Source organism: Ensifer sp. 38_S197, assembly GCF_056924495.1.
The window spans coordinates 517,299-573,039 of sequence record NZ_JBXOVZ010000002.1 but is presented as its reverse complement, the minus strand read 5'-3'; the positions used below and the strand labels follow the sequence as shown (position 1 = coordinate 573,039).

General features: G+C 63.3%; 52 protein-coding genes (2 of these 52 only partly in view). 32 read left to right on the top strand and 20 right to left on the bottom strand.

All coding sequences use genetic code 11. The features are described 5' to 3' along the window. The 11 genes from mdh to lpdA form a co-directional block, all read left to right on the top strand. A protein-coding gene (mdh, locus tag AC1Z3V_RS15975) for a malate dehydrogenase (RefSeq protein WP_113535265.1) crosses the window boundary here: on the top strand, positions 1-837 show its 3' portion. Its footprint begins 129 nt before the window's first position; only the last 837 of its 966 coding nucleotides appear in the window; its start codon lies beyond the left edge, outside the window; the stop codon is at positions 835-837. 113 nt (positions 838-950) lie between these two features. Next, a complete protein-coding gene (sucC, locus tag AC1Z3V_RS15970) occupies positions 951-2,144 on the top strand; it encodes an ADP-forming succinate--CoA ligase subunit beta (RefSeq protein ID WP_429814966.1) in 1,194 nt (397 codons plus the stop codon). 17 nt (positions 2,145-2,161) lie between these two features. Then, positions 2,162-3,064: a succinate--CoA ligase subunit alpha gene (sucD, locus tag AC1Z3V_RS15965; protein WP_058321727.1), complete on the top strand. Its 903-nt coding sequence runs from the start codon at positions 2,162-2,164 to the stop codon at positions 3,062-3,064. Between the two features lie 241 nt (positions 3,065-3,305). Continuing rightward, the gene (locus tag AC1Z3V_RS15960) at positions 3,306-6,302 is read left to right on the top strand and encodes a 2-oxoglutarate dehydrogenase E1 component (protein ID WP_483500323.1); all 2,997 of its coding nucleotides are present in this window, start codon (positions 3,306-3,308) and stop codon (positions 6,300-6,302) included. A gap of 56 nt (positions 6,303-6,358) precedes the next feature. Beyond that, positions 6,359-7,597, top strand: coding sequence for a 2-oxoglutarate dehydrogenase complex dihydrolipoyllysine-residue succinyltransferase (gene odhB, locus AC1Z3V_RS15955; RefSeq protein ID WP_483500322.1), 1,239 nt, complete (start codon positions 6,359-6,361; stop codon positions 7,595-7,597). Between the two features lie 155 nt (positions 7,598-7,752). Further along, positions 7,753-8,166, top strand: a complete 414-nt coding sequence (locus AC1Z3V_RS15950) for an MAPEG family protein (protein WP_483500321.1) — start codon at positions 7,753-7,755, stop codon at positions 8,164-8,166. 31 nt (positions 8,167-8,197) lie between these two features. Next, positions 8,198-8,623 carry a VOC family protein gene (locus tag AC1Z3V_RS15945; RefSeq protein ID WP_429814981.1) on the top strand — a complete coding sequence of 142 codons (426 nt, stop codon included), beginning with the start codon at positions 8,198-8,200 and terminating at the stop codon, positions 8,621-8,623. Further along, positions 8,620-9,261: a LysE family translocator gene (locus AC1Z3V_RS15940; RefSeq protein WP_483500320.1), complete on the top strand. Its 642-nt coding sequence runs from the start codon at positions 8,620-8,622 to the stop codon at positions 9,259-9,261. The genes AC1Z3V_RS15945 and AC1Z3V_RS15940 overlap by 4 nt, the downstream gene beginning before the upstream one ends. Before the next feature lie 2 nt (positions 9,262-9,263). Continuing rightward, positions 9,264-9,779: a hypothetical protein gene (locus tag AC1Z3V_RS15935; protein ID WP_483500318.1), complete on the top strand. Its 516-nt coding sequence runs from the start codon at positions 9,264-9,266 to the stop codon at positions 9,777-9,779. Beyond that, positions 9,776-10,528, top strand: coding sequence for an SDR family oxidoreductase (locus tag AC1Z3V_RS15930; protein WP_483500316.1), 753 nt, complete (start codon positions 9,776-9,778; stop codon positions 10,526-10,528). The genes AC1Z3V_RS15935 and AC1Z3V_RS15930 overlap by 4 nt, the downstream gene beginning before the upstream one ends. Before the next feature lie 24 nt (positions 10,529-10,552). Further along, a complete protein-coding gene (gene lpdA / locus AC1Z3V_RS15925) occupies positions 10,553-11,959 on the top strand; it encodes a dihydrolipoyl dehydrogenase (protein ID WP_483500314.1) in 1,407 nt (468 codons plus the stop codon). Between the two features lie 137 nt (positions 11,960-12,096). On the opposite strand, the gene AC1Z3V_RS15920 is transcribed toward lpdA, so the two are convergent. After that, complete coding sequence (locus tag AC1Z3V_RS15920) at positions 12,097-12,591, bottom strand: acyl-CoA thioesterase (protein WP_429814994.1); 495 nt, start codon at positions 12,589-12,591, stop codon at positions 12,097-12,099. Positions 12,592-12,811: 220 nt separating this feature from the next. On the opposite strand from AC1Z3V_RS15920, the gene AC1Z3V_RS15915 reads away from it, so the two are divergent. Continuing rightward, entirely contained in the window at positions 12,812-13,300 is a 489-nt protein-coding gene (locus tag AC1Z3V_RS15915) for a DUF2867 domain-containing protein (protein WP_483500312.1), read from the top strand. A 27-nt stretch (positions 13,301-13,327) separates the two neighbouring features. Here AC1Z3V_RS15915 and AC1Z3V_RS15910 read toward each other — a convergent pair whose 3' ends face one another. Next, entirely contained in the window at positions 13,328-14,425 is a 1,098-nt protein-coding gene (locus tag AC1Z3V_RS15910; RefSeq protein ID WP_483500310.1) for a TraB/GumN family protein, read from the bottom strand. Positions 14,426-14,524: 99 nt separating this feature from the next. Beyond that, positions 14,525-15,460, bottom strand: a complete 936-nt coding sequence (locus tag AC1Z3V_RS15905; RefSeq protein WP_483500308.1) for a tyrosine recombinase XerC — start codon at positions 15,458-15,460, stop codon at positions 14,525-14,527. A 134-nt stretch (positions 15,461-15,594) separates the two neighbouring features. Here AC1Z3V_RS15905 and AC1Z3V_RS15900 point away from each other — a divergent pair, with 134 nt between their 5' ends. Both AC1Z3V_RS15900 and AC1Z3V_RS15895 read left to right on the top strand, forming a co-directional pair. Next, positions 15,595-16,518 carry a GNAT family N-acetyltransferase gene (locus AC1Z3V_RS15900; protein WP_483500307.1) on the top strand — a complete coding sequence of 308 codons (924 nt, stop codon included), beginning with the start codon at positions 15,595-15,597 and terminating at the stop codon, positions 16,516-16,518. Positions 16,519-16,580: 62 nt separating this feature from the next. Then, complete coding sequence (locus AC1Z3V_RS15895; protein ID WP_483500305.1) at positions 16,581-17,714, top strand: AAA family ATPase; 1,134 nt, start codon at positions 16,581-16,583, stop codon at positions 17,712-17,714. Positions 17,715-17,767: 53 nt separating this feature from the next. On the opposite strand, the gene fsa is transcribed toward AC1Z3V_RS15895, so the two are convergent. Next, positions 17,768-18,421, bottom strand: a complete 654-nt coding sequence (fsa, locus tag AC1Z3V_RS15890) for a fructose-6-phosphate aldolase (protein WP_173517736.1) — start codon at positions 18,419-18,421, stop codon at positions 17,768-17,770. A 181-nt stretch (positions 18,422-18,602) separates the two neighbouring features. On the opposite strand from fsa, the gene AC1Z3V_RS15885 reads away from it, so the two are divergent. The 8 genes from AC1Z3V_RS15885 to AC1Z3V_RS15850 all read left to right on the top strand — a co-directional run bounded on the left by AC1Z3V_RS15885 (position 18,603) and on the right by AC1Z3V_RS15850 (position 28,460). Then, positions 18,603-20,819 (top strand): primosomal protein N', encoded by a 2,217-nt coding sequence (locus tag AC1Z3V_RS15885; protein ID WP_483500303.1) that lies wholly within the window; start codon positions 18,603-18,605, stop codon positions 20,817-20,819. A gap of 242 nt (positions 20,820-21,061) precedes the next feature. Further along, entirely contained in the window at positions 21,062-21,448 is a 387-nt protein-coding gene (locus AC1Z3V_RS15880; RefSeq protein ID WP_483500301.1) for an AGROH133_08824 family phage infection protein, read from the top strand. A 258-nt stretch (positions 21,449-21,706) separates the two neighbouring features. Further along, on the top strand, positions 21,707-22,273 hold the full coding sequence (locus AC1Z3V_RS15875) for a F0F1 ATP synthase subunit delta (protein WP_429815018.1): 567 nt from the start codon (positions 21,707-21,709) through the stop codon (positions 22,271-22,273). Next, positions 22,273-23,802, top strand: a complete 1,530-nt coding sequence (gene atpA / locus AC1Z3V_RS15870) for a F0F1 ATP synthase subunit alpha (protein WP_483500299.1) — start codon at positions 22,273-22,275, stop codon at positions 23,800-23,802. Before AC1Z3V_RS15875 ends, atpA begins: the two co-directional genes overlap by 1 nt. A gap of 27 nt (positions 23,803-23,829) precedes the next feature. Further along, positions 23,830-24,711 (top strand): F0F1 ATP synthase subunit gamma, encoded by an 882-nt coding sequence (locus tag AC1Z3V_RS15865; RefSeq protein WP_483500297.1) that lies wholly within the window; start codon positions 23,830-23,832, stop codon positions 24,709-24,711. 24 nt (positions 24,712-24,735) lie between these two features. After that, positions 24,736-26,253: a F0F1 ATP synthase subunit beta gene (atpD, locus tag AC1Z3V_RS15860; RefSeq protein WP_483500295.1), complete on the top strand. Its 1,518-nt coding sequence runs from the start codon at positions 24,736-24,738 to the stop codon at positions 26,251-26,253. Positions 26,254-26,370: 117 nt separating this feature from the next. After that, the gene (locus AC1Z3V_RS15855) at positions 26,371-26,772 is read left to right on the top strand and encodes a F0F1 ATP synthase subunit epsilon (protein WP_429815030.1); all 402 of its coding nucleotides are present in this window, start codon (positions 26,371-26,373) and stop codon (positions 26,770-26,772) included. Positions 26,773-27,032: 260 nt separating this feature from the next. Continuing rightward, positions 27,033-28,460: a mannose-1-phosphate guanylyltransferase/mannose-6-phosphate isomerase gene (locus tag AC1Z3V_RS15850; protein ID WP_483500293.1), complete on the top strand. Its 1,428-nt coding sequence runs from the start codon at positions 27,033-27,035 to the stop codon at positions 28,458-28,460. A 320-nt stretch (positions 28,461-28,780) separates the two neighbouring features. On the opposite strand, the gene AC1Z3V_RS15845 is transcribed toward AC1Z3V_RS15850, so the two are convergent. Next, on the bottom strand, positions 28,781-29,884 hold the full coding sequence (locus AC1Z3V_RS15845) for a saccharopine dehydrogenase family protein (RefSeq protein WP_483500292.1): 1,104 nt from the start codon (positions 29,882-29,884) through the stop codon (positions 28,781-28,783). A 125-nt stretch (positions 29,885-30,009) separates the two neighbouring features. Between AC1Z3V_RS15845 and AC1Z3V_RS15840 the strand changes: the two genes are divergently transcribed. Further along, positions 30,010-30,441 (top strand): Lrp/AsnC family transcriptional regulator, encoded by a 432-nt coding sequence (locus AC1Z3V_RS15840; RefSeq protein ID WP_429815038.1) that lies wholly within the window; start codon positions 30,010-30,012, stop codon positions 30,439-30,441. 36 nt (positions 30,442-30,477) lie between these two features. Here the strand turns inward: AC1Z3V_RS15840 and AC1Z3V_RS15835 are convergent, their stop codons facing one another. After that, entirely contained in the window at positions 30,478-31,404 is a 927-nt protein-coding gene (locus AC1Z3V_RS15835) for a DUF6030 family protein (RefSeq protein ID WP_483500290.1), read from the bottom strand. 378 nt (positions 31,405-31,782) lie between these two features. Here AC1Z3V_RS15835 and AC1Z3V_RS15830 point away from each other — a divergent pair, with 378 nt between their 5' ends. Both AC1Z3V_RS15830 and AC1Z3V_RS15825 read left to right on the top strand, forming a co-directional pair. Then, positions 31,783-32,688: an aminoglycoside phosphotransferase family protein gene (locus tag AC1Z3V_RS15830; protein ID WP_483500288.1), complete on the top strand. Its 906-nt coding sequence runs from the start codon at positions 31,783-31,785 to the stop codon at positions 32,686-32,688. A gap of 322 nt (positions 32,689-33,010) precedes the next feature. Continuing rightward, positions 33,011-33,760 (top strand): F0F1 ATP synthase subunit A, encoded by a 750-nt coding sequence (locus AC1Z3V_RS15825; RefSeq protein WP_429815045.1) that lies wholly within the window; start codon positions 33,011-33,013, stop codon positions 33,758-33,760. 40 nt (positions 33,761-33,800) lie between these two features. Here the strand turns inward: AC1Z3V_RS15825 and AC1Z3V_RS15820 are convergent, their stop codons facing one another. From AC1Z3V_RS15820 to AC1Z3V_RS15805, 4 genes are read right to left on the bottom strand one after another with little or no spacing between them, the layout of a single operon-like run. Further along, positions 33,801-34,652 (bottom strand): metal ABC transporter permease, encoded by an 852-nt coding sequence (locus AC1Z3V_RS15820; protein ID WP_483500286.1) that lies wholly within the window; start codon positions 34,650-34,652, stop codon positions 33,801-33,803. Then, complete coding sequence (locus AC1Z3V_RS15815; protein WP_483500284.1) at positions 34,649-35,509, bottom strand: metal ABC transporter permease; 861 nt, start codon at positions 35,507-35,509, stop codon at positions 34,649-34,651. Before AC1Z3V_RS15815 ends, AC1Z3V_RS15820 begins: the two co-directional genes overlap by 4 nt. After that, complete coding sequence (locus AC1Z3V_RS15810; protein ID WP_429815053.1) at positions 35,506-36,441, bottom strand: manganese/iron ABC transporter ATP-binding protein; 936 nt, start codon at positions 36,439-36,441, stop codon at positions 35,506-35,508. The genes AC1Z3V_RS15815 and AC1Z3V_RS15810 overlap by 4 nt, the downstream gene beginning before the upstream one ends. Next, positions 36,438-37,343, bottom strand: coding sequence for a metal ABC transporter substrate-binding protein (locus tag AC1Z3V_RS15805; RefSeq protein ID WP_483500282.1), 906 nt, complete (start codon positions 37,341-37,343; stop codon positions 36,438-36,440). Before AC1Z3V_RS15805 ends, AC1Z3V_RS15810 begins: the two co-directional genes overlap by 4 nt. 121 nt (positions 37,344-37,464) lie before the next feature. Between AC1Z3V_RS15805 and AC1Z3V_RS15800 the strand changes: the two genes are divergently transcribed. Continuing rightward, the gene (locus AC1Z3V_RS15800) at positions 37,465-37,893 is read left to right on the top strand and encodes a Fur family transcriptional regulator (RefSeq protein ID WP_429815058.1); all 429 of its coding nucleotides are present in this window, start codon (positions 37,465-37,467) and stop codon (positions 37,891-37,893) included. A gap of 52 nt (positions 37,894-37,945) precedes the next feature. Here the strand turns inward: AC1Z3V_RS15800 and AC1Z3V_RS15795 are convergent, their stop codons facing one another. Both AC1Z3V_RS15795 and AC1Z3V_RS15790 read right to left on the bottom strand, forming a co-directional pair. Continuing rightward, positions 37,946-38,857, bottom strand: coding sequence for a DMT family transporter (locus AC1Z3V_RS15795; protein WP_483500280.1), 912 nt, complete (start codon positions 38,855-38,857; stop codon positions 37,946-37,948). A gap of 151 nt (positions 38,858-39,008) precedes the next feature. Continuing rightward, positions 39,009-40,493 carry a nucleobase:cation symporter-2 family protein gene (locus AC1Z3V_RS15790; RefSeq protein WP_483500278.1) on the bottom strand — a complete coding sequence of 495 codons (1,485 nt, stop codon included), beginning with the start codon at positions 40,491-40,493 and terminating at the stop codon, positions 39,009-39,011. A 297-nt stretch (positions 40,494-40,790) separates the two neighbouring features. On the opposite strand from AC1Z3V_RS15790, the gene AC1Z3V_RS15785 reads away from it, so the two are divergent. Next, positions 40,791-41,246 carry a hypothetical protein gene (locus AC1Z3V_RS15785; protein ID WP_483500276.1) on the top strand — a complete coding sequence of 152 codons (456 nt, stop codon included), beginning with the start codon at positions 40,791-40,793 and terminating at the stop codon, positions 41,244-41,246. A 115-nt stretch (positions 41,247-41,361) separates the two neighbouring features. On the opposite strand, the gene AC1Z3V_RS15780 is transcribed toward AC1Z3V_RS15785, so the two are convergent. The 8 genes from AC1Z3V_RS15780 to AC1Z3V_RS15745 form a co-directional block, all read right to left on the bottom strand. Continuing rightward, positions 41,362-43,083, bottom strand: a complete 1,722-nt coding sequence (locus tag AC1Z3V_RS15780; protein ID WP_429815070.1) for an ABC transporter substrate-binding protein — start codon at positions 43,081-43,083, stop codon at positions 41,362-41,364. Between the two features lie 81 nt (positions 43,084-43,164). Beyond that, complete coding sequence (locus AC1Z3V_RS15775) at positions 43,165-43,587, bottom strand: DUF2160 domain-containing protein (protein ID WP_429815072.1); 423 nt, start codon at positions 43,585-43,587, stop codon at positions 43,165-43,167. After that, entirely contained in the window at positions 43,587-44,405 is an 819-nt protein-coding gene (locus tag AC1Z3V_RS15770) for a carbohydrate ABC transporter permease (RefSeq protein ID WP_065774067.1), read from the bottom strand. Before AC1Z3V_RS15770 ends, AC1Z3V_RS15775 begins: the two co-directional genes overlap by 1 nt. 22 nt (positions 44,406-44,427) lie before the next feature. Next, entirely contained in the window at positions 44,428-45,294 is an 867-nt protein-coding gene (locus tag AC1Z3V_RS15765) for a carbohydrate ABC transporter permease (RefSeq protein ID WP_057255038.1), read from the bottom strand. A gap of 2 nt (positions 45,295-45,296) precedes the next feature. Beyond that, on the bottom strand, positions 45,297-46,367 hold the full coding sequence (locus AC1Z3V_RS15760; RefSeq protein WP_429815075.1) for an ABC transporter ATP-binding protein: 1,071 nt from the start codon (positions 46,365-46,367) through the stop codon (positions 45,297-45,299). Positions 46,368-46,388: 21 nt separating this feature from the next. After that, a complete protein-coding gene (locus AC1Z3V_RS15755) occupies positions 46,389-47,459 on the bottom strand; it encodes an ABC transporter ATP-binding protein (protein WP_483504094.1) in 1,071 nt (356 codons plus the stop codon). 137 nt (positions 47,460-47,596) lie between these two features. After that, positions 47,597-49,114 carry a glycerol-3-phosphate dehydrogenase gene (gene glpD / locus AC1Z3V_RS15750; protein WP_483500273.1) on the bottom strand — a complete coding sequence of 506 codons (1,518 nt, stop codon included), beginning with the start codon at positions 49,112-49,114 and terminating at the stop codon, positions 47,597-47,599. Positions 49,115-49,245: 131 nt separating this feature from the next. After that, on the bottom strand, positions 49,246-50,010 hold the full coding sequence (locus tag AC1Z3V_RS15745; RefSeq protein ID WP_077967971.1) for a DeoR/GlpR family DNA-binding transcription regulator: 765 nt from the start codon (positions 50,008-50,010) through the stop codon (positions 49,246-49,248). A 173-nt stretch (positions 50,011-50,183) separates the two neighbouring features. Here AC1Z3V_RS15745 and AC1Z3V_RS15740 point away from each other — a divergent pair, with 173 nt between their 5' ends. The 5 genes from AC1Z3V_RS15740 to fdhF all read left to right on the top strand — a co-directional run. Further along, positions 50,184-50,951 (top strand): SDR family NAD(P)-dependent oxidoreductase, encoded by a 768-nt coding sequence (locus tag AC1Z3V_RS15740; RefSeq protein ID WP_483500271.1) that lies wholly within the window; start codon positions 50,184-50,186, stop codon positions 50,949-50,951. A 126-nt stretch (positions 50,952-51,077) separates the two neighbouring features. Further along, a complete protein-coding gene (locus AC1Z3V_RS15735) occupies positions 51,078-51,974 on the top strand; it encodes a LysR family transcriptional regulator (protein ID WP_429815084.1) in 897 nt (298 codons plus the stop codon). 180 nt (positions 51,975-52,154) lie between these two features. Then, positions 52,155-52,631: a formate dehydrogenase subunit gamma gene (locus tag AC1Z3V_RS15730; RefSeq protein WP_483500269.1), complete on the top strand. Its 477-nt coding sequence runs from the start codon at positions 52,155-52,157 to the stop codon at positions 52,629-52,631. Next, positions 52,631-54,187, top strand: coding sequence for a formate dehydrogenase beta subunit (locus AC1Z3V_RS15725; protein WP_483500268.1), 1,557 nt, complete (start codon positions 52,631-52,633; stop codon positions 54,185-54,187). The genes AC1Z3V_RS15730 and AC1Z3V_RS15725 overlap by 1 nt, the downstream gene beginning before the upstream one ends. Before the next feature lie 11 nt (positions 54,188-54,198). Then, on the top strand, positions 54,199-55,741 hold the 5' portion of the coding sequence (gene fdhF / locus AC1Z3V_RS15720; protein WP_483500266.1) for a formate dehydrogenase subunit alpha. 1,337 nt of this gene lie beyond the right edge of the window; 1,543 of the gene's 2,880 nt are visible here — the first part of the coding sequence; it begins with the start codon at positions 54,199-54,201; the stop codon falls past the right edge of the window.

The following is a 55,741-nucleotide window of genomic DNA, read 5'->3' as shown; positions in this document are numbered from 1 at the left end:
GGCCTCGACATTGCCCAGTCCTCCCCGGTCGAAGGCTTCGACGCCAACCTCACGGGCGCCAGCGACTACTCGGCAATCGAAGGTGCTGACGTCTGCATCGTCACCGCCGGCGTTCCGCGCAAGCCCGGCATGAGCCGCGACGATCTGCTGGGTATCAACCTCAAGGTCATGGAACAGGTCGGCGCCGGTATCAAGAAGTACGCTCCGAACGCCTTCGTCATCTGCATCACCAACCCGCTCGACGCCATGGTCTGGGCGCTGCAGAAGTTCTCGGGCCTGCCGAAGAACAAGGTCGTCGGCATGGCTGGCGTTCTCGATAGCTCGCGCTTCCGCCTGTTCCTTTCCCAGGAATTCAACGTCTCGGTCCAGGACGTCACCGCCTTCGTTCTCGGCGGCCACGGCGACACCATGGTGCCGCTCGCCCGCTACTCGACCGTTGCCGGCATCCCGCTGACCGACCTCGTGCAGATGGGCTGGGTCACCAAGGAGCGCCTCGAAGAAATCATCCAGCGCACCCGTGACGGCGGCGCCGAAATCGTCGGCCTGCTCAAGACCGGTTCGGCCTACTACGCCCCGGCCGCTTCGGCGATCGAAATGGCGGAAGCCTACCTCAAGGACAAGAAGCGCGTGCTGCCCTGCGCCGCTCACCTGACCGGCCAGTACGGCGTCAAGGACATGTATGTCGGCGTTCCGACCGTTATCGGCGCCGGCGGCGTCGAACGCATCATCGAGATCGATCTCAACAAGGCCGAGAAGGAAGCGTTCGACAAGTCGGTCGCTTCGGTCGCCGGTCTTTGCGAAGCCTGCATCGGCATTGCGCCGAGCCTGAAGCAGTAATCGCCTCCCGTTGAGCGGATGCCCAAATCCGCTCAACCTCTTTGTTTTTGCCGCATTTGTGCGACGGCAGGTGTTTCACCTGCCTGCGGAATGCTCCAGACAGGAAAAACACCATGAACATTCACGAATATCAGGCCAAGGCTCTGCTGAAGAGCTATGGCGCACCGGTCGCGGAAGGCGTCGCGATCTTCTCCGCCGACGAAGCCGAGGCTGCTGCCAAGTCGCTCCCGGGCCCGCTCTACGTCGTCAAGAGCCAGATCCATGCCGGCGGCCGCGGCAAGGGCAAGTTCAAGGAACTCTCCGCCGACGCCAAGGGCGGCGTTCGTCTTGCCTTCTCGATCGACGAAGCCAAGGCTCATGCCAAGGAAATGCTCGGCAATACGCTCGTCACCGCGCAGACCGGCCCTGCCGGCAAGCAGGTGAACCGCCTCTACATCGAGGACGGCGCCGACATCGATCGCGAACTCTATCTTTCGCTGCTCGTTGACCGCTCTGTCGGCCAGATCGCCTTCGTCGTTTCGACGGAAGGCGGCATGGACATCGAGGCTGTTGCGCACGACACGCCGGAAAAGATCGTCAACGTCGCGATCAACCCGGAAGCCGGCGTCACCGCCGCGGATCTCGCCAAGCTCACCGCGGCCCTGAAGCTCGAGGGCGAAGCCAAGGCTGACGCCGAAAAGCTCTTCCCGATCCTCTACAAGGCCTTTGTCGAGAAGGACATGAGCCTGCTCGAGATCAACCCGCTGATCGTCATGAAGAACGGCCGCATGCGCGTTCTCGATGCCAAGGTCTCGTTCGACGGCAACGCCCTGTTCCGCCACGACGACATCAAGGCACTGCGCGACGAAACCGAAGAAGACGCCAAGGAAATCGAGGCCTCCAAGTGGGACCTCGCCTATGTGGCGCTCGACGGCAACATCGGCTGCATGGTCAACGGCGCGGGTCTTGCCATGGCGACGATGGACATCATCAAGCTCTACGGCAAGGAGCCGGCGAACTTCTGCGACGTCGGCGGCGGCGCCGGCAAGGATAAGGTCGCGGCAGCCTTCAAGATCATCACGGCCGACCCGAAGGTCGAGGGTATCCTGGTCAACATCTTCGGCGGCATCATGAAGTGCGATGTCATCGCTGAAGGTGTCGTTGCAGCCGTGCAGGAAGTCGGCCTCAAGGTTCCGCTGGTCGTTCGTCTCGAAGGCACGAATGTCGAGCTTGGCAAGAAGATCCTGAACGAATCCGGCCTGGCGATCACCGCCGCCGACGATCTGGATGACGCTGCCAAGAAGATCGTCGCCGCGATCAACGGCTAACTGAAGGACCAGACCTCATGTCAATTCTCGTCAATAAGAACACTAAGGTCCTCGTTCAGGGCCTGACCGGCAAGACCGGCACCTTCCATACCGAACAGGCGCTTGCCTATTACGGCACGCAGATGGTCGGCGGCATTCACCCGAAGAAGGGCGGCGAAACCTGGACCGGCTCCAAGGGCGAAACCCTGCCGATCTTCGCCTCGGTTGCCGAAGGCCGTGAAAAGACCGGTGCGGACGCATCCGTGATCTATGTTCCGCCGGCAGGCGCCGCGGACGCGATCATCGAGGCGATCGATGCGGAAATCCCGTTCATAACATGCATTACCGAAGGCATCCCGGTTGCCGACATGGTGCGCGTCAAGGCTCGTCTCGACCGCTCCAAGTCGCGCCTGCTCGGCCCGAACTGCCCCGGTATCCTGACGCCGGAAGAATGCAAGATCGGCATCATGCCGGGCTCGATCTTCCGCAAGGGTTCTGTCGGCATCGTCTCGCGTTCCGGCACGCTGACCTATGAAGCCGTGTTCCAGACCTCCAACGAAGGCCTTGGCCAGACGACGGCCGTCGGCATCGGCGGCGACCCGGTCAAGGGCACCGAGTTCATCGACGTTCTGGAGATGTTCCTGGCGGACGAGGCCACAACCTCGATCATCATGATCGGCGAAATCGGCGGCTCGGCCGAAGAGGATGCGGCGCAGTTCCTCATCGACGAGGCCAAGAAGGGCCGCAAGAAGCCGATGGCCGGCTTCATCGCGGGCCGTACTGCGCCGAAGGGCCGCACCATGGGTCACGCCGGCGCCGTCGTTTCCGGCGGCAAGGGCGATGCGGAATCCAAGATCGCCGCGATGGAGCAGGCAGGCATTCGCGTGTCGCCGTCGCCGGCCCGTCTCGGCAAGACGCTGGTCGAAGTCCTCAAGGGCTGATCTCAAGACTATGTCCGGGCCGGAGCGATCCCGCCCGGACAAGCTGAGCTGCCGTGTGTTGTCTTGGCTGGTTCAAGATCGGCACAGGCGGCAAACCAAGTGCCACGGTGATCCCGGCGCGTCCCTTCGATGCGCGGCGCCGTAGGAAAGGGCGCGGACCGCGCCGAACGAACATGAACGACCGGGATACCCGGCAACCCAACTTCAGTCAGGAGGCGGACAGAAACGTCCGCGTGAGACCATGACAAGGCAAGAGGCCAACGAGCAATTCCAGCTCACTTCGTTTCTGGACGGCGCCAATGCCGCCTATATCGAGCAGCTCCAAGCACGCTATGAAACGGACCCGGCGTCCGTGTCGGCCGAATGGCAGGCCTTCTTCAAGGCGCTCGCCGACCGGCCGGAAGATGTCGTGAAGGCAGCCAAGGGCGCCTCCTGGAAAAAGAACAACTGGCCGATCCCGGCCAATGGCGAACTCGTCTCCGCGCTCGATGGCGACTGGGGTACGGTCGAAAAGGTCATCGAAAAGAAGGTCAAGGCGAAGGTTGAGGAAGCCGCCGCTGCCACCGGTGTTGCCGTCAGTGCGGCCGATATCCATCAGGCGACGCGCGATTCCGTTCGCGCCATCATGATGATCCGCGCCTATCGCGCCCGCGGCCACCTGCATGCCAAGCTCGACCCGCTCGGCCTTGCTGCCCCGGTCGAGGACTACAACGAGCTTTCGCCCTCGAACTACGGCTTCGAGGACAAGGATCTCGACCGCAAGATCTTCATCGACAACGTGCTCGGCCTCGAATACGCGACCATCCGCGAGATGGTCGAAATCCTCGAGCGCACCTATTGCTCGACGATCGGCGTCGAGTTCATGCACATGTCGAACCCGGACGAGAAGGCCTGGATTCAGGAACGCATCGAAGGGCCGGACAAGGGCGTCGAATTCACCCCTGAAGGCAAGAAGGCGATCCTGCAGAAGCTGATCGAGGCCGAAGGCTTCGAGCAGTTCATCGACGTCAAGTACAAGGGCACCAAGCGCTTCGGTCTCGACGGCGGCGAATCGCTCATCCCGGCGCTCGAGCAGATCATCAAGCGCGGCGGCCAGGAAGGCCTCAAGGAAATCGTGCTCGGCATGGCCCACCGCGGCCGCCTGAACGTGCTTTCCCAGGTCATGGCCAAGCCGCACCGCGCCATCTTCCACGAGTTCAAGGGCGGTTCCTACGCACCTGACGACGTCGAAGGTTCGGGCGACGTGAAGTACCACCTCGGTGCTTCCTCCGACCGCGAGTTCGACGGCAACAAGGTTCACCTGTCGCTGACGGCGAACCCCTCGCACCTCGAAATCGTCAACCCTGTTGTCATGGGCAAGGCCCGCGCCAAGCAGGACCAGATGGCGACCGTCTTCGAGGGCGACATCATTCCGCTGCGCGAGCGCTCCAAGGTCATGCCGCTGCTGCTGCACGGTGACGCTGCTTTCGCCGGCCAGGGCGTGATCGCCGAAATCCTCGGCCTTTCGGGCCTGCGCGGCCACCGCGTCGCCGGCACCGTGCATTTCATCATCAACAACCAGATCGGCTTCACCACCAATCCGGCCTTCTCGCGTTCGTCGCCCTATCCGTCCGACGTCGCCAAGATGATCGAAGCGCCGATTTTCCACGTCAACGGCGACGATCCGGAAGGCGTCGTCTACGCGGCCAAGATCGCGACCGAGTTCCGGATGAAGTTCCACAAGCCGGTCGTCATCGACATGTTCTGCTACCGCCGCTTCGGCCACAACGAAGGCGACGAGCCGGCGTTCACCCAGCCGAAGATGTACAAGGTCATCCGCGCCCATAAGACCGTCGTCCAGCTCTATTCGGACCGACTGATCGCCGAAGGCCTGATCTCCGAAGGCGAAGTCGAGAAGATGAAGGCCGACTGGCGCGCCCACCTCGAGCAGGAGTTCGAGGCCGGCCAGTCCTACAAGCCGAACAAGGCCGACTGGCTCGATGGCGCCTGGTCTGGCCTGCGCTCGGCCGACAACCAGGACGAACAGCGCCGCGGCAAGACCTCGGTGCCAATGAAGCAGCTCAAGGAAGTCGGCCGCAAGATCTCGGAGATCCCGGCAGGCTTCAATGCGCACCGCACCATCCAGCGCTTCATGGAAAACCGCGCCAACATGATCCAGACCGGCGAAGGCGTCGACTGGGCTATGGCCGAAGCGCTCGCCTTCGGTACCCTCGTCACCGAAGGCACCAAGATCCGTCTTTCGGGCCAGGACTGCGAACGCGGCACCTTCTCGCAGCGCCATTCAGTGCTCTACGATCAGCAGACCGAAGAGCGCTACATCCCGCTCGCGAACCTGTCGCCGACACAGGCTCGCTACGAAGTCATCAACTCGATGCTCTCCGAAGAGGCGGTCCTTGGCTTCGAATACGGCTACTCGCTCGCCCGTCCGAACGCGCTGACGCTCTGGGAAGCCCAGTTCGGCGACTTCGCCAACGGTGCACAGGTCGTCTTCGACCAGTTCATCTCGTCGGGCGAACGCAAGTGGCTGCGCATGTCGGGTCTCGTCTGCCTGCTGCCGCACGGCTATGAGGGCCAGGGTCCGGAGCACTCCTCCGCCCGCCTCGAACGCTTCCTGCAGCTCTGCGCCGAAGACAACATGCAGGTCGCCAACGTCACCACGCCGGCGAACTACTTCCACATCCTGCGCCGCCAGGTGAAGCGCGACTTCCGCAAGCCGCTGATCCTGATGACGCCCAAGTCGCTGCTGCGCCACAAGCGGGCGATCTCCAGCCTGTCGGAAATGGCCGGCGAGAGCTCGTTCCACCGCCTGCTGTGGGACGACGCCGAAGTCATCAAGGATGGTCCGATCAAGCTGCAGAAGGACTCGAAGATCCGTCGCGTCGTGCTCTGCTCGGGCAAGGTCTACTACGACCTGCTCGAAGAGCGCGAAAAGCGCGGCATCGACGACGTCTACCTGCTGCGTGTCGAGCAGCTCTATCCGTTCCCGGCCAAGGCGCTCATCAACGAGCTCAGCCGCTTCCGCAATGCGGAGATGGTCTGGTGCCAGGAAGAGCCGAAGAACATGGGCGCATGGTCGTTCATCGACCCTTATCTCGAATGGGTTCTCGCCCATATCGACGCCAAGTATCAGCGCGTGCGCTACACCGGCCGTCCGGCCGCCGCCTCGCCGGCGACGGGCCTGATGTCGAAGCACCTGGCGCAGCTTGCCGCTTTCCTCGAGGACGCGCTGGGGGGCTGATGCTCCCCTCGCTCTGAGCCAACAGAAACAGATATCTGATCAACGGAACAAAAATCATGGCAACAGAAATCCGCGTTCCCACCCTTGGCGAATCCGTCAGCGAAGCGACCGTCGGCACCTGGTTCAAGAAGGTCGGCGATGCCATCAAGGCCGACGAACCCCTGCTCGAACTCGAAACCGACAAGGTGACGATCGAAGTGCCGGCCCCTGCTGCCGGCACGCTTTCCGAAATCGTCGCGCAGGCCGGGGAGACCGTCGGCCTCGGCGCGCTGCTCGGCCAGATCGCCGCCGGTGACGGCGCTGCTGCCGCAGCCCCGGCTGCCGCGCCTGAGAAGAAGGCCGAGCCGGCTGCTGCCGCTCCGGCTGCCCCGGCCGCTGTGGCGGCTCCCGCCGCCTCGTCGATGCCGCCGGCACCGGCTGCCGCCAAGCTGCTCGCCGAAAACAACCTCTCGGCCGACCAGGTCGACGGTTCGGGCAAGCGTGGCCAGGTGCTGAAGGGTGACGTGCTTGCCGCCGTCGCCAAGGGCATCACGACGCCGGCCGCCGCAGAGCCGGCCAAGGTTCAGGCCCGTGCACCGTCGACGGCCGAAGACGCCGTTCGCGAAGAGCGCGTCAAGATGACCCGCCTGCGCCAAACGATCGCCAAGCGCCTCAAGGATGCGCAGAACACCGCCGCCATGCTGACCACCTACAACGAGGTGGACATGAGCGCGGTCATGTCGCTGCGCAACAAGTACAAGGACATCTTCGAGAAGAAGCATGGTGTGAAGCTCGGCTTCATGGGCTTCTTCACCAAGGCCGTCACCCACGCGCTGAAGGAAATCCCGGCCGTCAACGCCGAGATCGACGGCACCGACATCATCTACAAGAACTACTGCCACATCGGCGTCGCCGTGGGCACGGACAAGGGTCTTGTCGTTCCGATCGTGCGCGATGCCGACCAGATGTCGATCGCCGAAATCGAGAAGGACATCGGCCGCCTCGGCAAGGCGGCGCGTGATGGCGCGCTGTCGATGGCCGACATGCAGGGCGGTACCTTCACGATCTCCAACGGCGGCGTCTATGGTTCGCTGATGTCTTCGCCGATCCTGAATGCGCCGCAGTCGGGCATTCTCGGCATGCACAAGATCCAGGACCGTCCGGTCGCCATCGGCGGTCAGGTCGTCATCCGCCCGATGATGTACCTCGCGCTCTCCTACGATCACCGCATCGTCGACGGCAAGGAAGCGGTGACCTTCCTCGTCCGCGTCAAGGAAAGCCTCGAGGATCCGGAGCGTCTGGTTCTCGATCTCTAATCTTGGCAATAGACGCGGGCGCCTCTGCGCACCCGAGTCTATCCTCATGTCGGTCGGAGACGGCGGATGATGGTTCGCCGCCGCCTTTGTCGAGGTGACTTGCCCCGGCGGGGTCGTGATGCCGATCTGGATTGATCCTGAGATTGCGAGGGCTGATGGAAGCCGCGGCAACGTCGACTGAAATCTGGGTGCTCGGCTGGAGCGTCGTGCTGCTGATCGTCCACATCCTGGCGCAGGCGCTGTCACTCGACCTCGCGGGCGACCTCGGCATCAAATACCTGCTCGGACCTCGCGATGAGCAGCGCGTTTCGAAGAGCATCGTGGCGGGACGCCTCCTGCGCTCGCTTCGCAACATGCTGGAAACCTATCCCGCCTTCGTTGCTCTTGCGCTTGCACTGGCGGTGACCGGGAAGACCGGCAGCCTCGGTGCCATCGGCGCCCTAATCTGGATCTTGGCACGGGTGGCCTACATCATCCTCTATGTGGCAGGTGTTCCCGTGTTGCGCTCCATCGTCTGGTTCGTGTCGATCATTGCGCTGTTGCTGATGGTCGTCCGGCTCATGGCATAGCATCCCTGCGGCAAGGCAAGAGGAGACTGGCATGGCATTCGAACCCAATGTACCGCCGATCCAGGTGCATCTCTGCGTCAAGGATGGCATGGCGGCGATTGCTTTCTACGAGAAGGCCTTCGGAGCTCAAAACACCTTTTGCCAGTTGGCGGAGGATCGCAAGCGCGTGATGCATTCCAATCTGTCGGTGTTCGGCGGGGAGATCATGCTGCACGACGAATTTCCCGAATTCGGCGGCAGCGTGCTCTCGCCGGAGACGATCGGCGGCACCGGTGTCGCTATCAGCATCAACCTGCCGGCGGCTGCCGCTGTCGACGCGGCCTATGACCGGGCGATTGCCGCAGGGGCATCGACAGTGCTGGAGCCGCAGGATACCTTCTGGCACGCACGCTACGCGCGCATCCAGGATCCCTTCGGCCACGTCTGGGCCTTCAACGCACCGGTCGCAAAACCATGAGCCAATATCTCTTTGAACTTGCCTCGCTGATGGCGATCTTCGCCTTCGCCATCGTCTCGCCCGGTGCCGACCTCGCCATGGTCATGCGCCAGTCGATCGTGCATGGCCGCCGCCCGGCCATCATCACATCCTTCGGCATCGGCACGTCGCTGATGTTCCATGTCACCTATACGATCCTTGGTCTCGGGCTGATCATTTCGCAGTCGATCTACCTGTTCAACATCGTCAAATGGTGCGGCGTCGCTTACCTGATCTATATCGGCATCAAGGCGCTGCGTGCCGGCCAGACCGAGATCAAGGTCGAGCGCGCGGAAGGCGCGGAACCCGCCAAGAGCCAGTCGGCCGCGAAGGCCTTCGGCCTCGGCTTTGCCGCCAATGCGCTCAACCCGAAGCCGGTGTTCTTCTTCCTGTCGATCTTCTCGACCGTCGTCAGCGCCCACACGCCGATCCTCATCAAATTCGGCTACGGTCTGGTCATGGCTTCCTGCCTGATCCTCTGGTTCGTCGGCGTCAGCCTGTTCCTGACGACGCCGGGCATGCGCGCCGCCTTCACCCGTGCCAGCAAGTGGATCGACCGCATGAGCGGCGTGGTCTTCATCGCCCTCGGCCTCAAGCTCGCGACGGAGAAGGCCGCCTGATCATGGTTCCCAGTCGTTTCGTTCCGACATTGCTTGGTTCGGCTCTGTTCGGCCTTGCGCTCGCCTCACCGGCGATCGCTGCCGACTGCAAGCAGTCGCATGCGATCTATGGCGATCGCGATGGCGGCTACGAGCTGCGTTTCGAACCGGTCGGCTCGGCAAGCGCGGCGACCAGCAATCACTTCAAGGTGGCGGTGCTGAAAGCCGGTGTGCTGCTCGACGGCATCGTGATGCCGGCAGGCGAGCCGGAGCGCGCGACGGGGCTGATCATGCACAACTGCCCGGAAGGCGACGCGACCGGTGAGGAGCTGCGCGCCTGCACCGTCTGGCAGGGCGTCGTCTACGCGCTAAACAAGGCCGGGGCAATCAGCGAGATCCCGGCCGAGACCGAGGCGGCGGCCGAGCAATTGCTGCTTCCCGATTTCGGCCCGTCACTCAGGGCGTCCAGCGCCTGGGGCAAGGGCAAGGCGGAGGCCGATAGCTGGGATTCCTTCACTCTCAAGGGATGCGCCGCATGAGCGCGCGCCCCGTTCTCCTCGTGACCGGCGGCAGCCGCGGCATCGGCGCGGCGATCTGCCTCGGCGCCGCCAAGGCCGGCTGGCGCGTCGCCGTCAACTATGCGAGCAACGGCAAAGCCGCCGATGCTGTCGTCGGCGCGATCGAGCGGGAAGGCGGTTCGGCAATCGCGGTTCAGGGCGATGTCGGCTCTGAAGCGGATATCCAGGCGATGTTTGCTGCCGTCGATGCGGCTTTCGGCCGCCTCGACGGCCTCGTCAACAACGCCGGCATCGTCGGGCCGACCGAGCGGGTGGACGAAATGTCCATCGACCGGCTCGAGCGCATGTTCCGCGTCAACGTCACCGGCTCCATTCGCTGTGCGGCGGAAGCGGTCCGGCGCATGTCGACCCGCTATGGTCACCAGGGCGGCGTCATCGTCAACGTCTCCTCGGTCGCCGCGGTGCTCGGCTCGCCGGGGCAATATGTCGACTATGCCGCGTCGAAGGGCGCTATCGACACCTTTACCGTCGGCCTCGCGCGCGAGGTCGCGACCGAGGGCATACGCGTCAACGCGATACGCCCCGGCATCATCGATACCGAGATCCACGCCTCCGGCGGCCTGCCGGACCGGGCACGCGATCTCGCTTCCACCATTCCCGTTCAGCGACCCGGCATCGCCGAGGAAGTCGCTGACGCGGTTCTCTACCTCCTGTCGGACAAGGCGACTTATGTGACGGGAGCAATTCTCAATGTCAGCGGCGGGCGGTAACCGCCCTGAAGGAAGGATATTCTAATGGCTTATGATCTCATCGTTATCGGCAGCGGCCCCGGCGGCTATGTCTGCGCCGTCAAGGCGGCCCAGCTTGGCCTGAAGGTGGCCGTCGTCGAGAAGCGCGCGACCTATGGCGGCACCTGCCTGAACATCGGCTGCATCCCGTCGAAGGCGCTGCTGCATGCTTCCGAGATGTTCCACCAGGTCGCTCACGGCGTGGATGCGCTCGGCGTCGAAGTCGTGGCGCCGAAGCTGAACCTCGAAAAGATGATGGCCCACAAGGACGCGACCGTTAAGGCCAATGTCGACGGCGTCTCGTTCCTGTTCAAGAAGAACAAGATCGACGGCATCCAGGGCACCGGCAGGGTGCTCGGCCAGGGCAAGGTCTCGGTCACCAACGACAAGGGTGAGGAGCAGATCCTCGAAACCAAGAACATCGTGATCGCCACCGGCTCCGACGTGGCGGGCATTCCGGGCGTAAAGGTCGACATCGACGAGAAGGTGATCATCTCGTCAACCGGCGGCATCGCGCTGGATAAGGTTCCGGCGCACATGATCGTCGTCGGCGGCGGCGTCATCGGCCTTGAGCTCGGTTCGGTCTGGGCTCGCCTCGGCGCCAAGGTCACGGTCGTCGAATATCTCGATACCCTCCTCGGCGGCATGGACGGCGAAGTTGCCAAGCAGTTCCAGCGCATGCTTGCCAAGCAGGGCATGGACATCAAGCTCGGCGCCAAGGTGACCGGCGTCGTCAAGGACGGCAAGGGCGCCAAGGTGACCTTCGAGCCGGTCAAGGGCGGCGATGCCGTGGCGCTCGACGCCGATGTCGTGCTGATCGCCACCGGTCGCAAGCCCTACACCGATGGCCTCGGCCTGGACAAGGCCGGAGTCGTCATGGACCAGCGCGGCCGCGTCGAGATCGACCATCACTACCAGACGAGCGTTGCCGGCGTCTACGCGATCGGCGACGTGGTGCGCGGCCCGATGCTCGCCCACAAGGCCGAGGATGAAGGTGTGGCCGTTGCGGAAATCCTGGCAGGCCAGGCCGGCCATGTGAACTATGACGTCATCCCGAGCGTGGTCTACACCCAGCCGGAAGTTGCCTCCGTCGGCAAGACCGAGGAAGAGCTGAAGGCCGCAGGCGTTGCCTACAAGGTCGGCAAGTTCCCCTTTACCGCCAATGGCCGTGCGCGCGCGATGCTTACCACCGACGGTTTCGTGAAGATCCTCGCCGACAAGGAAACCGACCGGGTTCTCGGCGGCCACATCGTCGGCTTCGGCGCCGGCGAGATGATCCACGAGATCGCCGTGCTGATGGAATTCGGCGGTTCGTCCGAAGACCTCGGCCGCACCTGCCATGCGCATCCGACCATGTCGGAAGCGGTCAAGGAAGCGGCTCTGTCGACCTTCTTCAAGCCGATCCATATGTAATGATTTTGCAGGGGGCTGCGGCGAGCGGCCCCCTCATTCCGGCCGCGCGTTTCGACTTGCCGGCTGCCGTTGCCGACCCATGGCGCATCGGCGCGGACTGACATTGCCGCCACCGACGTCATCCGATGCCGGCGATCCTACTCCTCAGAAGCAGACCGGACCGCGTGGAAGCGCTCTTCGAATTCGCGCCTGAGGCTGCGTCGCGCCTCGGCGGCTCGCTGCCGTTGCTTGCGGTCGGCCGTGTCCGTGACCAGCGGAGGAACGGGCGTCGGGCTGCCATCGGCATCGACCGCGACCATGGTGAAATAGCAGGAATTGGTATGGCGGCGCTCGCCGCTGCGGATGTTCTCGGCCTCGACCCGGATTCCGATTTCCATTGAGGTGCGACCGGCATGGTTGACCGCGGCGCGGAAGGTGACGAGTTCGCCGACGTGGATGGGCTGGCGGAAGATCACCTGGTCGACCGAGAGCGTTACCGCATATTGCTGCGAATAGCGCGAGGCGCAGGAAAACGCCACGCGGTCCAGGAGGTTGAGCAGCGCGCCGCCGTGGACCTTGCCGCTGAAATTCGCCATGTCCGGCGTCATCAGGACGACCATCTCGAGCTCGCGCGGATCGTGGCTGGTTTCCATAGTCTGTCTCCTTGATGCGATTGGCGGCGTCGTAACAGAGTTATGCAGCTTGTCGCCGCGAAGGGAAGAGCGCGCAGGCTCGTGGCCCATGGGGCGTGAGACGAGGTGTGACGATTGGCCCGAGGGGCTGCGACAAGCGGCGGTCTGTGCGACGACGGTGGAGGCAGCGATCATGTTTCTCGCCTCAGATGACCGGTGTCGCCGAGGCGAAGGAGAGAACATGAAACCGAGAGCCGTGGCCGTTTCGCTGCCGAACCGCCATTTGCCGGAGGCCGATTGGGCCGACCGTTTCGAGCTTGCCCTTGATGGCAAGGGTGTAACCGCCAGCGAAGCGGCCGAACGTTCGCTTGGCCGCTCGCCACGATGGATTCGCGAGCTCTTGCGCCTGCGCAATCGCATGGTGTCCCTCGTCGGCTTGAAATCGGCAGCGCCGAGGTCCGGCCGTTTCGGCCTGGTCGGGGCGTTTCCGGTGCTGTCAAAAACCGACGACGAAGTGGTGCTCGGCTTTGACGACAAGCATCTCGATTTTCGCATCATCGTCGATGTCAGGGCAGGGTCCGCGGTCAATCAGATCGTCGGCGTCACCACGCTCGTTCGGCGGCACAATACGCTCAGTTGGGTTTACCTTGCGGCGATCACGCCGTTTCACAAGGTGATCGTGCCGACGCTGCTCGCCGGCGTTGCCGGTCCAGGCGGCATGATTGGCTGATCGATCTCGGGCTTGAACGGCCGCTGGTCAGTTGGCGCGCGTGAGAGTGAAGCCCTGGGCGCGCAGGAGTTCCACAAGGCCTTCCTTGCCCGGAAGGTGCAGCGCCCCGACAGCCATGAACGCACCGCCGTCCTTCAGGATCGGTTCGGCGCGCGTCGCCATCGTCCTGTTGCGCTCGACGATGATGCGCTGTTCGAAATTGGCATAGCCGAAATCCTCGCTGGAGGTCGTGTCAACGGCCTTCATCATCGGCATGATCATGCCGGTGTCGCCTGCGAGATAGAGATCGGTCATGGTCGCGAAGACGTCGTCGATCGTCTTGCCGAGCGCCAGCGTCTCGATGAGCGCGCGCAGATGCAGTTCGGTCGGAAGCGAATCCATCGCCGAGAGCTGTTCGATCAGCGTTTCCAGACCCTTGAGCGTCTTGCCCTGGCCGACGGCATCCTCGGCGATCTTCTTGTCGAGGAAGGAGGCGCCCGCCGCTTTTCGGGTGATCTCGCAGGCAGGCAACGCCACGAAGCTCGCGATCATCCATGGCTTCATGCGCGCAACGAGCGTCAGCGGAATGCCGCGTGCCTTGAGGCCCGCTTCGAGCTGTTCGCGGTCACCGGGCTTCAGGAAATCGGCGATCGTCTTGTTGTCCGGGAACATGGTGAGGTCGGGCCGCATCAGGATCGCTGCGGCCGATTTCTTTTCGTCGATGATCTCGTCCGATTCGACGATGACGGTCGAGGCTGCCTCGAAGGCGGCCGGCGCCTCGGACGGCAATGCCAGCACGCGCGGATCGGTAACGTGCATGGTGCCGAGCAGCCAGGAGGGCGCGATACCGTCCTTCTCGATCTTCCAGAAGATGCCCTTGCCGTTCGGCACGGCGGCGGCTTCCGCTTCGAGGGCGGCGAATTTAGTCGGATCCGACTTGGCAAGCGCGGTCAGGACGTTCGAACCGCGGCATTCCCCATCCTGGACGGCGTCCTGGGCATCGGCTCTGGCGACGAAGAGGAGGGCAACGAAAAGACAAGCCGCAAGGACGACGTGCAGCAGGGCGATCAGCCACAGCGTGCCGTCAGCTACTCGCGCAAGCAGGTTGCGGTGCAGGTTTCGATCAGGTCTCGCAAAGGCTGTCATCATTCTTCCCCGACGGACGGACGGTCGCTGCTGAACCCTAGGCCCGGGCCGGTCACGGCTTCCTTAAAGGGCATGGTTAATCCAAGGTTTCGCCGAAAATCAGGCACGCGGATGGGCACGATCATAGATCTCCAGAAGCCTTGCGGAATCGACGCCGGTATAGACCTGCGTCGTCGACAGGCTGGCGTGGCCGAGCAGTTCCTGAATAGTCCGGAGATCGCCGCCGCCGGCGAGCAGATGGGTGGCGAAGGAGTGGCGCAGTGCATGCGGCGTTGCCGTGTCCGGCAGGCCGAGGGCGCCACGCAGCTTCTGCATCTCGCGCTGGATGATCGCCGGCTGCAGCTTGGCGCCGCGCGCTCCGCGAAACAGCGGCTCATCGGCCGCAGGCCGGTAGGGGCAGAGTTTGATATAGGCGGCGACGGCGTCACGTGCAGCCTGAATCAGCGGCACGAGCCGCGTCTTGCCGCCCTTGCCGACGATGCGCAGCGACGAGGGCCCGCCGGCGAAATCGCCCGATGTCAGCCCGAGCGCCTCGGAAATGCGCAGGCCGCAGCCATAGAGCAGGGTCAGGACCGCGGCATTGCGCGCCGCAATCCAAGGCTCCTCGGCAAGCTGTGCCTCCGAGGTCACGACGTTGAGCGCTTCACGATCGGTCAGCGGTTTCGGCAGCGATTTCGGCTGCTTCGGCGAGCGCACCGCGGTCGCGCCCGCCGCATTGGCGAGGCCATTGCGTTCGAGGAAGCGGAGGAACGAGCGCAGCCCCGCGAGGCCACGGCCGAGCGTTCGCGCGCCCGCGCCACCCTTGCGGCGCTGGGCGAGGAAGCCGCGCAGGTCCGCTGGCCTGAGCGTCCGGATGTCGGAAAGCCGCGGCGGTCCGGCCAGATGCCCGGTCAGGAACGTCAGGAACTGGCGGGTATCGCGCTCATAGGCCTCGACGGTGTTGTCCGAGAGGCGGCGCTCGCGCATGAGCCCATCGAGCCAACGTTGGCGTTCGGCAAGGAGTTCCGGATGGCCGATGACGAGGAGCTCGTTCATTGTCGCTTCCCAAGTTGGTCCATCGGCGACAATGCCCTGACGCATCTTATGTTTTTGCTAATGCGCCCTTGGAATCTGTCATTCTTCGATCATATAGAATTGCGATGGTCAGCCGGAAAGAATCGGATCGGACTATGGCGGGACGGGATTCGGTGAACGGATTCGCGCATTTTGCTGAAGTAATCGCCCTGGTCTCACAGGGGCAGCCTGGTCACATCGTAGACACCCTGATTGCCGAGCGCGGGCAGCGCATCGTCAAGAGTCCGCTATGGCCGCTGATGCGGCCTTTTCTCTACACATTGCTGAACTACCGCAAGGCGCATGAATTCGCCGATGCGGTTGCCAATATGCCGGGCTTTCAGGCCTTCGAACATCTGAGTTCGCTGCTGTCGCTGGAGGTGCGGGTCGATCGGGCCGAGCGCATTCCGGCCAAGGGCGGCTTTCTGCTCGTCAGCAACCATCCGACCGGCATTGCCGACGGGATCGCGGTCTTCGACCTCTTGAAGACCCGGCGGCCGGACATGATGTTCTTCGCCAATCGCGACGCCATCCGTGTCAATCCGCGCTTCGTCGAGATGGTCATCCCGGTCGAATGGCGCGAAGAGCACAAGAGCAAGCTGAAGGCGCGCGAGACCTTGCAGGTGACCAACCGGGCGATCGGCGAGGGCAAGGCGACGGTGCTCTTCCCTTCCGGGCGCATCGCCTATTGGGCGGATGGTTGCCTCAACGAGCGGCCGTGGAAGACGTCTGCCGTGGGCTTTGCGCGCAAATACGGCTTGCCGATCCTGCCGGTGCACATGAGCGCCCGCAATTCCGGCCTGTTCTACTGGTTCGCCAAATGGTCGACGGAACTGCGTGACATGACCGTGTTCCATGAACTGCTCAACAAGAAGGGCGATCTCTTCGATTTCCGCATTGGCAACCTGATTCCGCCGGAGGCGCTGGAAGGCGAGTCTGGTGAGGTAACGAAGGCGCTCGAGCGGCACACGGTCTTCGATCTCGCAGTGGACGCGGACGCGGCGTTCGAGCCCAGGCTTCAAGTCGCGGCCGGGCTCTAGCGACCAGCCGCGCCATGTCTGCCGGCTTCACGCCGGCTGGCGGATCGGCTAGGTCTTGACCTATGCAGCTACAATCCATGTTTGCCGAAAACTATCGTTCGCTGAAGTCGATCCGCATGGATCTGACCGGGGTCAACCTGTTCATCGGCGAGAACGGCGTCGGCAAGTCCAATCTCTATCGGGCGCTTCAGCTCGTGCAGTCTGCAACGCGCGGCACGCTGGCGCGCGAGATCGCCGAAGAGGGCGGCATGTCGTCGGCGCTCTGGAGCGGTCGTCGGCGTGCCGACAAGCCGGCACGCATAAGGCTCGAAACCGAGCTTCTGGACGAGGAGCGGGCGATCACCTTCCGCTACCGGATCGAGGCGGGGCTGCGCCCGCCAAGGGCAGCCGCCGGCTTTGCCTATGAGCCGCAGGTCAAGGAAGAGGAACTGACGGTCGAAACCGGCCGCCGGCCGGTGACGATGATGAAGCGATCCGGGCCCGGCATCTTCGTGCGCAGCGAGCGCGGACGCATGGAGGACTATCCGGAGCAGGCGCTGACATCGGAAACGGCGATCTCGCTGCTCGGCGACGCCGGCCATTATCCCGAGGTCGGCACCTTTCGTCGCGCGGTCGATCAGTGGCGGTTCTTCCACGGTTTCCGCACCGATCGCGATTCGCCGTTGCGCTTGCCTTGCCTCGCCGTCACGGCGCCGATGCTCGACGAGACCGGTGTCAATATGGCTGCAGTCTTCGCGACGCTTCGGCACACGCGTCAGGATACGGTTGATCTCGACCGCGCCGTCGCCGATGCCTTCGGCGGCGCCCATCTCGATGTTCCCGATCCCGGCCAGTTCGCCGAATTCTCGCTGGTCTTTCCGGATTTTCCCAACCGGCCGTTTTCGCCGCGCGAGCTTTCCGACGGGCAGATGCGCTTTCTGGCCTTGGCGGCGGCGCTGCTTTCCTATCGCCGCCCACGCTTCATCGCACTGAACGAGCCGGAAACCAGCCTGCATCCGGACATGCTGCCGGCACTTGCCGACATGATCGCCAGCGCCTCGCGTGATAGCCAGATCTGGATCGTCACCCATTCGGAGCGGCTGGCGGAAGAGGTGCGCCAGCGCTGCGGCATTCGTCCGCGCCGGGTAATCCGCAAGAACAGCGCCACCTGGATCGACGGCATGCGGCTGACGGGCCTGATGGACGACGACGAGTAGGCAACAAAAAACCCCGCATCGCTGCGGGGTTTTCTCAAACTGCTTGGCGAAGATCAGGCGATCTTCTGGCCGGTCTTGGCCCAATCGGCCAGGAACATTTCCAGGCCCTTGTCGGTCAGCGGGTGCTTGACCAGCGCCTTCAGTGTTGCCGGCGGCGCGGTAACGACGTCGGCGCCGATGAGGGCAGCTTCCTTGACGTGGTTCACGGTGCGGATCGAGGCCGCGAGGATTTCGGTCTCATAGCCGTAGTTGTCGAAGATGTGGCGGATTTCGCGGATCAGGTCCATGCCGTCGAAGGCGATGTCGTCGAGACGGCCGACGAAGGGCGAGACGAAGGTCGCGCCGGCCTTGGCAGCGAGCAGGGCCTGGTTGGCCGAGAAGCACAGCGTCACGTTGGTCTGGTGGCCGTCCGAGGTCAGCGCCTTGCAGGCCTTGAGGCCGTCGAGCGTCAGCGGCAACTTGATGCAGATGTTGTCGGCGATCTTCGAGAGAACGGCCGCCTCCTTCATCATCTCGGCATATTCGGTTGCAGTCACTTCAGCCGAAACCGGGCCTTCGACGATCGAGCAGATTTCCTTGGTGACTTCCGTGATGTCGCGGCCCGACTTCAGGATCAGCGACGGGTTGGTGGTGACGCCATCGAGAAGGCCGAGATCGTTCAGCTCGCGGATTTCCTTGACGTCGGCGGTATCAACGAAAAATTTCATGGGGGTCACTCCCTTGGGGCACGATTGCCGTTCGGGCGCATATCTACCGCGGAGGAATTCCGTTGGCAGAAATCGCGCGCGTTGAAACTCTGGTGGAACCGTGACAAACCCTGCGGCCTGCAAGGCTGCGGTTCGCAGCGCAGTTTTCTTTAACCGAAACACGTGGCAAGGTCACGGTAAAATGACTCGCGATTCAACCGATTTATTCGGCGATTTGCTCAGGCCCGCTCCGGGCCGTCGCGTCGTGCCGGTCCTGGTGCCCATGCCGGCGCCGAAACCCTATTCCTATGGGGTTCCTGATGGCATGGCGGTGGAGCCGGGCTCGATCGTGCAGGTGCCCCTCGGACCACGCCTCGTCGTCGGCGTCGTCTGGGATGGTGATGACGACGGCTCCGTCGATCCGAAGAAACTCAAGACGATCGAGAAGGTTTTCGACTGCCCGCCGCTGACGCGGGATATGCGGACCTTTCTCGATTGGGTTGCCGCCTATACCGTCACGCCGCCGGGGCTCGTCGCGCGCATGGCGCTCAGGGCGCCGGCGGCCTTCGATCCGGAGCCGATGGTCGAGGCCTTGCGTCTTACCGAGATGCGGCCGGAGCGCATGACGGCAGCGCGCGAGCGCGTGATAGCCGCCGCCAGCGACGGTTTCTCCTGGACGCGCTCGGGGCTCGCGCACGCGGCCGGCACCTCGTCGAGCGTGATCGACGGGCTGGCCCAGCAAGGCGTCTTCGAGACCGTATTCATGCCGCCGCCGCCGGTCGTCGCCTTGCCCGATCCCGATTTCGTCGCCCCTCGGCTCGAAGGCGCCCAGAAGGACGCCGCCGCCGACCTCCTGGCGGCGGTGGAGGAGGGCGGCTTCTCGGTGTCCTTGATCGACGGCATTACCGGGTCCGGCAAGACCGAGGTCTATTTCGAGGCGATCGCGGCGACGCTTCGGGCGGGCAAGCAGGTGTTGATCCTGTTGCCGGAGATCGCGCTGACGTCGAGTTTTCTCGATCGCTTCCAGGATCGTTTCGGCGCGAAGCCGGCGGAGTGGCATTCGGACCTCGCGCCGCGCACGCGTGAAAAGGTCTGGCGACAGGTGACGACCGGCACGGTGCGTGTCGTTGCCGGCGCCCGCTCGGCGCTGTTCCTGCCCTTCGAGGACCTGGGTCTCATCATCGTCGACGAAGAACACGACCCTGCCTACAAACAGGAGGACCGCGTCTTCTACAATGCGCGCGACATGGCGGTCGTGCGCGGCCGGATCACCGGCTTTCCGGTCGTACTCGTCTCGGCGACGCCTTCGGTCGAAAGCCGGGTCAATGGCGAGGTCGGCCGCTACAAGCCGATCCATCTGCCGACGCGTTTCGGCGATGCGGCGCTGCCGCGGCTCGGCGTGGTCGATATGCGCCAGCATCCGCCGGCGCGCGGCGGCTTCCTTTCGCCTGTCCTCATCAACCAGATCGGCAAGGCCGTCGAGCGCGGCGAGCAGGCGCTGCTCTTCCTCAATCGCCGCGGCTATGCGCCGCTGACGCTCTGCCGTGTCTGCGGTCATCGCTTCCAGTGCCCGGATTGTGCGAGCTGGCTCGTCGAACACCGCTTCCGCGGCCAGATCCAGTGCCACCATTGCGGCTACTCGGAGAAGACGCCGGAAGCCTGTCCGGAATGCGGTACGCTCGATCACCTGGTTGCCTGCGGTCCCGGTGTCGAGCGCATCGCCGAGGAGGTGGAGCGGCATTTTCCCGAGGCACGCACCATCGTGCTGTCCTCGGACCTGATGGGCGTCAAGCGCTTGCGACTGGAACTCGACGCCATTGCCCGCGGCGAAGCCGACATCGTCATCGGCACGCAGCTCGTCGCCAAGGGGCATAATTTCCCGCTGATGACGCTGGTCGGCATCGTCGATGCCGATCTCGGCCTGGCGAACGGCGATCCGCGTGCGGCGGAGCGGACTTTCCAATTGCTCTCGCAGGTCACGGGTCGTGCAGGGCGAACCGGCCTCAAGAGCCTTGGCCTCTTACAGACCTACCAGCCGCAGCATCCGGTGATGCAGGCGATCGTTTCGGGCGATGCCGACGCCTTCTACGAGCGCGAGATTGCCGAGCGGGAGAAGGCGCTTCTGCCGCCCTTCGGCCGGCTCGCCTCGCTGATCGTCTCGGCCGATACGCGACAGGATGCCGAGGGTCATGCACGGGGCTTGCGCATGGCCGCACCCCGGACCGATGGCATTACCATTCTCGGCCCGGCGGAAGCGCCGCTGGCGCTGATCCGCGGACGGCATCGCTTCCGCCTGCTGGTGCATGGCCGGCGCAACAGCGACATGCAGGCCTTCGTCAAGGCGATGATCGCCGCCGGCCCGAAGGAACGCGGCTCGATCAGCGTCCAGCTCGACATCGATCCCCAAAGCTTCCTGTAAATTCAAGTTTCCTGTGATCGTCGCTTTGAAGAGGCCGCGGGCGATTCACAACCGGCGCGACATGCGCTACAGCGCCGCGCGTCTTTCGAGACGCGCAAAGGTCGCTGCAACACTTAAAACCGCTGCATAATTTTGTCCTTAAATCGATTCCGATTTCAGGAATTATGCAGTAGAGGTCAAGGACACGCCGCTCCGGCCGAGGCCGAGGCGGCGAGACAACGGGCTCATCTGTGGGAACGGGCATGGAGTTCTACATTCCGACGGAAACCGGCGAGTTCCTCGCCTTCTGCGCGGCGGCGGCCGCGGCGCTGATCGGCGTCGTGATGCTGTTTGCGCCGCGGCTTACTTTTCGCGCGGCCGGCATCGGCATCGCCGAGGGGCGGCGCGGCGGCTATGCAGAGGCGCGCTCCACCATGGGCGGCATGCATGTCGGGCTCGGGCTTGCCGCCATCCTGCTGGCGCAGCCGATGGTCTATCTTGCCGTTGGAGCGGCCTTTGCGCTTGCCGCCTTCGGCCGAATCCTCTCGATGATGAGTGACAATGGTGGCACGCTCTACAACTGGCTGGCGCTCTTCGTTCAGGCGGCACTCGCCATCCTTCCGCTCGCCTACGTCTTCGGCATGATCTGATCGTGCCCGCGGGCCATTCCGCGATTCACGGTGCAGGAAACGGATTTACGGCAAAATTCGGCCAAAGGTGGCCGACTTATGCCGCATTCCTGCCGTTCGCGTGTTGCGAGTCCAAACATCCTATGCTAGACGAACCGCGAATTGCGGGGGAAGTGGGTCGCCAGGCCTCGATATCCTGCAAGTTATTGCAGCAAATTCAAGAAGTTAAGTTGACGGCTCAACGCCAGCTCGGTTCTTGAATGAAATTGAGAGAAGCTTGTGCCCGTGGCAGACACATCCCAGCTTATTTCCGGTGTTGCAGAAAGATATGCGTCCTCGCTTTTTGAACTCGCGCTCGGCGCCGGTTCCGTCGAGGCAGTCGGTGCGGATCTTACCCGCGTCCAGGCCCTGATCGACGGCAGCGATGATCTGAAGCGGCTGATCGTAAGCCCGGTCTTTTCTGCAGACGACCAGTTCAAGGCCATTTCGGCAGTTGCCGAGAAGGCTGGCATCTCCGGGCTCGTCGGCAACTTCCTCAAGGTCGTTGCCCGCAATCGCCGCCTCTTCGCGCTGCCGGGCATGATCAAGGCGTTCCGCCTGATCGCTGCGCGCCATCGTGGCGAAATCTCCGCCGACGTTACGTCGGCCCATGCGCTCACCGCAGCGCAGGAAACTGAATTGAAGGCGACGCTGAAAAGCGTCACCGGCAAAGACGTGGCGGTCAACGTCACCGTCGACCCGTCTATTCTTGGAGGTCTGATCGTCAAGGTCGGGTCCCGCCAGATTGACACCTCCCTTCGCACCAAACTCTCTACCCTTAAGCTTGCACTGAAAGAGGTCGGCTGATGGATATCCGCGCCGCGGAAATTTCCGCAATTCTCAAAGATCAGATCAAAAATTTCGGCCAGGAAGCAGAAGTCTCCGAAGTCGGTCAGGTGCTTTCCGTCGGTGACGGTATTGCCCGCGTCTACGGCCTCGACAATGTTCAGGCAGGCGAAATGGTCGAATTCCCGGGTGGAATTCGCGGCATGGCGCTGAACCTCGAAGCCGACAACGTCGGTGTCGTTATCTTCGGTTCGGACCGTGACATCAAGGAAGGCGACACCGTCAAGCGGACTGGCGCCATCGTGGACGTCCCGGTTGGTCCGGAACTGCTTGGCCGCGTCGTCGACGCGCTCGGCAACCCGATCGACGGCAAGGGCCCGATCAATGCCAAGCAGCGCGCCCGCGTTGACGTCAAGGCTCCGGGCATCATTCCGCGCAAGTCGGTGCATGAGCCGATGTCGACCGGCCTCAAGGCCATCGACGCTCTGATCCCGGTCGGCCGCGGCCAGCGCGAGCTCGTCATCGGCGACCGCCAGACCGGCAAGACCGCCATCATCCTCGACACGATCCTCAACCAGAAGGCCATTCACGACAATGGTCCGGAAGGTGACAAGCTGTATTGCGTCTACGTTGCAATCGGCCAGAAGCGTTCGACGGTTGCCCAGTTCGTGAAGGTTCTGGAAGAGCGTGGCGCCCTGCAGTATTCGATCATCGTTGCCGCGACGGCTTCCGATCCGGCTCCGATGCAGTACCTCGCGCCGTTCGCCGGCTGCGCCATGGGCGAATACTTCCGTGACAACGGCAAGCACGCTCTCATCGGCTATGACGACCTGTCCAAGCAGGCCGTTGCCTACCGTCAGATGTCGCTGCTGCTGCGCCGCCCGCCGGGCCGCGAAGCTTACCCGGGCGACGTTTTCTACCTGCACTCCCGTCTGCTCGAGCGCGCTGCAAAGCTCAACGACGACATGGGCGCTGGCTCGCTGACGGCTCTGCCGGTCATCGAAACGCAGGGCAACGACGTTTCGGCGTTCATCCCGACCAACGTGATCTCGATCACCGACGGCCAGATCTTCCTTGAAACCGACCTGTTCTACCAGGGCATCCGTCCGGCCGTTAACGTCGGTCTGTCGGTTTCCCGCGTTGGCTCGGCCGCTCAGATCAAGGCGATGAAGCAGGTCGCAGGTTCGATCAAGGGCGAACTCGCTCAGTACCGCGAAATGGCGGCCTTCGCGCAGTTCGGCTCGGACCTCGACGCCGCTACGCAGCGCCTCCTGAACCGCGGTGCCCGCCTGACCGAACTCCTGAAGCAGCCGCAGTTCTCGCCGCTGAAGACGGAAGAACAGGTCGCTGTCATCTTCGCAGGCGTCAACGGTTACCTCGACAAGCTGCCGGTCAACCAGGTCGGCAAGTTCGAGCAGGGCCTGCTTTCGTACATGCGTTCGGAAGGCAAGGACATCCTGGAAACCATCCGCAAGGACAAGGCGATCTCCGACGACGTCAAGGGCAAGCTGAAAGCTGCAATCGACAGCTTCGCCAAGTCTTTCGCCTGAGCGGATTTCATTTAGGACGGATAACGGATGCCTTCACTTAAGGATCTGAAGAACCGGATCGCCTCCGTCAAGGCGACGCAGAAGATCACCAAGGCGATGAAAATGGTCGCCGCGGCGAAGCTTCGGCGTGCGCAGGAGGCGGCCGAGGCCGCCCGGCCTTACTCGCAGCGCATGGCTGCCGTTCTCTCCAACATCGCCCAGGCGGTTGGTGCGGACGACAGCGCGCCTGCGCTGATGACCGGGACCGGTAAGGACGATACGCACCTTCTGGTCGTCTGTACGGCTGAACGCGGCCTTTGCGGCGGCTTCAACTCGCAGATCGCCCGCCATGCCCGCGACCATGTTCGCAAGCTGCTTGCAGCCGGCAAGACGGTCAAGATCATCTGCGTCGGCAAGAAGGGCTTCGATATCCTGCGCCGCGAATTTGCGTCGCTGATCATCGATCGTGTCGACCTGCGTGAAGTCAAGAAGATCGGCTTTGAAAACGCCGACCAGATTGGCCACAAGATCATCGCGCTCTTCGAAAAGGGCGAGTTCGATGTCTGCACGCTGTTCTACTCCGAGTTCAAGTCCGTTATCGCCCAGATTCCGACAGCTCAGCAGTTGATCCCCGCTTCGGCCGGCCCGGTCGCAGCGGAGGCATCGGATGCTTCGGCCGTCTACGAATATGAGCCGGACGCGGGCGCGATCCTGAGCGACCTCATTCCGCGCAACATTTCCGTGCAGATCTTCCGGGCCCTGCTCGAGAACGTCGCCGGCGAAATGGGCGCGAAGATGAGCGCGATGGACAACGCGACGCGCAATGCTGGTGAGATGATCAACAAGCTGACGCTGAACTACAACCGTCAGCGTCAGGCTCAGATCACCAAGGAACTCATTGAAATCATCTCGGGCGCGGAAGCGCTCTAAGGTTACGAGAAGAGGGTAAGGATTATGGCTAAGGCAGCTACCCCGAAAGAAACCGTAGCGGAGAAGAAGCCCGCTGCACCGAGGAAGGCAGCTTCCGCCAAGACCGCGGCAGTTGGCGCAACCGGCGCTGTCGGTCGCGTAACGCAGGTCATCGGCGCCGTCGTCGACGTCGCGTTCGACGAAGGCCAGCTTCCGCAGATCCTGAACGCGCTGGAAACCGACAACAACGGCAACCGCCTCGTTCTCGAAGTCGCACAGCACCTCGGCGAAAACTCCGTCCGCACGATCGCCATGGACTCGACCGAAGGTCTGGTCCGCGGTCAGTCGGTCACCGACACCGGCGCACCAATCACGGTTCCGGTCGGCGACGAAACGCTCGGCCGTATCATGAACGTCATCGGCGAGCCGGTTGACGAAGCCGGCCCGCTCGTCACCTCCGGCAAGCGCGCCATCCACCAGGAAGCGCCGTCCTATGTCGAGCAGTCGACGGAAGCGCAGATCCTCGTCACCGGCATCAAGGTCGTCGACCTTCTCGCTCCTTACGCAAAGGGCGGTAAGATCGGCCTCTTCGGCGGTGCAGGCGTCGGCAAGACCGTTCTCATCATGGAACTGATCAACAACGTTGCCAAGGCGCACGGTGGTTACTCGGTATTCGCCGGCGTGGGTGAGCGTACCCGCGAAGGCAACGACCTTTACCACGAAATGATCGAGTCCGGCGTTAACAAGCACGGCGGCGGCGCAGGCTCCAAGGCCGCGCTCGTTTACGGCCAGATGAACGAACCGCCGGGCGCCCGCGCTCGCGTCGCTCTGACCGGTCTGACGATCGCTGAAGACTTCCGCGACAAGGGCCAGGACGTTCTGTTCTTCGTCGACAACATCTTCCGCTTCACCCAGGCTGGCTCGGAAGTGTCGGCTCTGCTCGGCCGTATTCCTTCGGCCGTGGGCTATCAGCCGACGCTGGCGACCGACATGGGCGCCATGCAGGAGCGCATCACCACCACGACCAAGGGTTCGATCACCTCGGTTCAGGCCATCTACGTTCCGGCCGACGACTTGACCGACCCGGCGCCGGCAACCTCGTTCGCCCACCTTGACGCTACGACCGTTCTGTCGCGCTCGATCGCAGAAAAGGGCATCTACCCGGCCGTTGACCCGCTCGACTCGACGTCGCGCATGCTCGACCCGATGATCGTCGGCGAAGAGCACTACGAAGTATCGCGCAAGGTCCAGACGACCCTGCAGCGCTACAAGGCTCTCCAGGACATCATCGCCATCCTGGGCATGGACGAACTGTCTGAAGAAGACAAGCTGGCCGTTGCCCGCGCTCGTAAGATCGAACGCTTCCTGTCGCAGCCGTTCTTCGTTGCCGAAGTCTTCACCGGCTCGCCGGGCAAGCTCGTGGCCCTCGAAGACACGATCAAGGGCTTCAAGGGCCTGGTCAACGGCGAGTATGACCATCTGCCGGAAGCTGCCTTCTACATGGTCGGCTCGATCGAAGAAGCGATCGAAAAGGCCAAGAAGCTGGCTGCAGAAGCCGCTTGATAGCACTGTTAAGCCTCGGCGCGATGGCGCGCCGAGGCTTTCATCCTGCCTTCTCAGAGGGCAGGGAAGACATGCACAGCCGCCTTCGGGTGGCGCGCCCACGAGAAGTGAATGGTCATGGCCGATTTCAACTTTGAGCTTGTTTCCCCCGAGCGCCTGCTCCTCTCCGAAAAAGTGACGGACGTCGTCATTCCGGCGACCGAGGGCGAGATGACCGTGATGGCCAATCACGCTCCGACGATGACGACGGTCAAGCCCGGCGTGGTCACGGTGAAGACGGCTGACGGCAAGACCGAGCGCTTTGCCGTGTTCGGCGGCTTTGCCGACATCCTGCCGACCGGCTGCACGCTTCTGGCCGAGTCCGCCGTCCACGTCGACGAACTCGACCGTACGATTCTTGAAAACCGTATCGAAGCGGTTCGTGCCGAGCTGGAAGGCGCCAGAGACGAGAAGAAGACCCGTCTCGAACAGTTCATTGCCGAGCTGACGAAGCTTGGCGAGATCGTGATCCCGGCTTGAAAGGGACACCCGGAAGGGTAACCGATTTGAAACGGACCCCGCCTTCGAGCGGGGTTTTTTATTGGTCGCCAGGTCTTTGCCGCAATCGCTCCCCTTAAGTTAGAGCGGGATGTGGGCGGAGAACGGCATACGCTCTTCCTCATCCCGACTAAACCTTCACATCGGCGAATGGCTTGCCCGGATCGGCGCTTTGGCTATTCTCCATCAGAAACCCTTAATTGGTCCCGGAACGTTCAGCTCGAAGAGGAAGAGGCGCCGGTATGACGTCAAAGATTGTTCCGGTGATCATGGCCGGCGGACGCGGTACCCGCCTATGGCCGCTCTCTCGTGCCGCCGCGCCGAAGCAATTCCTGCAGATCCTCTCGGACCGCTCGCAGTTTCAGCAGACGCTGGAGCGCGTTCGCGACGCCAGCCAGTTCGAGCCGGCCATCATCGTCACCAACAGCGACTTTCGCTTCATTGTCGCGGAGCAGGCCCGGGCGATCGACGTTCACCTGGGCGACATTCTTCTTGAGCCGATGGCCCGCAATACCGCACCGGCGCTGGCTGCCGCTGCTTTCCAGGTTCTCGCCCGCTACGGCAAGGGCGCCATCATGCAGGTCCTTGCCTCCGACCACGAGATCGATGCCGGCGAGATCTACAGGGATTGCATCCTCAGGGCGCGCCAGGCCGCAAGCCACGGCGAGCTGGTGACCTTCGGCATCACGCCGACGGAACCCGCGACCGGCTACGGCTACATCGAGTGCGGCGAAGAGTTGACGGCGGGCACGAACCGTGTGGCTCGCTTCGTCGAGAAGCCGGATCGTGCGAAAGCCGAAGCGATGCTCGAGACCGGGCGCTACCTCTGGAACTCCGGCATGTTCATGCTGCCGGTCAATCCCTTTCTGGACGAAATGAAGCGGCACGCGCCGCAGGTCTGGGAAGCGGCGAAGCTCGCGCTGGAAAGGGCACAGAAGGATCTCGATTTCACGCGCCTGGATGCGGCGAGCTTTGCGACTGCGCCCGAGACCTCCGTCGATTATGCGGTGTTTGAAAAGACCGAGCGGGCGGCCGTGGTACCGTCTTCCTTCCTCTGGTCCGATCTCGGCAGTTGGGACGCCGTCTGGAAGACGGGAGAAAAGGACGGTGACGGCAATGTCGTCACCGACAGGGCGACGGTGTCGAACACGCGCAATTCGCTGGTCCTGTCGCGCGACATCCACCTTGCAGTTCAAGGGCTGGACGATGTCGCCGTCATTGCCGGCGAGGATGCCGTCTATGTCGGACGGCTGGCCGACAGCCAGAGCGTCGGTTCCATGGTCAAGACACTGGCGAAGTCGCCGAAGACAACGGTCCTGACCGAGATACACCCGACCTCCTATCGCCCCTGGGGCGCGGTCGCTGCCATTTCGGACGGAGAACGTTTTGCCGTCAAACGCCTGCGCGTGAATCCCGGCAAGAAGATCTCGCTGCAGAAGCATCATCATCGGGCAGAGCATTGGATTGTTGTGCACGGCACGGCGGAGATCACGATGGCCGGAGAAACGCGAATGCTGCACGAGAACGAGTCGGCCTATATTCCGCCGGGGATCGTGCACCGGCTCTCCAACCCGGGCAAGATCCCGCTGGAATTGATCGAAGTGCAGACCGGCTCCTATCTCGGCGAAGACGACATCATCCGCATCGAGGACGAATTCGGCCGAAGCTGAAGGGCTGCCCTTGAAGCATGTCGCACATAGGCGCGCCGCGGTTTTTCGATAGCGGCAGCCGAAATATCAAAGGCTTGAAGCGCAAGGAGCGAAGCTGAAAGATCGCGACCCGCTTGGTGCATCTCGACCTCGCTCCAAGGACAAAGACGTGCAGCAAATCGAGGTGCGGAGGCGACCGTTGCGTGTCTCAGAAGACGTGCGGCGCTCTGGCCCAAATGGCTGGACGACATGAAAAAAGCCCGGGCGAGAACCCGGGCTTTACATAGGTGAGAGCGGGATATCTATCCCGCTCCAAATCTGGCACGCTTCAAGCTGAAGGATCAGCCGGCGACGCGCTCGGTTTCGCCCTTCTGAGCGTAGTAGTGGCCGAAGCGGTTTGCGAGGAAGGTGTCGAGGCTGATGTCTTCCTGGCGGACAAAGCCCTTCGACGCGATCTTGCCTTCGGCGAGCAGGTCGAGCACGGCGCAGATGCTGCCTGCCGTGGTGATCTGGATACCGCTCTGCATGCGGCCGGCAACGACGCCGCTATAGACCTTGTTGGCGTAGGTTTCCTGGATCAGGCGGCCATCGCGGAAGCCCGAAACGGTGACGAAGATCACGACGACGTCCTGGGTCGTGGTCGGCAGCGCATTCTCGAAGATGTCCTTGAGAACTTCGCGGCGGTGGCGCAGGCCGAGGTCGTTGAGGAGCGCCTTCATGATCGCAGCGTGGCCCGGATAGCGGATCGTCTTGTAGTTCAGGGTGCGGACCTTGCCCTTCAGCGATTCGCAGAGGGTGCCGAGGCCGCCCGAGGTGTTGAAGGCTTCGTAGGTGACGCCATCGAGCGAGAATTCTTCGCGCTCTTCCATGGCCGGCACTTCGATGAGGTTGCCTTCGACGATCGCCTCGCAGGGCTCGATATATTCGTTGATGACGCCGTCGGTGCTCCAGGTCAGGTTATAGTTCAGAGCGTTCGACGGATACTGCGGCAGGGCGCCGACGCGCATGCGCACGTTTTCGAGCGTCTCGAAGCGGCTGGCGAGATCGTTGGCGACGATCGAGATGAAGCCCGGTGCGAGGCCGCACTGCGGGATGAAGGCGGTGTTCGCCTTGGCGGCGATCGCCTTGACCTGGCGGGTGGATTCGACGTCTTCCGTGAGGTCGAGATAGTGGATGCCAGCTTCGGCGGCGGCTTCGGCGATCGCCACCGTCAGGTGGAACGGAGCGGCGCTGAGCACGGCGAACTTGCCGGAGAGAAGGGCGACGAGCGCCTTCTTGTCGCCGATGTCGACGGTTGCCGTCGTGATCGCGGCATGCTTTTCGATCTGCTCCAGCTGCTCGGCGCTGCGATCGGCGACGCAGACGCTGTAGTCGCCGGTGTGGGCGAGCATGCGAGCGATGGTGGAGCCGATCTTGCCTGCTCCGATGACGACGATATTCTTCATTCTTTCCCCCAGGGTATGAGAACTGTTTCTGTCTCCATTGTCGGGGGAAGGGTTGTTGATTTGAAGCGCTGAAATGACTAAATCGCCTATAGATATTCGGCAGATTGCCCAAGCGGACCGACGAAATGCAAATCACGGACAAGGATCGGGAGCTGCTCGCCATCCTCAGCGAAAACGCCCGCATGCCAACCGCAACGATCGCCCGGCGGCTCGGCCTGTCGCGTACGACGGTGCAGGCGAGGATCGAGCGGTTGGAGCGCGAGGGCATCATCACCGGCTATGGCGTGCGCCTGTCGGAGAGCTACGAGAAGGGGCTGGTCAAGGCGCATGTGCTGATCACCATCGCGCCGCGGGCGCTCTCCCGCGTGACCCCTGAACTCAGCGCTATCCGTGAAATCCAGACGCTGCATTCCGTCAGCGGCAGTTTCGACCTTATCGCCGTGGTCGCGGCGACGTCGATCAGCGAACTCGATCTTCTAATCGATCGCATCGGCGAGATCGATGGCGTCGACCGGACATTATCTTCGATTATCCTGTCGACCCGGATCGATCGGTAAGTCATTGCTTTCCCTAACCCGGGCGTGACAGGACCGTCACGGCGTGCGGTTGGCGGCGGGCTTGTCACCGGCGCTGGTATCGGGCGCCGGTTGCGTGCCATCCGGCACTTTCACCGGCACGTTCCATTCCGTGGGACCTTTGACGAAGCTGCGTTGACTGGCATCGCCATAGGCGAGCCATTTGCTCCGGTCGAAGTAAAGCTCGGCAATGCTCTTCGGCCGCGCGCGCGGCGGCTGGTTCGCAAGGAAATTGTAGCGTGGCGTCACCTCGTCGGACTCGCGCTTGAACTGGATGCGGCTGCCGAAACGCTTGAGGTCGAATTCCTTCAGTGCCTGGATCTGCAGCGTGACGCTGGCCGCGTCGGCCCAGCGCACATGGTCGAGAAATACGGAGGCCGCCCGTGCTGCTGCGGTGGTCACGGCTTGGCGGTCCTCGGGGCGTTCGATGTTGAGCTTGACGCGGAAGGAGGTGATTTCCTCCTCGCCGCTGCCCTTGACGAAGATGAAGATCGACGAGGGTTTGTCCTCGCCCGGACGCGGGAAGGAGACGAGCGAGGAACATTCCCACTGGGCGCGTTCTCCCGCACCGGCTTTCCATTCGAGTTCGCGGAAGCCGGCGTCACGCAATTCATCGCAAAGCGCCTTCGGATCGCTGCGGATCACGCGCATGAATTGCTGCTCCGGCGTCTGCAGATCCTGGAAGGTCCAGGCGGGCAGGGCGATGCGCGGCGGTTCGCGCCTTGCGGGCTTGTCGGCCATCGGTTCCGAGGGCTTGTTCCTCTCGAGGAAGGTCGTCGGCAGGCCCAATGCGACGAGAACTTTCCTGAGGTTGCGCCGCTCGTTGGCGAGCAGGGCCGTTGCGAGAATGGCGGTGATGATCAGGACGAGGGCCACAAGAAAGAAGCGCAGTCCCGTCCGGCGGGCGGGCCTTTGAGCCGGCGTCTTGCCACGGGACGTGCTCATGCCGCCTCGCCTGCCCGGCGGGGCGCGATGAGGCGCGGCGCCTCCAGCGAAAAGTGAACGGTCGGCCGGGCTTCCATGGTCTCGGGTTATCAACGGGTCTGGGCCCTCTTCATCCCTGAAATCCGTCGCGGCGGCAATATGCAACCGCCGATATCGGCAAAGGACTATTGCATCTCGGCACAACGCGCCGCTGAACGGGAGGTGCGGTGGAACTACTGCATGTTTCCTTTAACCGTAGCCGATTAATGGACAAAAACATGCAGCAACTCAAAGTGCTAGAGCGACCTTTTGCGCGTCTGATAAGACGCGCGGCGCTGTAGGAAGTTGAAATCCAGGGGCGATCACATAGCTTGGCGCAAATATCGAATGGGATGCGCCATGGCAGTTTCGAGTTCAGCCGAGCTTGTGATCGACGCGTCGCTGGTACGGCGGCTGATCGCAACACAGTTTCCGCAATGGTCGGATCTCGAGGTGCGCCCGATCGAACCCGGCGGCTGGGACAACAGAACCTTCCGGCTCGGCGACCGGATGACCGTGCGCCTGCCGAGCGCCGAGCATTACGTGCAGCAGGTGGAGAAGGAGCACCGCTGGCTGCCGCGTCTGGCGCCGCACCTGCCGCTGCCCATTCCCATGCCCCTGGCCAAGGGCATGCCCGGCGAAGGTTTTCCCTGGCGCTGGTCGGTCTACCGCTGGCTTCCGGGCGAAACATTGGCGGTGGAGCGGGTTGCGGATATCCGCGACGTGGCGAAGGATCTCACGTGGTTTCTGCGCGCCATGCGACAAGTGGATACGGCCGGCGGGCCGTTGCCCGGCGACCACAATTTCCATCGTGGCGGCCCGCCAGGCTTCTATGACGCGCAGACGCGCCAGGCGCTCACGCTGCTCGAAGGCGAGGTCGACACGACGGCCGCCAGGGAGGTGTGGGAAGCCGCTCTTGCTGCACCGTTCGAGGAGCCGCCCGTCTGGTTTCACGGCGATATCGCCTGGGGCAACCTGCTGGTCGAGCACGGTCGCTTAAGCGCCGTCATCGATTTCGGCACCTCGGGCATCGGCGATCCGGCCTGCGATCTCGCGATAGCCTGGACGTTCTTCCACGGCGAGAGCCGTGACGTCTTCCGCGACGGCATGGCACTCGATCGCGGCGCCTGGGCGCGCGGGCGGGGCTGGACCCTGTGGAAGGCGCTGATCGTTCTTGCCGGCATGACCGGCGCGCCCGCAAGCGAGAAGGCAAAGCAGCGCGCGGTGATCGAAGACGTGCTTATGGATCATCGCCGCTACGGCTGAGGCCGGTTGCGCTTCGGACAGGCGCGAGCTTGACCGGCGGCGGCAAATGGCTTCCAGGTCGGGCGCACGCGGGACGACCCGCGTCGGTGCTTCGCTTGGGGACGGCCCGACTATCTCGACCGAGATACTGGTGTCGATCGCGTCATGCAGCCCCAAGGCCCGCGGCACGTCCGCGTGACCTTCCTTCTCCTGGAACAGCCCGATCAATAAGCGCCCGCTTCGTGGAACGATCTCGGTCGTCGGCGCTTATCCAACACATTGACGCGTCGGTGGCCGCGGTCGCGTGCCGCCGATATTTCGTCACCAGCGCACGAGGTCGATGATGGCTGGACCCATCGAACAATTCGAGATCAAGTCGCTCCTTCCGATTGCCGAGGTCGGCGGCCACCAGATCAGCTTTACCAATTCGGCCGCCTACATGGTGCTGACCGTCGCGATCGCCAGTCTTTTCCTGATCCTGTCAACGCGAAGACACGGCCTGGTGCCGAACCGGGCGCAGGCGGCGGCCGAGATCCTCTATGAGTTTGCGGCAAAGACGCTCCGCGACAACGCCGGCGAGAAGGGCATGCGCTTCTTCCCGTTGGTTTTCTCGCTGTTCATGTTCATTCTGGTCGCCAATGTGATCGGCACGTTCCCCTATGCCTTCACGGTGACGAGCCATATTGCCGTGACCTTTGCGCTGGCGATGCTCGTGTTCCTGACGGTCACGCTCGTTGGTATCTACCGGCACGGCTTCGGCTTCCTGCGACTGTTCATGCCGGCGGGCGTGCCATTGATTCTGGCGCCGATCATCATCCCGATCGAGGTGGTCTCCTACCTTGCGCGCCCCGTCAGCCACTCGGTTCGTCTGTTCGCGGTCATGCTGGCCGGCCACATCACCCTCGAGGTTTTCGCCGGCTTCGTCGTGGGGCTCAGTGGCCTCGGGGCACTCGGAATCCTGGCTGCGGTCATGCCCCTGCTGATGACGGTGGCGCTGACCGGGCTCGAACTGCTGATGGCGCTGATCCAGGCCTATATCTTCACCATGCTGACCTGCATGTATCTCAACGACGCGCTTCATCCGAGCCACTGAGAGCAGGCAAAGGCGGCTCCCTGCAACGGGAGCCGCGTCGTCACTCGACCGTCGTTCGCCGCGCTTCGATCCGGTAGGTCCGCCAGGATGACCAGGCGAAGGCGAGCAGGAACATTGCGGTCATCAGCAGCACGATGGTCGGCGCCGGCGCGCTGTCGATGAAGAAGGAGAGGTAGACGCCGCAGAAGGAGGCCGTCATCGCCAGGAGCACGGCAACGACGAGCATCGCGCCCATGGTGCGGGTGATCAGGAAAGCGATGGCGCCCGGTGCGATCAGCATGGCGATGGCAAGGATCAGGCCCACCGCCTTCAGCGCGCCGACGATCGTCAGCGACAGGATCGCGAGCAGCCCGTAATGCAGCCAGTTGACCGGAAGGCCGACGGCCTTGGCCTGGGCGGGATCGAAGGCGTGCAGCAGGAAATCGCGCCATTTAACGGCGAGAATGCCGGTGGCGACCAGCGCGATCACGCCGGTTTCGATTATGTCCGGCCAGCCGATACCGAGCATGTCGCCGAAGAGGATATGGTCGAGGTGCACGTCGCTCTGGATCTTGGTGTAGAGCACCAGCCCGAAACCGAACATGCCGGAGAAGACCACGCCCATGACCGTGTCCTGCTTGATACGGCTGTTCTCCTTGAGATAGCCGGTGAGAAGCGCACAGGACATGCCGGCTGCGAAAGCGCCGACGGCCAGCGGCAGGCCGACGATGTAGGAGATCACGACGCCGGGGAAGACCGCGTGCGAGATCGCGTCGCCCATCAGCGACCAACCCTTCAGCACCAGGAAGCACGAGAGCATCGCCGTCGGGATCGCGACCAGCACCGAGATCAGCAGCGCGTTGCGCATAAACTCGAATTGAAAGACGGCGAGCAGCATGTCGAGCGAGATCATCGGGCCGCCTCCACCGGTTCGGCGCCACGCCGGCGCGCGGCGAGAAGCCCGTGTTTCGGGGCGAAGACGAAGGCCGCAAGGAAGATCAGGGTCTGCAGCACGATGATGATGCCGCCGGTGGCGCCATCGAGGAAGTAGCTGAAATAGGCGCCGAAGAAGCTCGTGAGCGCCCCGATTGCGACGCTGATCACGATCAGCCGCGGAAAGCGGTCGGTGAGCAAGTAAGCGGTGGCGCCCGGCGTCACCACCATGGCGATGACGAGGAAGGCGCCGACGGTCTGCAGTGCTGCGACGGTGCAGGCCGAAAGCAGCGTGAAGAACAGCACCTTGAGAAAGGTGGTGGGAATGCCGATCGAGCGGGCGTGGCTTTCGTCGAAGAAGGTCACCATCAGGTCCTTCCACTTCGCCGTCAGGATGACGAGGGAGACGATGCCGATGATGGCAAGCTGCAGCGTGTCGGCGGGCGTGATCGCCAGGATGTTGCCAAGCACGATCGTCTGGATGTTCACCGAAGTCGGCGACAGCGACACCATGAAGAGCCCGAGGCCGAAGAAGGAGGTGAAGATCAGGCCGATGATCGTGTCCTCCTTCAGACGGGTGCGCTGATTGAGAAACAGCATGGCGCCGGCCGCTAGCGCGCCGGAGAAAAAGGCGCCGATGGAAAACGGCAGGCCGAGCATGTAGGCGCCGGCGACACCGGGGACGATCGAGTGCGAAAGGGCATCTCCGATCAGCGACCAGCCCTTCAGCATCAGGTAGGAGGAAAGGAAGGCGCAGACGGCGCCGACCAGCGCGCTGACCCACATGGCGTTGAGCATGTAGCCATAGGTGAAGGGTTCCAGGAGCGTGGCCGTCATTTGCCGTTCGGCTCCCCGTCCGTTTCGGGTTTTGCCGGCTGCGCCACCATTCGGTCCTTGTCGCCATACATGACCAGCGGGCGCTCGTCGTCGGTGATGACGGCAAGCTGCCGCGGATCGGCATCGTCATGCAGGTTTTCGCCGCCGAGCACGAAGTGCCGGAGCACGCCGCCGAAGGCGAGTTCGAGGTTTTCGCGGGTGAAGGTGGTTTCGGTCGGGCCATAGGCGAGAACCGTGTTCTTCAGCAGCACGGTGCGGTCGCAGAACTCCGGCACGCTGCCGAGATTGTGGGTCGAAACCAGCATGACCCGGCCCTCGTCGCGAAGGCCGATCAGCAGGCGAATGATCGCATCCTCGGTCTTGACGTCGACGCCGGTGAAGGGTTCGTCCAGCAGGATGACCTTGCCATCCTGGGCAAGGGCGCGCGCGAGGAAGACGCGCTTCTTCTGGCCGCCGGAGAGCTCGCCGATCTGGCGCTTGCGGTAGTCGCTCATGCCGACGCGCGCGAGCGCTGCCGCGACTGCCTCATGGTCGGCCTTCTTCGGGATGCGCAGCATGTTCATGTGACCGTAGCGGCCCATCATGACGACGTCCTCGACCAGAACCGGGAAGTTCCAGTCGACCTCTTCGGCCTGCGGCACATAGGCAACGAGGTTCTTCCTGAGTGCTTCCGGAACGGAGCGCCCAAGGATCGAGATTTCGCCGCGCGATAGGCGGGCAAAGCCCATGATCGCCTTGAACAGCGTCGACTTGCCGCTGCCGTTGACGCCGACGAGCGCCGTGATGGTGCCCGTCGGGATTTCGAAGGTGGCGTCGCGCAGGGCGCGCAGGCCGTTGCGGTAGGTGACGGTCGCTCCTGAGACGCTGATGCCACTGCCCTGTTCGCCGGATGCCGGCGTGGGGCCGGAGCGGGGCTTCACCTGGAGATTCATTGCGAGAGGCCTTTGGCGATGGTTTCCGATGTGACGCGCAGCAGGTCGATATAGGTCGGAACCGGACCGTCCGCTTCGCTCAAGGAATCAACGTAGAGCACGCCGCCGTATTTGGCACCGGTTTCGCGCGCGACCTGCTCGGCCGGGTCGGGAGAAATCGTGCTTTCGGAGAAGACGACAGGAATGTGGTTGGCCCGGACGGCGTCGATCACCTTGCGGACTTGCTGCGGGGTGCCCTGCTGGTCGGCGTTGATCGGCCAGAGATAGAGTTCCTTCATGCCGAAATCGCGGATCAGGTAGCTGAAGGCGCCTTCGCTCGAGACCAGCCAGCGCTTGTCCTCGGGGATCTTGGCGATCTCGGCGCGGATCGGCGCAATGGTTGCCTCGATCTTCTGTTTGTAGGCTTCGGCGTTGGCCTTGTAGACCTCGGCATTGGCGGGATCGAACTTCACGAAGGCATCGCGGATGTTGTCGACATAGATCAGCGCGGCCGACGGCGACATCCAGGCATGCGGGTTGGGCTTGCCGGTGTAGGGGCCCTCGGCAATGCCCATGGGTTCGACGCCAGTCGAGACGACGACGCCCGGCACGTCATCGAAATTCTGGAAGAACTTCTCGAACCAGCGCTCCAGGTTCAGGCCGTTCCACAGGATCAGCTTGGCGTCGTGCGCCTTCAGGATGTCGCGCGGGGTCGGCTGGTAGTTGTGGATCTCGGCACCCGGTTTGGTGATCGATTCGACGACGGCCGCGTCGCCCGCGACGTTTTTTGCCATGTCGGCAATGACCGTGAAGGTCGTCACTGCCTTGAACTTTTCCTGCGCTGAGCTGGTGCCCGGAGCGAGCGCGATGGCTGCCAGGGCAGCGGCCGCTGCCAGGATCGCGCGCCTCGTCTGATCGATCATTCACTACTCCCAGGTGTTGACGCCCACAGGAGTAGGCGAATGATTTGCATAAGTCAATGCAAATGAGAAGCATTCGCAACTAGCTATTTTCAAAACCGGTGCCCTTGGCTAGTGTACGACCATGAAACAGAACAAGAATCGTGTCGAAGAGCTGGAAGGCGTTTTGCGGGATGGCGGCGTGCGCGTGACGCGTCAGCGCTCCGCAATCCTGAAGATCCTCGCCACCGCCGAAGACCATCCGGATGCAAACGAACTGCATCGCCGGGCGAAGGAGCTCGACGCCACCGTCTCGCTTTCGACCGTCTACCGGACGCTGTCGGCGCTCGAACAGCAGGGTGTGGTGCATCGCCATGCCTTCGAAAGCGCCACTGCGCGTTTCGAGACCGCCGACGCGCCGCATCACGATCATCTGATCGACATCGATACCGGTGCGGTCATCGAGTTCCGCTCCGACAAGATCGAACAGTTGCAAGCGGAGATTGCCGCCGAGCTCGGCTACGATCTGGTGCGGCACCGGCTCGAGCTCTACTGCCGCAAGCGCAAGGACTGAGCCAAGCTCGTTGGGGCCGCCACGCCTCCTGTTGCCTTCAAATGAAAGAAAGTCAGCCGCGACCCGGGACGGCGGAAGTGCGCCACCGCGCCGGCATGGTCATGGCGGCAACGCCGACGATGACGCAACCGAGGCCGGCCCAGGCGGTGTCCGATAGCCGCTCGCCGAGGAAGAGCGCGCCGATGGCGACGCCGACAGGCACGCGCAGATAGGCCTGGGCCGTGGCGCCGACCGAACCCAGGGTCTGGATCAGCCGGAAATAGATGGCGAAGGCAAGCGCGGTCGAGAAGACGGCAAGGCCGAGAAGGGCGAGCAGCGAAGCCATCGACGGCGCCAGCGTCCAGGGCCGATCGACAATGAGGCTGGTGGGGATCAGCAGCACCGTGCCCGCGATCAGCGAGCCGGCGGCGGGCATCATCGGATCCAGACCCTTGAAGCCGCGCCCGAAGATCGCGGCGCCGGCATAACAGACGGTCGCGAGCACGACGGCGAGCTGCGGCAGCAATTGCGCGCCGAGACCGCCGAAGGCCTCCATGCCGATGATCAGGCTGATGCCGGTCATGCCTGCGATGACGCCGACGAGCTTGCGGATGGAGACCGGCTCGTGGCGGGTGATCAGGGCCGTCATCAGGAAGGTGAAGATCGGCGTCGTCGCGTTGAGGATCGAGGCGATGCCGGCATCGATCGTCTGTTCGGCCCAGGCAATCAGCGTGAACGGCACGACGCTGTTGAGGCAGGCCTGGAACAGGAACCGCCGCCAAGTCGCCGCGTCGCGCGGCATCGCCAGGCCACGCCAGCGGAGAACCGCGAGAAGCAGGACACCGGCGATCAAGGTGCGGGCAGCAATCAGCGTGACCGGCGGAATGGTTTCAACGCCGATCTTGATAAAGGTGTAGGAAGCGCCCCAGAGCGTTGCAAGCGCAAGCAACAGGAGGAGCTCGAGGGAGAGATTGGTCTTGGCCATGGCAAGGGAACCTTCGTGTCGTCGTCGTTGCCATTCTCCTAGCGCGGTGGGGACGGCAGATGCTTCGGTGACGGTCGAAGTATCGAAATGTGCATGAGACAACAAAGCCCCGGCCACCTTTCGGGGCCGGGGCAGATGTTTTCGGCATCGCTCAGTGGCTGTCGGCGAGCTTGGCCGCGTCGACGGAGGCGGACCTTTCAAAGCTCAACCCATTGAAGAAGGCGTTGAGCATCACCGCCGAGATCGAGGCGAGCACGATGCCGGACTCGATGATCGGGTGGATCACATGCGGCAGCCACATCAGGTAGTTCGGCGCAATCAGCGGGATCAGGCCGAATCCGACGGAGACGGCGACGACGAAGAGGTTGTTGCGCGACGACTTGAAGTCGACGGTCGACAGGATGCGCACGCCCGTTGCCGCCACCATGCCGAACATCACCAGGCCGGCGCCGCCGAGAACGAAGGTCGGTACCGCCTCGACCAGCGCGCCCATTTTCGGGATCAGGCCGAGTGCGATCATGATGACGCCGCCCATCACGCAGACATAGCGGCTTTTCACGCCGGTGACGCCGACGAGGCCGACATTCTGCGAGAAGCTCGTATAGGGGAAGGTGTTGAACAGACCACCGATCATGGTGCCGAGGCCATCGACCCTAAGCCCCGCCGTCAATTGCTGCTGCGACACCTCGCGGCTGGTCATTTCACCGAGCGCCAGGAACATGCCGGTCGATTCGATCATGACCACGATCATCACCAGCGACATGGTGGCGATTAGAACCGGATCGAAGATCGGCATGCCGAAGCGCAGCGGCGTGACCACGGCGAACCAGCCGGCGTCCGCCACCCGGTCGAAATGCATCATGCCGAGCGCCGCGGCGACGACACAGCCGACGACGACACCGGTCAGCACCGCGATGTTGCTGATCAGCCCGCGACCGAAGCGTGCGATCACGAGAATGGAGACGAGCACGAAGGCGGCAAGGGCGATATGGCTCGGCTCCGCGTAGAGCGGGTTTGGCACCGTGGCGCCGAGCACCAGGCCATCAGGAATGGCGGGTCCGCCGGCGGCGGCAGCCTTCTTCAATTCGGCCAGCCATTCGGCATGGGTCGGATCGACGAGCTTCGGCGCCGTCGGCCCGAAGGGATTGCCGAAGATCCAGTTCACGCCCACGCGCATCAGCGAGACGCCGATGACGAGGATGATGGTGCCGGTGACGACCGGCGGGAAGAACCTGAGCAATCTGCCCATCAACGGCGCGAGCAGGAGTGCGACGAGGCCGGCCCCGATGATGGCGCCGAAGATCATGCGCGCCCCTTCCTGCCCGGGCGTCATCGCCGCCATCGAAACCATCGGGCCGACGGACGCGAAAGTAACGCCCATCATGACCGGAAGACGGATGCCGATGCCGCGGCCGATGCCGAGCGACTGGATGATGGTGACGATGCCGCAGACGAACAGGTCGGCCGAGATCAGAAAAGCGACGTCCTCAGGGCTGAGCTGCAGCGCCCGGCCGACGATCAGCGGCACCGCGACGGCACCGCCATACATGACAAGAACATGCTGGATCCCGAGGGTCGCGAGCCTGCCCACCGGCAGCTTCTCGTCCACCGGGTGTATGCTGGAAACGTCGCTCATGGTTCCTCCTCCCATCACGTCGACCAGTCCGGCTCCCCCGTCCTCCAACAGGGGAATGCAATTTTTCCGTGTCGAGGCAGAATGTCGCAAGTATCGCCAGAACGAAAACACTTTCTGGAATCCGGGGGAAATCCGCCAAGATGCGGGGGGCCGGAACGCGTGTTGCGAGGTCGCAGCGCTTGCCCAAGGCGGCGGCCTGACGAATCCAAAGATCATGCAACGTAGCCGCAATGCGAAGCATCGATGGTTTCTTGGCCGGTGAAATGCTCCGGTGCGTTCGTTTTGGGATCACGATCAATGGTGTCTTGGAGACAGGCCTTCCGGCATCTGGCCGCCGTGCTGTTCACGCTCGCCTTCGCCCTTCCGCCGGCCGCTGCGCGCGCCAGCGGTGCGACCTTTCCGGGGCAGTGGCAGCAGGTGGCGTCAGGAACGGACGCATGTGAGACCTGCTGGGTCGAAATCAGCCGGAACGGTCCTGTCCTGAAGGTGACGGGCAAGGACGGATGGTTCGCGGTGGTCCATCTCGGGCGCGCCGGAGGCGGGTATCGCGCCGAGGGGATCGGCCGTTGGAGCGAGCGCGGCGACAGTCACTATCGTGGCCAGCCCTTCGACATCCGGATCGCGATCGTCGACAAGCATCTCTACATGGATATGACGGTGCGGATGGACGATGGCTCGACACGGGCGGTCAGGGCGATCTTCGACAAGCGCCGGTCCGAGAAGTCCAGGCGCTTGCGGCTGGCGCGCATGTAGGTCGCGGCCGTTTCTTCCGAGGGATGCCGACAAAGAAAAACCGGGGCCGTTGCCGACCCCGGTGCCGCATCTCCTGAAGAGAAGAGGCCGCCCGTCTTGCAGGCGGCCCCGTTTTTTACTGCTGCCAGCTCTTGACCAGATCGTCGTAGTTGACGGTCTGCGGCTTGTCCTTCTCGTTCTCGACTTTCAGCTGCGGAGCGAGGTTGCCCTTGGAAGCGGCGTCCTTGTTCCAGTATTCGAGATCGTGCTCTTCGGCGAGCTTCGGGCCGATGTCGCCCTGGACGCCCGAGCGTTCCAGACGGGAGAGAACCTTCTCCTGCTCGGCGCACAGCGAGTCCATGGCTTCCTGGGCAGTCTTCGCACCCGAGGAGGCATCGCCGATCGCCTGCCACCAAAGCTGAGCCAGCTTCGGATAGTCAGGAACGTTCGTGCCGGTCGGCGACCACTGCAGGCGGGCCGGCGAACGGTAGAACTCGATCAGACCGCCGAGCTTCGGAGCGCGGTCGGTGAAGCTCTTGTGGTCGAGCGTCGACTGGCGGATGAAGGTGAGGCCGACATGGCTCTTCTTCACGTCGACGGTCTTCGAGGTCACGAACTGCGCATAGAGCCAGGCGGCCTTGGCGCGATCGTCAGGCGTGGACTTCAAGAGCGTCCAGGAACCGGCGTCCTGGTAACCGAGCTTCATGCCGTCCTTCCAGTAGACGCCGTGCGGGCTCGGAGCGAAACGCCACTTCGGCGTGCCGTCTTCGTTGACCACAGGCAGACCCGGCTTGACGAAGTCGGCGGTGAACGCCGTGTAGGTGAACATCTGCTGGGCGACTTCGCCCTGCGACGGAACCGGACCGGATTCGGAGAAGGTCATGCCCTGCGCAGCCGCCGGTGCATAGGCCTTCATCCAGTCGAGATACTTCTGGATCGAGTAGACCGCGGCCGGGCCGTTGGTGTCGCCGCCACGGGCTACGCAGGAGCCGACCGGACGCGAATTCTCGTCGACCTTGATGCCCCACTCGTCGACCGGCTTGCCGTTCGGGATGCCCTTGTCGCCGTTGCCGGCCATCGACAGCCAGGCGTCGGTGAAGCGCCAGCCGAGCGACGGGTCCTTCTTGCCGTAGTCCATGTGGCCATAGACCTTCTTGCCGTCGATTTCGCGGCCGGTGAAGAACTCGGCGATGTCTTCGTAAGCGGACCAGTTGACCGGAACGCCGAGCTCGTAACCGTACTTTGCCTTGAAGTCCGCCTTGTTCTTCTCGTCGTTGAACCAGTCGTAGCGGAACCAGTAGAGGTTCGCGAACTGCTGGTCGGGAAGCTGGTAGAGCTTGCCGTCCGGCGCCGTCGTGAAGGACTTGCCGATGAAGTCGTCGATGTCGAGGTTCGGGTTGGTGACGTCCTTGCCTTCATTGGCCATGAAGTCGGTCAGGCTGCGGGCCTGCTGGTAGCGCCAGTGGGTACCGATCAGGTCCGAGTCGTTGATGTAGGCGTCGTAGACGTTTTCGCCCGACTGCATCTGCGTCTGCAGCTTTTCGACGACGTCGCCTTCGCCGATCAGGTCGTGGGTGATCTTGATGCCGGTGATGTCGGAGAAGGCCTTGGCGAGGACCTTCGATTCGTATTCATGGGTGGTGATCGTTTCGGAAACGACCTTGATCTCCATGCCGGCGAAGGGCTTGGCCGCATCGACGAACCACTGCATTTCGGCTTCTTGGGCCGCGCGGTCGAGCGAGGACAGGTCGCCGATCTCGCTGTCGAGGAACTTCTTCGCCTCGTCCATGCCGGCGAATGCCGTGCCGGTAAAGGCCAGCAGCATTGCCGCCGTCGTAGTCAAAAGATGCCGTCGCATAATTCCCTCCCTTAGGTTTGCGAGTGCGGTTCTTTAGGTTTTGACGGGCCGCTACCCAGCGGCCCGTCAAATCGGTTCGCCTCAGACGTAGCGGAAGACGCCGACGGCATAGACCAGGGAGAGCGCGAGCGCCCACCACAGGTTCTGTCCGCCGACGAAGCCGAGCCACGCGAGGTGAATGAAGGCGCTGCCGAGCAACGACACGAAGAGGCGATCGCCCCGCGTGGTCTCGAAGCGCAGGATGCCGACGCGCGGATTGCCGCCCGGCGAGGCATATTCCCAGACTGCCATCATCGACAGCAGTGCGAAGATCGTCAGGAAGAACATGGCCGATGGGAACGACCAGGCCATCCAGCCCCCGGCGACCAGCGGCGCGAACCAGTCGCGCGCGCCGTCCTTGATCGGCAACATGCTGATCAGCAGCCCGGCGACGGCGGCATAGACGACGAGAACGGCAGCGAAGGGCAGTTGCCAACGGGCCTTGCGATTGGGTTGAGCGGTCATCATACCCTCCCGAGGGCAAAGCCCTTGGCGATGTAGTTGCGAACGAAATAGATCACCAGCGCGCCCGGAATGATGGTGAGCACGCCGGCAGCGGCCAGCACGCCCCAGTCGAGGCCCGAGGCGGAAACCGTGCGGGTCATGGTGGCGGCGATCGGCTTCGCGTCGGTGGTCGTCAGCGTGCGGGCAAGCAGGAGTTCGACCCAGGAGAACATGAAGCAGAAGAAGGCGGCGACACCGATGCCCGAGGCGATCAGCGGCATGAAGATCTTCACGAAGAAGCGCGGGAACGAGTAGCCGTCGATATAGGCGGTTTCGTCGATTTCCTTCGGCACGCCCGACATGAAACCTTCCAGGATCCAGACGGCGAGCGGCACGTTGAACAGGCAGTGGGCGAGCGCCACGGCGATGTGCGTGTCGATCAGGCCAAAGGCCGAATAGAGCTGGAAGAAGGGCAGCGCGAAGACCGCCGGCGGCGCCATGCGGTTGGTCAACAGCCAGAAGAACAGGTGCTTGTCGCCGAGGAAGCGGTAACGCGAGAAGGCGTAGGCCGCCGGCAGCGCTGCCGTCACCGAGATCACCGTGTTCATGACGACGTAGATGATCGAGTTGATGTAGCCGTTGTACCAGGACGGATCGGTGAAGATCACCTGGTAGTTCCGGAGCGTCGGGTTCACTGGCCAGAGCGAGAAGGTGCTGAGGATCTCGCTCGTCTCCTTGAAGCTCATGTTGACGAGCCAGTAGATCGGCAGCAGCAGGAAGACGATGTAGATCGTCGGCACCAGCCAGGACAGGCGTTCGGTAAGCGGTTGTGTCTGCATGTTGGTTCTCCTCCCGCTCACGTCAGCCTTGCGCGTCGCTCGTGGTCATCACGGTGTAGAAGATCCACGAGAGCAGCAGGATGATGAGGAAGTAGATGATCGATAGCGCTGCCGCCGGACCGAGGTCGAACTGGCCGATGGCCGTCTTGACGAGGTCGATCGACAGGAAGGTGGTGGAGTTGCCCGGGCCGCCGCCGGTGACGACGAAGGGCTCGGTATAGATCATGAAACTGTCCATGAAGCGCAGCAGGAAGGCGATCAAAAGCACGCGCTTCATCTTCGGCAGCTGGATGTAGCGGAACACTGACCAGCGCGAGGCGCCATCGATCTTGGCCGCCTGGTAGTAGGCGTCCGGGATCGAGACGAGGCCGGCATAGCAAAGCAGCACGACGAGGCTCGTCCAGTGCCAGACGTCCATGACGATCAGCGTCACCCAGGCGGCGACAGGGTTCTGCACATAGTTATAGTTGATGCCCATGCCTTCGAGCGTGCGGCCGAGCAGGCCGATGTCGACGCGGCCGAAGACCTGCCAGATGGTGCCGACGACGTTCCACGGGATCAGGAGCGGCAGCGCCATCAGGACGAGGCAGACCGGCACGCCGAGACCCTTCTTCGGCATGTTGAGGGCAATGATGATGCCGAGCGGGATTTCGATCGCCAGGATGATCGCCGAGAAGATCAGGTTGCGGGTGAGCGCATCCCAGAACCGGTCTGACGTCAGCACCTGGACGTACCAGTCGGTGCCGGCCCAGAAGAACGCGTTATTGCCGAAGGTGTCCTGGACCGAATAGTTGACGACGGTCATCAGCGGGATGACGGCCGAGAAGGCGACCAGCACGAGGACCGGCAGCACCATGAACCAGGCCTTGTTGTTCCAGGTTTTTTCCATGATCAGGCCTCCTCGCCGACGCGCCAGGAATCGGCGTAGATGTTGATGGCTTTCGGATCGAAGCGGACGCGCGGCTCGGCGGGGATCTCGCCGTCCTCGTCGACGATGATCGAGATCGGCTGGTCGGCGAAGCGGGCGCGGACGATCTTGTGGCGGCCGATATCCTCGACCTTGGTGATCGCGACCGGCATGCCCTCGCGGCCGATCGAAACGAATTCCGGGCGGATGCCGAGCTCGGTCTTGGCGCCGGCCTTGACCTTGGGCAGGAAGTTCAAGGCCACGTGTTCGCCGCCGACAGTGGCGGTGTTGCCGTCGAGCTTGACCGGCAGCACGTTCATGCCCGGCGAACCGATGAAGTAGCCGACGAAGGTGTGGCGGGGGCGCTCGAAGAGCTCGGCCGGTGTGCCGATCTGGACGATCTGGCCGTCATACATGACGACGACCTTGTCCGCGAAGGTCAGTGCCTCGGTCTGGTCGTGGGTGACGTAGACCATGGTGAAGCCGAACTGCTTGTGCAGCCGCTTGATCTGCGAACGCAGCACCCACTTCATTTCCGGATCGATGACGGTCAGCGGTTCGTCGAACAGGATGGCGCTGACGTCGTTGCGCACGAGACCGCGGCCGAGCGAGATCTTCTGCTTCTGGTCGGCGGTAAGCCCGCGGGCCGTCTTCTTCGCCCAGCCGCCGAGACCGATCATCTCGATCGTCTCCTTGACGCGGCGGTCGACCTCGGCTTCCGGCACGTGCCGGTTCCGCAACGGAAAGGCCAGATTGTCGTAGACGGTCATCGTGTCGTAGATCACCGGGAACTGGAACACCTGGGCGATGTTGCGTTCCTGGGTGGAGAGATGCGTCACGTCCTTGCCGTCGAAGAGGATGCGCCCTTCGGACGGGTTGATCAGGCCGGAGATGATGTTGAGCAGCGTGGTCTTGCCGCAGCCGGACGGGCCGAGCAGCGCATAGGCGCCGCCGTCGTTCCATTCGTGATGCACTTCCTTCAGCGCATAGTCGTTTTCCGACTTCGGTTTGGCGCCGTAGGCGTGGCGGATATGTTCCAGGTCGATGCGTGCCATGTTTTCCTCCCAACGCCTCCCTTAGGCCGCGCCGCCGATGGCGCGTCCATCGGGCCCGAAGGCCATGAGATGGCGGGTGTCGACGAAGACCTCGAGGGTCGCGTCCGGTTCGATGTCGTGAATGCCCGGCGCCAGCATGACCCAGCGCGCATTGGCGAAACCGACGTGAATGAAGCTCTCCGATCCGGCGATCTCCGAGATCGCGGTCTTCACGGAGAGCGCGTCGCCGCCGCCATTCGGCCGGTCGAAGGAGATGTGGTGCGGCTGGAAGGCGACGGTGCAGGGACCGTCGGCAATTGCCGCCAGGTGCGCCGGGACCGTCAGTACGGACTTGCCGTCGAGCGCAAAGAGTGAACCGGTCTTGACGACTTCGATCGTGTTCAGCGGCGGGTCGGCGAAGGTGCGGGCGGTGATGAGGTCGGTCGGACGACGATAGACGTCGATCGTCTTGCCGAACTGGGTGACGCGACCCTGGCTGAGGGCTGCGGTATTGCCGCCGAGCAGCAAGGCTTCCGATGGCTCGGTGGTGGCATAGACGAAGATCGCGCCGGAGGCGGCGAAGATCTTCGGCAGCTCCTCGCGCAGTTCCTCGCGCAGCTTGTAGTCGAGGTTGGCGAGCGGTTCGTCGAGCAGCACGAGATCGGCATTCTTGACGATGGCGCGCGCAAGAGCCGTGCGCTGCTGCTGGCCGCCCGAGAGGTTCAAGGGCGTGCGGTCTAGATAGGGCGTCAGCTTCAGGAGCTCGGCTGCCTTGCGGACTTCACGGTCGATGGTGGCGGCATCGGCGCCGCTGATGCGCATCGGCGAGGCGATGTTCTCATAGACGGTCATCGCCGGATAGTTGATGAACTGCTGGTAGACCATGGCGACCGAGCGCTTCTGCACCGGCAGGCCGGTGACGTCGGTGCCGTCGAAGATCAGCGAGCCGGAGGCGGGCTTGTCGAGACCGGCCATCAGCCGCATCAGCGACGTCTTGCCGGAAAGGGTCGGGCCGAGCAGCACGTTGAGCGACCCCCTCTCCAGCACCAGGTCGGTCGGGTAGATATGCGTCTCCCCGCCCACGACCTTGGATATCTTCTTCATTTCAAGCATCGAATTCTCCACCCAGCCATCGGCAGTCCAGAGCGTTTCCACGCCGGCGCGGACGCTCTGTCTCATCGTTTTCTTGCATTTCCGGACGCAAAACCGCTGCGCACCCTTGCGTCCGGAAATGCTTTAGAATGCGGTCTTCAGGCGGCTGCGTTGGCCGCGCCCCGCATATACTCCTCCAGCGCTGCCGCCTCGCCGGGCGTCAGCTTCAATCCCAGTTTCGTGCGGCGCCACAGCACGTCCTCGGCGTGCCGCGCCCATTCCTTGGTCATCAGCCACCTGACCTCGGCCTCGTAGAGATCCGCGCCGAAATGGTGGCCGAGTGCGGCCTCGCTCGAAGCAGGGCCGAGGAGCGTGGCGGCGCGTGTGCCGTAGAGGCGCACCAAGCGTCGCGCGTGTGCCGGCGCAAGGAAGGGATACTGCTTCTGCAGCCTTGCGACTTCGTCGGCATAGCCCTGGGCAGGAAAATCGCCGCCCGGCAGCCTCGATCCGGCCGTCCATTTCGATCCCTTGACGCCGATTGCCTCGCCGATCTTCTCGAGCGCAGCCTCGCCGAGGCGGCGGTAGGTCGTGAGCTTGCCGCCGAAGACGTTGAGCAGTGGCGCCGCACCCTTGTCGCCCTCGACCCGCAGCACGTAGTCGCGGGTCGCCTCCTGCGCCTTGCTGGCGCCGTCGTCATAGAGCGGGCGCACGGCGGAGTAGGTCCAGACGATGTCGTCCTTCGTCACCGGCTCCAGGAAATACTCGCTTGCGGCCTTGCAGAGATAGTCGACCTCGGCGTCGCTGATGCGGACATCGGCGGGGTTGCCGGTGTAGTCGCGATCGGTGGTACCGATCAGGGTAAAGTCTTCTTCATAGGGAATGGCGAACATGATGCGGCCATCCGGGTTCTGGAAGAAATAGGCGCGCGGGTCGTCGAACTTCTTCTTCACGACGATATGGCTGCCCTGGACGAGGCGGACATTGTGAACGTCGTTCTTGCCGAGCGCGCCGGAAAGCACCGTGTCGACCCAGGGGCCGGCCGCATTGATGAGCATGCGGGCCCGCAGGACCTTGCGTTCGCCGCTGGTCTGGTTTTCGGTCTCGACCGTCCAGAGGGCGCCATCGCGCCTTGCCGAGACGACACGGGTGCGGGCCATGATGACGGCGCCGCGGTCGGCGGCGTCGCGGGCGTTCAGCACGACGAGGCGGGCGTCGTTGACCCAGCCGTCGGAATATTCGAACGCCTTGTTGAACAGGCGCTTCAGCGGCTTGCCGGCCGGATCGCGGTTCATGTCCAGCGTCGCCGTCGGCGGCAGCAGCTTGCGGCCGCCGATGTGATCGTAAAGGAAGAGGCCGAGGCGGATGAGCCAGGCCGGGCGCAGGCCGCCCTTATGATAGGGCAGCACGAAACGCATCGGCCAGATGACGTGCGGCGCCATCGCCCAGAGCACTTCCCGCTCCATCAGCGCCTCGCGCACGAGGCGGAACTCGTAGTGCTCGAGATAGCGCAGGCCGCCGTGAATAAGCTTGGTGGAACCGGAGGAGGTGCCGGAAGCGAAATCGTTCATTTCGGCCAAGGCGACCGAATATCCACGGCCGGCCGCGTCGCGCGCGATGCCGCATCCGTTGATGCCGCCGCCGATAACGAAGACGTCGTAGATTGCCTGCTCTGACACTGCTGTTTCCCCTCCACTTTTCGCGACGCACAAATTGATGCGTCAGCGAAAGTGAAATCAGTTAAAACGAAAACATATCGAATGTCAAACGAATGCTCCCCGAATCTTTAGCGGTGCCTAAACCGCTAGTCTCAGGCGTCGGTTTCGATCAGCCGAACGTCCTGTTCGGCGCAGATTTTCCTGACATTTTCGAGCGTGCAGCGATCGGTGATGAAGGTCTGCACCTGCGAGATGTGACCGATGCGCACCGGCGCGGTTCTTTCGAACTTGGTCGAATCGGAAACGAGGATGACATGGCGCGCATTGGCGATGATTGCCTGTGCGACCTTCACTTCGCGGAAATCGAAATCGAGAAGCGCGCCGTCATGGTCGATTGCCGAGGCGCCGATGACGGCGAAATCGACCTTGAATTGTTTGATGAAGTCGACGGCGGCCTCGCCGACGATACCGCCGTCGGAGCCACGTACGACGCCGCCGGTGATCACCACCTCGATCGAGGGGAAGACGCGTAAGCGATTGGCGACATTTATATTGTTGGTGATGACCATCAATTCCTTGTGGTCGAGAAGGGCCTCGCCCACGGCTTCGGTCGTTGTGCCGATATTGATGAACAACGAGGCATTGTCGGGAATGAGTTCGGCGGCGGCCTTGCCGATCGCCTGTTTCTCCGGTGCTGCGATCTGGCGGCGGGCATCGTATTTGACGTTTTCCTTGCCGCTCGGGAAGATCGCGCCGCCGTGGATACGGTTCAAAACCTTGGCGTCGCAGAGGTCGTTCAGGTCCTTTCGGATGGTTTGCGGCGTGACGGAAAAGCGCTGGGCCAGCTCCTCCACGAGCACGCGACCCTCGCTCTTTGCCAGTTCCAGGATCTCCGCCTGCCGACCCGTCAGATACATTCCATCCTCCCCATTTTCGTTTTCTTTCATAATATGCAAAAACGAAAGTCGCGCAATTTCATAAATGGGCGTTTATCGTGAAACCGGTTTCGCCATGGTTTAAAATGCGGGAGCGCGTTGCATTCGTTTCGGCGATGGGCGACGCTGCCCCGAGGAGCGAAGAGGGGATAGACATGTTTCATCCGGCCTTGTTCAAGGGCATGACCGTCGTCGTCACCGGCGCCGGGCGCGGCATCGGGCTGGAGGTCGCGCGGCAATTCCTGGACTGCGGTGCGCGCGTACTCGTCCATGCCGGCCGGTCGATCGGCGAGCTGCCCGACTTTCTCGAATCGGCGGCGACCGAGGGGCGGGCGCATGTGGTGACGGCGGATTTTCTGGCGCCGGATGGCGTCGAGAGCTTGGCCGAGGCGGTGCGCAGCCGGTTCGAAAGCGTCGATATCCTCATCAACAATGCCGGCACGATGGTTGGTCGCTTTCCCGCGGCGGAGCTCACCGACGAACAATATCGGACCGTCGTGCAGCTCAACCAGACCGCGGTCGTCGAGATGACGCGGGCGATGCTGCCGTTGCTGCGCAAGGGCACGCATCCGGCGATCGTCAACACCGTGTCGATCTCGGCGATCACAGGCGGCAGTGCCGGCTCTTCGATCTATTCGGCCACCAAGGCCTTCGTCGCCACCTATTCCAAGGCGCTGGCGCGCGAACTCGCGCCCGAGGGCATCCGGGTCAACTGCGTTTCGCCCGGCACGATCACCACCGACTTTCATCAGCGCTATTCGTCGCCGGAAAAGCTGGAGGCGACCCGCAAGACCATTCCGCTCGGCCGGCTGGGAACGGCGGAGGATTGCGCGCCGGCCTACCTTTTCCTCGCCTCACATGTGCTGTCGGGTTACATCACGGGTCAGGTGCTGGAGGTGAATGGCGGGCAACTGATCGCTTGAGTCTGTGTTTGCGGTAGCATTCGCCGCTCATCCCCAGACCTTCTCCCCACACGTGGGGAGAGAGCCAGGGTGAGGGGCGAACCACCCCGTTAGGGTGAGGGGCAGGGCAGTCCCCAAAGGGTAGACATGATCGATAAGCTGGAAATGTTCCTCGTCCTCGCGCGCGAACGGCACTTCGGCCGCGCGGCGGAGGAGTGTGGGGTGACGCAGCCGACATTGTCGGCCGCCATTCGTCAGCTCGAGGATCAGCTCGGCGTCATGCTCGTCAGTCGTGGGTCACGTTTCCAGGGACTGACGCCCGAGGGACAGCGGGTGCTGGAATGGGCGCGCCGCATCGTCGGAGATGCCCGGACGATGCGGGAGGAGATGCGGGCGGCGCGCAAGGGCCTTTCCGGCCACATCCGCCTGGCGGCGGTGCCGACCACGCTTGCCATGGTGCCGATGATCACCGCGCCGTTCCAGGAAAAGCACCCGGACGTCACCTTCTCCGTGCAGTCGACGACATCGGTGCAAATCCTGGCGCAACTCGAAAATCTCGAGATCGACGCCGGATTGACCTATCTGGAGAACGAACCGCTCGGCCGGGTAACCAGCGTTCCCTTGCAGGTCGAGCGCTACCACCTCGTCACCGCTGCCGGGACGCCGCTTTCGGAGCGGGAAAGCGTGACCTGGAAAGAGGTTAGCGACGTTCGGCTTTGTCTATTGACGGCCGACATGCAGAACCGCCGCATCATCAACCAGCATTTTTCGGAAGCCGGCGCCGTTGCCAGTCCGACGCTCGAATCAAACTCGATGATCGTCCTTTTTTCGCATGTGCGCACCGGTCGCTGGGCCAGCATCATGCCGTTCAACGTCGCGAAATCATTCGGTTTTCACGAGGATATCCGGATGATTCCGATCGTCGATCCGGATGCCCGCCACACGGTTGGCTTGGTTGCGACGCATCGCGAGCCGTTTACGCCACTCGTGTCGGCCCTGCTGCATGAGGCGCGCATTCTCGGCGAGCGAAACCAGGCTCAATAGATTTTTTCTATCGATCGACGGAACAGCCTTATTGACCCATTGGGACATAAGCGCGAAGCTTTTTCAATCATGGCCGGAGACCGCCGGGGAACGGCCTCTGTGAGACAAGTGAAATGTCGGCTGGGCCGGTTGCTCGTTTCGGGTACCGTCATCCTAGCCCACGAGCCGGGAGGGCTCCCGTTGAATATCCATCAGCCGCGCGCCGATATCGCGGAAACCACGCTCGCCATCGTCGAGGAGCTGAAGGGGCTCGAAGGGCCGCTGCTTCCGATCCTGCACGGGATCCAGGAAGAGTTCGGCTATGTGCCGCAGGAATGTCTGCCGCTGGTTGCACGCGAGCTCAACCTGTCGCGCGCCGAAGTCTATGGGGTGATGACCTTCTACCATGACTTCCGCGAGCATCCGGCCGGGCGCCACGTGCTGAAGCTCTGTCGTGCCGAGGCCTGCCAGTCGATGGGTGGAGACCAGCTTGCCGAGCGGGCAAAGCGGCTGCTCGGCATCGATTTTCACCAGACGACGCCGGATGGCGCGGTGACGCTGGAACCGGTCTACTGTCTCGGGCTCTGTTCCTGCGCACCCTCCGCCATGCTCGACGGAGAGGTGCATGCCCGGGTCGATGCCGCCGAACTGGAAGTGCTCGTTCAGGAGGCGCGTTGATGACGGTGAAGATCTATATCCCGCGGGATGCGGCCGCCGTGGCGCTCGGCGCCGAGAAGGTCGTGACGGCGATGAGCGAGGCGATCGCTTCGCGCGGTCTCGATGCAGTGATCGTGCGCAATGGTTCGCGCGGCATGCACTGGCTGGAACCGCTGGTCGAAGTGGAGACGGCCGAGGGCCGTATCGCCTATGGTCCGGTCAAGGCGCGCGACGTTGCCTCGCTCCTCGATGCCGGCCTGCTGGAGGGCGGCGATCACGCGCTCTGTCTCGGCAAGACCGAGGAGATCCCCTTCCTCAAGCAGCAGACGCGGCTGACCTTTGCCCGCTGCGGCATCATCGATCCCCTGTCGCTCGACGACTACCAGGCTCATGGCGGGCTCGCCGGCCTGCGCAATGCCATCGCGCTGACACCTCAGGATATCGTCACGCAGGTGACCGAGAGCGGCCTTCGCGGCCGCGGCGGCGCCGGCTTCCCGACCGGCATCAAGTGGAAGACGGTGCTCGATGCTGCGGGTGAGCGCAAATACATCGTCTGCAATGCCGATGAGGGCGACAGCGGCACCTTTGCCGACCGGATGATCATGGAGGGCGATCCCTTCGTGCTGATCGAGGGCATGGCGATCGCCGGCATCGCGACCGGCGCCACCAAGGGCTTCATCTATACCCGCTCCGAATATCCGCATGCGATCGCGGTGATGGCAGAGGCGATCGAGATCGCGCGCAGGGCGGGCGTGCTCGGGCCCTCGGTGCTCGGGTCGGGCCGGGCCTTCGACATGGAGGTGCGCACCGGCGCCGGCGCCTATGTCTGCGGCGAGGAAACGGCGCTGCTGAACAGCCTCGAAGGCAAGCGCGGCATCGTGCGCGCCAAGCCGCCGCTTCCGGCCCACAAGGGCCTCTTCGACTGTCCGACCGTCATCAACAACGTGATCTCGCTCGCCTCGGTGCCCATCATCATGGACAAGGGCGCAGCCTTCTACCGCGACTTCGGCATGGGCCGGTCGCGCGGCACGATCCCGATCCAGATCGCCGGCAATGTCAAACATGCCGGCCTGTTCGAAACCGCCTTCGGCCTGGCGCTCGGCGATATCGTCGACCAGATCGGCGGCGGCACGGCGAGCGGCCGGCCGGTGAAGGCGGTACAGGTCGGCGGTCCGCTCGGCGCCTACTTCCCGCGGGCGCTGTTCGATACGCCGTTCGACTATGAGGCCTTTGCCGCGCGCGACGGCCTCATCGGCCATGCCGGCATCGTTGTTTTCGACGATACGGTCGACATGCTGCACCAGGCACGCTTCGCGATGGAATTCTGCGCCGTCGAAAGCTGCGGCAAGTGCACACCCTGCCGCATCGGTTCGACCCGCGGCGTCGAGGTCGCCGACAAGATCGCGGCCGGCATCGAGCCGGAGAAGAACCGCGAACTGCTCGCCGATCTCTGCAACACCATGAAGTTCGGTTCGCTCTGCGCGCTTGGCGGCTTTACGCCCTATCCCGTCATGAGCGCCATGACCCATTTTCCGGATGATTTTCAGCCGGCACCGCGCGTTGAAGCGGCGGAGTGAGGAGAAAGACCATGTCTCTCATTCATGAAATCGACTACGGCACTCCCGCTTCCAAGTCCGAAAAGCTGGTGACGCTGACGATCGACGGGCGCGATGTCACCGTGCCCGAGGGTACCTCGATCATGCGCGCGGCGATGGACGCGGGCATCGAGGTGCCAAAGCTCTGCGCCTCCGACATGATGGATGCCTTCGGCTCCTGCCGGCTCTGTCTCGTCGAGATCAAGGGACGCGCCGGCATGCCGGCCTCGTGCACGACGCCGGTGGCGGCCGGCATCGAAGTCTCCACCCAGACACCACGGCTGAAGGACGTTCGCCGCGGGGTGATGGAACTCTATATCTCCGACCACCCGCTCGACTGTCTGACCTGTGCGGCCAATGGCGATTGCGAACTGCAGGACATGGCCGGCGCCGTCGGTCTGCGCGACGTGCGCTATGGCTACGATGGCGAGAACCACGTCACTGCGCGCAACAATGGCGAAATCAACGCCAAGTGGATGCCGAAGGACGAGTCCAATCCCTATTTCACCTATGACCCGGCGAAATGCATCGTCTGCTCGCGTTGCGTGCGCGCCTGCGAGGAAGTGCAGGGCACCTTTGCGTTGACGATCGGCGGCCGCGGATTCGACAGCCGCGTATCGGCCGGCATGGCGGAAGACTTCATGTCGTCGGAATGCGTTTCCTGCGGCGCCTGCGTGCAGGCCTGCCCGACGGCGACGCTCACGGAAAAATCGGTCATCGAGATCGGCCAACCGGAACATTCGGTCGTCACCACCTGCGCCTATTGCGGCGTCGGCTGTTCGTTCAAGGCGGAAATGCGCGGCGAGGAACTGGTGCGCATGGTGCCGTGGAAGGATGGCCAGGCGAACCGCGGCCATTCCTGCGTCAAGGGCCGCTTCGCCTATGGCTACTCCAACCACAAGGACCGCATCCTCAATCCGATGATCCGCGAGAAGATCACCGATCCCTGGCGTGAGGTCACCTGGGAGGAGGCTTATGCGCATGTGGCCTCCGAATTCCGCCGGATCCAGTATCAGTACGGCCGTGATTCGGTCGGCGGCATCACCTCGTCGCGCTGCACCAATGAAGAGACCTATCTGGTACAGAAGCTGGTACGCGCCGGCTTCGGCAACAACAATGTCGATACCTGCGCCCGCGTCTGCCATTCGCCGACCGGCTACGGCCTCGGCCAGGCCTTCGGTACCTCTGCCGGCACGCAGAACTTCGACAGTGTCGAGTTCACCGACGTTGCCGTCATCATCGGCGCCAACCCGACCGACGGTCACCCGGTCTTCGGTTCGCGGCTGAAGAAGCGGCTGCGCGAAGGCGCGAAGCTGATCGTCATCGATCCGCGCCGCACCGACATCGTGCGCTCGCCGCATGTGGAAGCCGCCTATCACCTGCCGCTGAAGCCCGGTACCAATGTCGCGATCCTGACGGCGATCGCGCATGTGATCGTCACCGAAGGGCTTGCCGACGAGAAATTCATCCGCGAGCGCTGCGACTGGTCGGAATACGAGGACTGGGCCGCCTTCGTCGCCGAACCGCATCACAGCC

Bases quoted from the DNA above. Each gene is read 5' to 3' on its own strand.
- sucC (WP_429814966.1), top strand. From the start codon at position 951: ATGAACATTCACGAATATCAGGCCAAGGCTCTGCTGAAGAGCTATGGC.
- sucD (WP_058321727.1), top strand. From the start codon at position 2,162: ATGTCAATTCTCGTCAATAAGAACACTAAGGTCCTCGTTCAGGGCCTG.
- AC1Z3V_RS15960 (WP_483500323.1), top strand. From the start codon at position 3,306: ATGACAAGGCAAGAGGCCAACGAGCAATTCCAGCTCACTTCGTTTCTG.
- odhB (WP_483500322.1), top strand. From the start codon at position 6,359: ATGGCAACAGAAATCCGCGTTCCCACCCTTGGCGAATCCGTCAGCGAA.
- AC1Z3V_RS15950 (WP_483500321.1), top strand. From the start codon at position 7,753: ATGGAAGCCGCGGCAACGTCGACTGAAATCTGGGTGCTCGGCTGGAGC.
- AC1Z3V_RS15945 (WP_429814981.1), top strand. From the start codon at position 8,198: ATGGCATTCGAACCCAATGTACCGCCGATCCAGGTGCATCTCTGCGTC.
- AC1Z3V_RS15940 (WP_483500320.1), top strand. From the start codon at position 8,620: ATGAGCCAATATCTCTTTGAACTTGCCTCGCTGATGGCGATCTTCGCC.
- AC1Z3V_RS15935 (WP_483500318.1), top strand. From the start codon at position 9,264: ATGGTTCCCAGTCGTTTCGTTCCGACATTGCTTGGTTCGGCTCTGTTC.
- AC1Z3V_RS15930 (WP_483500316.1), top strand. From the start codon at position 9,776: ATGAGCGCGCGCCCCGTTCTCCTCGTGACCGGCGGCAGCCGCGGCATC.
- lpdA (WP_483500314.1), top strand. From the start codon at position 10,553: ATGGCTTATGATCTCATCGTTATCGGCAGCGGCCCCGGCGGCTATGTC.
- AC1Z3V_RS15920 (WP_429814994.1), bottom strand. From the start codon at position 12,591: ATGGAAACCAGCCACGATCCGCGCGAGCTCGAGATGGTCGTCCTGATG.
- AC1Z3V_RS15915 (WP_483500312.1), top strand. From the start codon at position 12,812: ATGAAACCGAGAGCCGTGGCCGTTTCGCTGCCGAACCGCCATTTGCCG.
- AC1Z3V_RS15910 (WP_483500310.1), bottom strand. From the start codon at position 14,425: ATGACAGCCTTTGCGAGACCTGATCGAAACCTGCACCGCAACCTGCTT.
- AC1Z3V_RS15905 (WP_483500308.1), bottom strand. From the start codon at position 15,460: ATGAACGAGCTCCTCGTCATCGGCCATCCGGAACTCCTTGCCGAACGC.
- AC1Z3V_RS15900 (WP_483500307.1), top strand. From the start codon at position 15,595: ATGGCGGGACGGGATTCGGTGAACGGATTCGCGCATTTTGCTGAAGTA.
- AC1Z3V_RS15895 (WP_483500305.1), top strand. From the start codon at position 16,581: ATGCAGCTACAATCCATGTTTGCCGAAAACTATCGTTCGCTGAAGTCG.
- fsa (WP_173517736.1), bottom strand. From the start codon at position 18,421: ATGAAATTTTTCGTTGATACCGCCGACGTCAAGGAAATCCGCGAGCTG.
- AC1Z3V_RS15885 (WP_483500303.1), top strand. From the start codon at position 18,603: ATGACTCGCGATTCAACCGATTTATTCGGCGATTTGCTCAGGCCCGCT.
- AC1Z3V_RS15880 (WP_483500301.1), top strand. From the start codon at position 21,062: ATGGAGTTCTACATTCCGACGGAAACCGGCGAGTTCCTCGCCTTCTGC.
- atpA (WP_483500299.1), top strand. From the start codon at position 22,273: ATGGATATCCGCGCCGCGGAAATTTCCGCAATTCTCAAAGATCAGATC.
- AC1Z3V_RS15865 (WP_483500297.1), top strand. From the start codon at position 23,830: ATGCCTTCACTTAAGGATCTGAAGAACCGGATCGCCTCCGTCAAGGCG.
- atpD (WP_483500295.1), top strand. From the start codon at position 24,736: ATGGCTAAGGCAGCTACCCCGAAAGAAACCGTAGCGGAGAAGAAGCCC.
- AC1Z3V_RS15855 (WP_429815030.1), top strand. From the start codon at position 26,371: ATGGCCGATTTCAACTTTGAGCTTGTTTCCCCCGAGCGCCTGCTCCTC.
- AC1Z3V_RS15850 (WP_483500293.1), top strand. From the start codon at position 27,033: ATGACGTCAAAGATTGTTCCGGTGATCATGGCCGGCGGACGCGGTACC.
- AC1Z3V_RS15845 (WP_483500292.1), bottom strand. From the start codon at position 29,884: ATGAAGAATATCGTCGTCATCGGAGCAGGCAAGATCGGCTCCACCATC.
- AC1Z3V_RS15840 (WP_429815038.1), top strand. From the start codon at position 30,010: ATGCAAATCACGGACAAGGATCGGGAGCTGCTCGCCATCCTCAGCGAA.
- AC1Z3V_RS15835 (WP_483500290.1), bottom strand. From the start codon at position 31,404: ATGAGCACGTCCCGTGGCAAGACGCCGGCTCAAAGGCCCGCCCGCCGG.
- AC1Z3V_RS15830 (WP_483500288.1), top strand. From the start codon at position 31,783: ATGGCAGTTTCGAGTTCAGCCGAGCTTGTGATCGACGCGTCGCTGGTA.
- AC1Z3V_RS15825 (WP_429815045.1), top strand. From the start codon at position 33,011: ATGGCTGGACCCATCGAACAATTCGAGATCAAGTCGCTCCTTCCGATT.
- AC1Z3V_RS15820 (WP_483500286.1), bottom strand. From the start codon at position 34,652: ATGATCTCGCTCGACATGCTGCTCGCCGTCTTTCAATTCGAGTTTATG.
- AC1Z3V_RS15815 (WP_483500284.1), bottom strand. From the start codon at position 35,509: ATGACGGCCACGCTCCTGGAACCCTTCACCTATGGCTACATGCTCAAC.
- AC1Z3V_RS15810 (WP_429815053.1), bottom strand. From the start codon at position 36,441: ATGAATCTCCAGGTGAAGCCCCGCTCCGGCCCCACGCCGGCATCCGGC.
- AC1Z3V_RS15805 (WP_483500282.1), bottom strand. From the start codon at position 37,343: ATGATCGATCAGACGAGGCGCGCGATCCTGGCAGCGGCCGCTGCCCTG.
- AC1Z3V_RS15800 (WP_429815058.1), top strand. From the start codon at position 37,465: ATGAAACAGAACAAGAATCGTGTCGAAGAGCTGGAAGGCGTTTTGCGG.
- AC1Z3V_RS15795 (WP_483500280.1), bottom strand. From the start codon at position 38,857: ATGGCCAAGACCAATCTCTCCCTCGAGCTCCTCCTGTTGCTTGCGCTT.
- AC1Z3V_RS15790 (WP_483500278.1), bottom strand. From the start codon at position 40,493: ATGAGCGACGTTTCCAGCATACACCCGGTGGACGAGAAGCTGCCGGTG.
- AC1Z3V_RS15785 (WP_483500276.1), top strand. From the start codon at position 40,791: ATGGTGTCTTGGAGACAGGCCTTCCGGCATCTGGCCGCCGTGCTGTTC.
- AC1Z3V_RS15780 (WP_429815070.1), bottom strand. From the start codon at position 43,083: ATGCGACGGCATCTTTTGACTACGACGGCGGCAATGCTGCTGGCCTTT.
- AC1Z3V_RS15775 (WP_429815072.1), bottom strand. From the start codon at position 43,587: ATGACCGCTCAACCCAATCGCAAGGCCCGTTGGCAACTGCCCTTCGCT.
- AC1Z3V_RS15770 (WP_065774067.1), bottom strand. From the start codon at position 44,405: ATGCAGACACAACCGCTTACCGAACGCCTGTCCTGGCTGGTGCCGACG.
- AC1Z3V_RS15765 (WP_057255038.1), bottom strand. From the start codon at position 45,294: ATGGAAAAAACCTGGAACAACAAGGCCTGGTTCATGGTGCTGCCGGTC.
- AC1Z3V_RS15760 (WP_429815075.1), bottom strand. From the start codon at position 46,367: ATGGCACGCATCGACCTGGAACATATCCGCCACGCCTACGGCGCCAAA.
- AC1Z3V_RS15755 (WP_483504094.1), bottom strand. From the start codon at position 47,459: ATGCTTGAAATGAAGAAGATATCCAAGGTCGTGGGCGGGGAGACGCAT.
- AC1Z3V_RS15745 (WP_077967971.1), bottom strand. From the start codon at position 50,010: ATGTATCTGACGGGTCGGCAGGCGGAGATCCTGGAACTGGCAAAGAGC.
- AC1Z3V_RS15740 (WP_483500271.1), top strand. From the start codon at position 50,184: ATGTTTCATCCGGCCTTGTTCAAGGGCATGACCGTCGTCGTCACCGGC.
- AC1Z3V_RS15735 (WP_429815084.1), top strand. From the start codon at position 51,078: ATGATCGATAAGCTGGAAATGTTCCTCGTCCTCGCGCGCGAACGGCAC.
- AC1Z3V_RS15725 (WP_483500268.1), top strand. From the start codon at position 52,631: ATGACGGTGAAGATCTATATCCCGCGGGATGCGGCCGCCGTGGCGCTC.